Source organism: Mesorhizobium sp. LCM 4577, assembly GCF_001854795.2.
GTDB classification, from domain to species: domain Bacteria; phylum Pseudomonadota; class Alphaproteobacteria; order Rhizobiales; family Rhizobiaceae; genus Mesorhizobium; species Mesorhizobium plurifarium.
Map to the genome: position 1 here is coordinate 1 of NZ_MDDU01000046.1, position 57671 is coordinate 57671.

Consider the following 57671-nt stretch of genomic DNA (forward strand, 5'->3'; position numbering starts at 1 on the left):
GTGCTCTTCTTGCCCTTCTTGCCCCAGCGCGCATCCGGATCGGCCGAGGGCTTGATCGGCCCCTGGTGGCCCTTCTTCGGCTGCTTGGTCGGCCGGCCGCGCGCCTGCAGGAACGTGGCGTCGACCAAGGTGCCGCGCTTGACGATCAGGCCCTTGCCCTCCAACTGACGGTTGACCTCCTCAAACACCTTGTCGATCAGCCGCTCGCGCGTCAGCTCATCGCGAAAACGCCACAGCGTCGAATGATCGGGCGTGCGGTCCGAAAGGCTGAAGCCGGCAAAGCGGCGGAACGACAGCCGGTCCCGAATTTGCGCCTCCAGTGCTGGATCGCTCAGCCCATGCCACACGCCCAGCAAGAGACAGCGCAGCAGCGGTTCGGCCGGATAGCTGGTGTTGCCGGAGCCGGGACCGCTGCGCTGACCAAGCAAGGTTCGGATCGGCGCCCAGTCCAGTTCCTTYGCTAYCAGGTCGAAGATCGTCTCATCCGCCGACGCAARACCGTCCGCCAGGCTCAACTGACCAAGCACTCGATCGACCATCGCGAATCCTCCTTGCCGGATATCCGCATGGAATCACTGATCCGATTCTGTGCAAAGCCCTCACAAGGGGAGAAGGAGAGGGGGCTACAATTTTGCCAGCAGTTCCGGCGTCGGCCAACCATCCACGGGCAGGCCCAGCCGCGCCTGCTCCTTGCGGATCGCTTCGCGGGTGTTGGTGCCGAGGATGCCGTCGACCGTGCCGACGTCGTAGCCCTTGGCTTCGAGCTTGGTCTGCAGCGCCTTCATCTGGTCGCCGCTGAGGCCCTGTTCGGGCGTGCGCGGATCGAATTGCGGCGCGCCGGCGAGGCGCGTGGCAAGCACGGCCGCCGTCAGCGCGTAGGTGAAGGACTGGTTCCATTCCAGATAGACGTCGAAATTGTCGTAGGTCAGGAAGGCCGGACCCTTGCGGCCCATCGGCAGCGCCAGGCCGGCTTTCAGACCATTGTCGATGAGCGGGTTGCCATTGGGTTCGGTGACGCCCCATTGCGCCCATTGCGACAACGGCAGCTTGTTGGTGCGGCYGGTCTGGTCCCATGGCATCTCGTCGGGGACGCGCACTTCCTGGACCCAGGGCTGGTCACGCTTCCAGCCGCGCGACATGATTTTGTTGGCGGTCGTCATGATGACGTCCGGCACGCTGTTCCTGAGATCGACCTTGCCGTCGCCGTCGCCATCGACGCCCTTGGCAAGATAGTCGGTCGGCAGGATCTGCGTCTGGCCGATCTCGCCGGCCCAGGCGCCCTTGACGTCGGCCGGCAGCACGCCGCGGTCGATCAGGGTGAGCAGCGGCACCAATTGCTGCCGGAACAGCTGAGGCCGGCGGCAGTCATGCGAGAGCGTCACCAGCGCGTTCAGCGTGTGGAAATCGCCCTGCACGGCGCCGAAATCGGTCTCCAACCCCCAGAAGGCGGCGATGATCGCCGGCTGGACGCCGAACTCCTTGTCGGCGCGGTCGAAGACGTCGGCATATTTCTTCAGATTGGCCGCGCCCTGCTTCAGGCGGTAGGCCGAGATCATGCGGTTGGCGAATTCGGTGAAGGTCTGGGTGAAGACGCCCTGGGCGCGGTCGCGCGCCAACGCGCGCTCATCGATAGTGGCGTCCTCCAACGCGTCGAGGCCGGTGGCGCCGACGCCGGCCGCCTTGGCTTCGGCCGCGACGGCCTGCTTCCAGGCCTCGAAATCGCCGCCGCATTCCTGTGCCGCGACGGGCAGCGCCGACGCGCCGAGGAAGAGCGCCGCCAGGATTTCAACGCGCAATCGCATCGCTTTCCTTTCGAGACCGGCGCATGGCCCCATCGTGGTCCCGGATCGGGATCGGACAGGCGCATGCGAGGATTTCAAAGTTCGGGAGCCGCGCCATACACTCGCGCGAAAGCGCCGCTCCGGATTACCAGCGGTTGCATGTTTCGCCGCCCGCCGTGTCGAAAAGCAGGCGGGGGATCGGTTGTCAACGGGTGTTCTGCCGCAGCCACTTCTTCCAGGCGGCTTCCGAGCCGTTGAAGACGTTGATGTCGGACTTGCCGGTCATGCCGGGCACGATGCCGGTGCCGGTGTACTGCCAGAAGGTGAAGGGATGACTGCCGTATTTTTCGCGCGGGTGGCCGGCGACCGAGCGCAGCCAATAGGGATAGCCGCGGAAGCTCGCCAACTGGTTGTCGTCGAAGAAGTCGAGCGAGGTGTAGATGATCGGCTTCTTGCCGTAATGGCGCTCGACCATTTGCAGGAAAACGCTCATTTCGCTGCGCACGGTGGCCGGGTCGGGGCGCAGCCTGCATGTCGGCGATTTCGGGTTCCATTCCATGTCGAGCACCGGCGGCATCGCCGACGGGTCCCGCGGGACATTGGCGATGAACCAGCGCGCCTGGGTCTCGGCCGGCGTGCAGAAATAGAAGAAGTGATAGGCCGCGCGCGGAATTCCGGCAGCCTTGGTGCGCGCCCAGTGCTCGTTGAAATAGTCGTCGAAACGATCGCCGCCTTCCGTCGCCTTGATGAAGGCGAAGGAGATGCCGCTGGCTCTCGCCGTGGGCCAATCGACCGAGGTCTGGTATTTGGAAACATCCGTGCCGTGGATGGCGTAGGTCCACGGCGCGCCGCTGTCCCACTCATGCGGCTTGGAGTCCTCGAATTTGGGCGCGCGCACCGCAACAGTCTGCGCGGAGGGCGACAACGGCGAAAGGTCGTCGACGGTCGAGCAGGCGCAGAGCAGCGTCAGCATCAGGATGGCCGCAAGACGGCGCATGACATTCCCCGAGCCGGGTCCAGCCGGCCGCTGATGGGTCTTTGCAGATGGCCGTTGCTTGCGCAGGCCCCTCCGGACGGTCGCCCCACAGGACCGCCCCAACTGCTGTTGTCTGTCCATGTCGTTGTCCCAAAACCGCTGCGCACTTTTGGGCGACATGAAGCAGTAGATCGCCGAACATGGTTGAGAATCCATTGACGGCGCTCGACAACGCCGATGATTTTGCGGAAGCAATGGCGGCAAATCAATGACATAAATCGAGCCGGCGAATCCAAAAGGCGGGGAAAGATGCGGGCTGTCGTGAAGTTCATCAAATGGCTGCTTGGCCTTGCGGTCCTGGCGGTCGCGGCGCTCTTCGCCTGGCTCTATTTCGCCCCGCCCGARCTGATCCGCGTCGGCTCCGGCTATTCGGCCAAGATCGTCTGCTCGAACGTCTTCATCGCCGGCCGCGACCCGAACCAGGTGCTGGCGGTCGACGTGCAGGCGCCGGGCCATCCGCTGCTCAGGCTGATGAAGGTGTCGGTCGACAGAGAAAGGGGGATGGTTTCGGCTGGGCTGCTCTGGGTTTTCGGCAAGAGCGTTGCCGTAGAACGCTTCGGCGTCGGCTGCGCATCGGTTCCCGACGGCGATACCGGCAAAGCGCGGCAGACCTCGCTGCGTGCGGTGCCGCCCGCCGCGGCGCAGCCTGATGCGCTCTGGCCCGAGGGCGAGCGGGTGGATGCTTCGCAGAACCCGGAAGTGGCGAAGATCGTCGACGATGCCGCCATGGCCGGCATCGGCATGCGCGCCATCGTGGTGGTGAAGAACGGCCGCGTCGTAGCGGAACGTTATGGTGAGGGTTTTTCGGCCAAGACGCCGCTGCTCGGCTGGTCAATGACCAAGACGGTGAATGCGGCCATCGTCGGGACCCTGGTCAAGGACGGCAAGCTGGCGATCGACAACAAGGGCCTGTTCGCGCCGTGGAAGGCCGATGGCCGCGCCGCCATCAGCCTTGCCGACATGATGGCGATGTCGAGCGGGCTGGCGTTCAACGAGGATTATGGCGATGTCGCCGATGTGACGCGCATGCTCTATCTCGAGCCGGACATGGCGGGCTTTGCCGAGGCCCAACCGCTGACCGGCGAGGTGGGAAAAGTATTTTCCTATTCGAGCGGCACGGCGGTGATGCTGTCGAGATTGTGGCAGGACGCGATCGGCGACAAGGCGAAGGCGCTGGCATGGCCGCGCACGGCGCTGTTCGAGCCGCTCGGCATGAAGAGCGCCGTGCTCGAAACCGACGAGCAGGGCACTTTCGTCGGCTCGTCCTATCTCTACGCCACGGCGCATGACTGGGCGCGCTTCGGCCAGTTTCTGCTGCAGGGTGGCGTCTGGAACGGAAACCAGATCCTGCCGGCCGGGTTCGTCGACTGGATGCGCGAGCCGGCGCTGGCCTCGAAGGTCTATGGCAAAGGCCAGCTCTGGATCGAGGGCCCGGGCGATGAGGAAAAGCCCGGTGCGGGCGTCGCCGCAGGCTTGCCCAAGGACACCTATTGGATGGAAGGCCATGACGGCCAGACGGCGGCGATCATCCCGTCGGAGCAACTGGTGGTGGTGCGGCTTGGGCTGACGCCGGCGAAATTCGGCTATCGGCCGCAGACCATGGTGGGCGCGCTGGTGAAGGCGCTGCATTGATAGCGATTGCTATCTGCCGGATCCGATCACGCCCAGCCAGGCATAGCCGCGATAAAGCGTTCTGAAACGGAAGGTTGCGCCGGTGCGCTGCGATTCCGATTCAAGCACGTCGCGCAGCGACGCGCGTGGTGTGACATGGAATTTCCGCAGCCAGCCGCGCAGGAGCGCGCGGAACCAGCGCGGCAGTCCTTCCTGCTGGCCGAAATCGACGACGTGCAGCGAACCGCCGGGGGCGAGCGCAGCAAGGGCGGCCGATACGGTCTTTTCCCAGCCGGGGATCATCGACAGCGAATAGGAGACAAAGACGCGGTCGAAGCGTTCGATGCCGAAGAGAGCCTTGGCGTCGAAATCGGTGGCGTCGCCGCGCGCCAGGCTGACCTTGCCGGAGAGACCTTCACGAGCGATGGCCGCGTTTGCCGTCTCCAGCATCTCGGCCGAGATATCCAAACCGAAGAAGCGGGCCTGCGGATAGCGGCGGGCGGCAAGCGCTATATTGCGGCCGGTGCCGCAGCCAAGCTCAAGGACGGTGCCGCCCTGCGGCACGTCCAGCCCGCGGATCAGACGGTCACGGCCGAGCAGGTAGTACTTGCGGGTGAGGTCATAGATATGGCGCTGCCAGCGGTAGACGCCGTCCATCAGTTCGGCGTGGCTGGCCGGCAGGTCCGTCGTGCTCATGCGGCACGCTTCACATAGAGGTGGAAGCCGCCATAGATCGCCGAGCGGTCTTTTGCCGAGAATTCGCGCGAGGCGTCGGCCTCGTAGGTCCATTGGTCGAGCAGCGAACTGGAGACGCGGCCAGGCAGCAAGCTGGGCTCCGCCGCGGTGCGGAATATGACGCGCGCGCCCACCGAAGCGGTGCGGGTGATCTCGGTCCACAGCGCGTTGAGCAGGTCGTCGGTCATCCAGTCCTGCGCGTCGAGCAGGACGAAGCGGTCGACGCTGCCCGCCTCCTTGGCCGCCAGGAACTTGATCAGGTTGGCATGGTGGATGGCGACGCGATCGATGTTGTCGCGGATCGTCTTGTAGTTGCGCTGTTCCAGATAGGCCGGCAGCGCTGCCTCGCCAGGTTGTGGATAGCGGCGGGCGAAGGCCTGCCAGGCGAAGTAATTGTTCTTCAGCGGGAAGTCGCAGGCTAGCTTTTCCAGCCGTGCCTTCAGCACGCTCGCCATCGAGCCGTCGCCGGAGGTGATCAGCGAATCGTACTGCGCCGGCGGAATGCCGAGGCCGAACAGAGAGGCTTTGCGTGACGTCGCCCAGCGCAGGAGCTTCTTGTCGAAGACCGGCGCCAGTTCCTCGTTGAAGAAGCGACGCTGCTCGCCGATATTCTGCGCCTTCATGATGCCGGCCGGGTCGACACCGAACAGCTTGCCGACACGATGGCCCATGGCGATGAATAGGCCGAGCAGGCCGGTCTGGTAGAAGTTGCGGTCGAAGACCGAGATGCGGCGGCGGCCGCGCCAATTGCGGCGCTCCCAGTAATGGCGACTCACCGGATCGAGATGCGGTGCGATGAAGCGGTCATAGGCGTCCGAATTGTGGCTGGTGCCGGCGGCGCCGAAGAAGCGGAACAGGTCGCCTTGCGACGGCAGGTGTCGCACCGCTTCCAGCTTCATGCGGTTCAGCGCGATGTGCGCGGCGTTGAGATCGACGGCGTCGACCCGGGCCGGCGAGCGGGTCAGGTAGGCCAGGATGTTGCAGCCGCCCGAAGCGATCGTGACGACCCGGTGACCGGCGCCAAGCTGCATGGCCTCCATGTCGACGTCGGGGTCTTCCCAGATCTGCGGATAGACGAGGCCGGAGAACAGGAAGGCGAAGAGCCGCTCGGAAATGCCATCCTTCGACAATGCCCGGTTCTGGTAGACCGCCTTTCCGACTTCCTTGCCACGACGATAAACGAGTTCTCCGGATACGTCCGACATGGAATGGCGATTCCCCGTTTGCGTTGGCGCAAGCGGGTAGCGCAGCGTCATGACAGGCAGGTGACAGCCTGTTGACGGCAGGCCGTCACGAATTCTTACGATTTTCCGAACGCCCCCGGCGTCGGCGTGGTGACGATGACGGCCTCGCCGGCGTCGAGCGTGGTCTGGTCGCAGGCCTTCAGTACATCGATCGAGCCGTCATTGCGCCTGACCTTGGTCGAGCCGGCCTCGCCGTCGCCGCCGCCTTCGAGGCCTTGAGGAGGCCGATTGCGGTGCGAGGACAGGATCGCGCATTCCATCTTTTCAAGGAAGCGGATGGTGCGCCTGGTGCCGTCGCCGGCATTCCACTTGCCCTTACCGCCGGAACCCTCGCGGATGTGGAAGTCTTCCAGCACGACGGGGAAGCGCAGTTCCAGCACCTCCGGGTCGGTGAGGCGCGAATTGGTCATATGGGTGTGCACGCCGGAGGTGCCGGCGAAGCCGCGGCCCGAATTCATTCGGCCGGCCGGCGAGCCGGAGCAGATCGTCTCGTAATACTGGTATTTCCTGTTGCCGAAGGTGAGGTTGTTCATCGTGCCTTGCGCATTGGCGATCGCGGCCATCGCGCCGAACAGCGCGTTGGTGACATGCTGCGAGGTCTCGACATTGCCGGCGACGACGGCGGCAGGGTAGGCGGGCTTCAGCATCGAGCCGTCTGGGATGACGATGTTGATCGGCCGCAGACATCCGGCATTCATCGGGATCATGTCCTCGACCATGACGCGGAAGGCATAGAGCACGGCGGCGCGCGCTACCGGCTCCGGCGCGTTGAAATTGTTCTTCATGACCGGCGAGGTGCCGGTGAAATCGACGGTCGCCTCGCGCTTCTGGCGATCGACGGTGATCTTGACCCTGATCACCTGGCCGGTGTCGGTGGGGTATTCGTAAGCGGCGCTGTCGGGAAGCCGTTCGATCACGCGGCGCACGCTCTCGGCGGCATTGTCCTGGACATGGCCCATATAGGCTTCGACGACATCGAGGCCGAAATGCGCGACCATCTTGCGCAGTTCCGCCACGCCCTTTTCGTTGGCGGCGATCTGCGCCTTCAGGTCGGCGATGTTCTGGACGGGATTGCGCGCGGGGTAAGGATGGTCGGTGAGCAGCGTCTCCAGCTCCTTCTCACGGAAGCGGCCGCGATCGACGATGCGGAAATTGTCGAACAGCACGCCTTCCTCGTCGACCGTCGTGGCCAAAGGCGTCATCGAGCCGGGCGCGGTGCCGCCGACATCGGCGTGGTGGCCGCGCGAGGCCGCCCAGAACAGGATCTCCTCGCGCGCATCGTCGAAGACAGGCGTCACCACGGTGATATCGGGCAAATGCGTGCCGCCATTGTAAGGCGCATTGAGCGCGAACACGTCGCCCGGATGGATGTCGCCGGAATTCAGGCGGATGATGGTTTCGACGGAACGGTCCATTGAGCCGAGATGCACCGGCATGTGCGGTGCGTTGGCCACCAGCGCGCCATGGCGGTCGAAGACGGCGCAGGAGAAGTCGAGCCGTTCCTTGATGTTGACCGAATAGGCGGTGTTCTGCAGTGTCACGCCCATCTGCTCGGCAATCGACATGAAGAGGTTGTTGAAGACCTCCAACATCACCGGATCGGCCTCGGTGCCGAGCGCCGCGACGCGCACCTTCCGTTCCATCCGGCGGATCACGACGTGGTCGAGGCTGGTGATTTCGGCCCGCCAGCCCGGCTCGACGACGATGGTCTGGTTCGGCTCGATGATCAGCGCGGGTCCCGCTACCGTGTTGGACGGTCGCAGGTTTTCACGGCGATAGACGCCGGCTTCGCGCCAGCGGCCCTCGGTGTAGATGCGCCGGCTTTCCGAAGGCTTGACCTCGACCCCCGCCGATCGGGCAGGGGCATACGCTTCGGCCTTGTCCTGTCGAGCCGTCTCCATGCCTTCGACGGCAACGGTCTCGACGACGATCGGCTTGTCGTCGTAGACGAAACCGAACTGCGCCCTGTGCGCGGCCTCGAAATCGCTCCTCGCGCGGAAGGTCGAGCCATGCTCGAAATTCACCGGCAGCGCCGTATCGGTGCCGTCATAGCGAATATGCAGGACAGGTCTCGTTGAAACCGCGTCCTCGGCAATGCCCTGCTTGCCAAGCTCGGCGACAACGTCGGTGCGCAAGGCAGCGATGAGTGTCTCGATCGCCGCGCGGGATTCTTCGGCAAGCGGCTCCAGCAGCGCCTGCTGGCGTGAGGCGAAGACCGACGAAAGGCCGATGCCGTAAGCCGAAAGCAGCCCCGAAAAAGGATGGATGAGCACGGCCTCCATGCCGAGCGCGTCGGCGACGAGGCAGGCGTGCTGACCGCCGGCACCGCCGAAGCAATTGAGGAGGTATTCGGTGACGTCGTAGCCGCGCTGCACCGAGATCTTCTTGATGGCATTGGCCATGTTCTCGACAGCGATGGTGACAAAGCCTTCGGCCACCGCCTCGGGCGTTCGGCCGTCGCCGATCTCGGCGGCAAGTGCTGCAAATTTTTCGCTAACCGTGCCGATGTCGAGCGGCTGGTCCTGGCTCGCGCCGAAGATCGCCGGGAAGAAATCGGGCTGCAATTTGCCGAGCATGACATTGGCGTCGGTGACGGCGAGCGGACCACCGCGCCGGTAAGCGGCTGGGCCTGGATTGGCGCCGGCGGAATCCGGACCGACGCGGAAACGGCCCGCTTCATAATGCAGGATCGAGCCGCCGCCGGCGGCGACGGTGTGGATGCGCATCATCGGCGCGCGGATGCGCACGCCGGCGACCTCGGTGTCGAAGGCGCGTTCGTATTCCCCATCATAGTGGGCAACGTCGGTCGAGGTGCCGCCCATGTCGAAGCCGATGACCTTCTCGAAGCCTGCGAGCTTCGCCGTCTCGACCATGCCGACGACTCCGCCTGCCGGCCCCGAAAGCAGCGCGTCCTTGCCCTGGAACATGTCGGCGGCGGTCAGTCCGCCAGACGACATCATGAACATCAGGCGCGGGCCGGGGCCTAGCTCTCTCGCCACCCGCCGCACGTAACGCGACAGGATAGGCGACAGATAAGCGTCGACCACGGTGGTGTCGCCGCGGCCGACCAGCTTGATGAGCGGCGAGACCTCGTGGGAGACCGAGATCTGGCTGAAGCCGATCTTGCGGCAGACTTTCGCGACGGCCTTTTCGTGGTCCGGATATTTCCAGGCATGCATGAAGACAATGGCGACCGCGTCGATGCCGTCCGCCCTGGCCTGTTCGATCGCCGGGCGGCAGGCCGCGATGTCGAGCAGGCGCTCGACGCAGCCGTCGGCGCGCACGCGCTCGTCGATCTCGACGACGCGCTCGTAGAGCTGCTCCGGCAGGATGATCTTCTTGGCGAAAATGTCCGGCCTCGCCTGATAGGCAATGCGCAAGGCGTCGCGAAAACCCTTGGTGATGAGCAGAAGCACGCGGTCGCCCTTGCGCTCGAGCAACGCATTGGTGGCAACGGTCGTGCCCATTTTGACGTCGCCGATCGCGGCGGCGGAAATGGCGGCGCCCGCTTTCAAGCCCAGCAGGTCACGGATGCCCTGGATAGCGGCGTCCGCATAGGCCTCGGGATTCTCGGAAAGAAGTTTTCGAGGGTGCAGGTGTCCCTGCGGATCACGGCCGATGATGTCGGTGAAAGTGCCGCCGCGGTCGATCCAGAAGTCCCATTTCTTTGTTTCCGCGGCTGCCGGCATCCTGCTTATCCATCATGTCTTCGAGCGTATGTTCTGTTAGTTCGGGATTTCCGCGCCAGCAATCGCAAGTTGATGTTACACATAGAAATGCAACGTTACGAAACCGGCAGCCTGCTGATGCATTTCCCCTGCGACCGCTCACCGAAATGTGAGCGTCTGTCGAAGGAGAGATACCATGAAGAAGATCATCCTGGCGTCTGTGTCGGCGCTCGCCCTGCTGGGGGTCGCGGCTTGTAGCGACAATGGTACCGACAAGACCACAACCCAGAGCACCACTCCCCCGGCCAACGAGCAGCCCATGAAGCCAGCTTCGCCCGACGCTTCGAAGCCTGCTGAACCGGCTCCGGCAACAAATCCGGCTCCTGCCGCGCCCGCGCAGTAAGAGCCTGACCGACAGCATCGAAGAAGGCTGGCAATGCCGGCCTTCTTTTTGCGCCATCGATCCCGTACATCGCGATTACCCCTGCGGCATCGTCCCGGCTTGATAGAACCGCCCGGTTCGCACTATGAAGCCGACATGTCGATTTGGGACCGCCTTGGCGACTTCATCGCTCGTGTTTCGTCGTCGGCGTCCTCGGGAGTCGCGGATGTCGTGGAAGCCGTGCGCACCGTGTTTTCCGGCGATCCGGACCTGCGCCGGCGCGTGGCTTTCTCGGTGGCAATGATCGCGCTTTCGGCCAAGATGGCCAAGGCCGACGGCATCGTGACGCAGGACGAGGTGCGCGCCTTCCAGGAAATCTTCGAGGTGCCGCCGAGCGAGACACGCAATGTGGCGCGGCTTTACGATATCGCCAAGCAGGACGTCGCCGGCTTCGAGACCTATGCCCAGCGCATGGCGCAGCTCTGCGGTTCCGGCCATGCCAACTGCATGATGCTGGAAGACATACTCGACGGGCTGTTCCATATCGCCAAGGCGGACGGGCTCATCCATGAGCGGGAAGGGCAATTCCTGCACCGGATCGCCGAGATCTTTCGGATCGACGAGGTGCATTACGAGGCGATCCTGTCCAGGCACGTCAATCTCGGCGCCGCCGATCCTTACGTCGTTCTGGGCATCGAACGCGGCAAGCCGTTCGAGGAGATCAGAAAACGCTATCGCAAGCTGATCTCCGACAATCATCCGGACAGGTTGATCGCGCGCGGCCTGCCGCAGGAATTCATCAAGATCGCCACGAGCAGGGTGGCGGCGATCAATGCCGCCTATGAGATGATCGAGCGGGGCCTCAGGCACGCATGAGCGGCTTTTCGCCCGACCAGCCAGGCGCCGAGGTCCGGGTCTCGCCGAATTTCGGTCCGCGCCGCGAGACCCTTCGGCCCGATATGATCGTGCTGCATTATACCGGCATGGCAAGCGGCGCCGGCGCCGAGGCGTGGCTGTGCGATCCGGCAAGCGAAGTATCCTCGCACTATCTTGTTCATGAGGACGGCCGCATCGTGCAGATGGTGCGCGAGAGCGACCGCGCCTGGCATGCCGGCAAGAGCTCCTGGCTCGGCCGTACCGACATCAACTCCTGTTCGGTCGGCATTGAGATCGTCAATCCCGGACATTCGCTGGGCTACAAGGCTTTCCCGAGGCGGCAGATCGGCGCCGTGATCGAGTTGTGCGCGGGTATCGTGGGCCGTTATTCGATCCCCGCGGCAAGGGTGGTCGCGCATTCGGACGTGGCCCCGGGCCGTAAGGTCGATCCCGGCGAGAAATTTCCCTGGAAGGCGCTGTTCGCGGCCGGTATCGGCCACCTCGTGCCGGCCGCGGCGATAAAGCCCGGCGCCGCGCTGAAGGCCGGCGACGCCGGCTCCGATGTCGAGACGCTGCAATCGATGCTGGCGCTCTACGGCTACGGCGTCGAGATATCGGGTGAATACGACAAGCAGACGGAAATCGTCGTGGCAGCGTTCCAGCGGCATTTCCGGCGGCGCCTGGTCGATGGCGTGGCGGACAAATCGACGATCCGCACGCTGGAACGGCTCCTGGCTTCCGCAAAGGCAGGCACCGTCAAACAGTCGCGACAAGTTCCTTAAATTACAATCTGTCATTTAAAGTGAATTGCGCCGCCTTCATTGGCGCCAATTCCGCCTGCAAATGCCCGTCCTGCAAGTTGTCGGGCGTCTATCCCCCCAAGATGCCCGATGTTGAGTTGACCTAACTGCGTGAAGTTCTTCGCGCGGCTCTAACAGAACAGGACTACATGCAAAGATTGACCGTTGTAGCGGCAGCCGTTGCTGCCGGAGTGATGACTCTTGCCTTCAATCCAGCGAACAGTGCCCCTCTGAGCTTACGGGGTGACAATGGCTTTGCAGCCGCCCCCGCGGCACCGAAGGCAAGCCCGGCCGCCACGGGTTCAAAGATCAAAAGAACCGCCTCGACCAAGCTAGAGAAGGTCGCTGTCGCCAAAGCGGCGAAAAAATCAGCAAGGCGCAATTCGAAGCGCAACAGGCAGACCATCGACCTGACCGCGACAGCTTCCATCCGCCCTGAGAAGCCGGCTTTGTCGTCCCCAGTGACGGGCGGCGGCCAATATTCGGCGATCATTGCCCGCTATGCCGCGAGCTATGGCGTGCCGGTGTCGCTGGCGAGGGCCGTCATCAAGATCGAAAGCAACTACAGGCCGAATATGGTCGGCGGCGCCGGCGAGATCGGCCTGATGCAGATCAAGCCGGCCACGGCGCGCATGATGGGCTACACCGGTTCGGCCAAGGGGTTGTTCGATCCCGACACCAACATCAAATACGGCATGAAGTATCTCGCCATGGCGCAAGGTCTCGGCGGCGGCACCACCTGCGGCACGATCCTGAAATACAATGCCGGGCATGGCGCGACGCGGATGAATCCGATCTCGGCCGCCTATTGCAGCAAGGTGAAGTTGCAGATGGCGGCGCTGGGTTCGCCGGCCTGAGCCCGTCGTCGAAGTGGATTTGGGCAAGGCGTGTCTATTTCATGCATGTCGTTGTCCCAGATCCACTGCGCTTCGGGCGCTCACCCCAGCTTTTTCGTTTGCGTTTTCAAGCGGGAATCCCTTTATACGCCCTTGCCAGCTGGCCGGGCGGCCGCGCCCGCGAGAGCCGAAAGGCTGCGGGTGAGGAAAGTCCGGGCTCCATGGAGACACGGTGCCGGCTAACGGCCGGCGGGGGCAACCCCAGGGAAAGTGCCACAGAAAGCAAACCGCCCCGGCATTGCCGAGGCAAGGGTGAAAGGGTGGGGTAAGAGCCCACCGCGCGACTGGCAACAGGAGCGGCACGGCAAACCCCACCGGGAGCAAAACCGAATAGGGGCGGTGCGAAGGGAAACCTTCGAGGGCTGTTTCCGGCCCACCGTCCGGGTAGGTTGCGTGAGGCGCGTGGCAACATGCGCCCAAGATGAATGGCCGCCACGTTCTCGCCGCGAGGCGAGGGCCATACAGAACCCGGCTTACAGGCCAGCTGGCATTTTCTCGTGGCGATAGCTGAACGGGATCAGGAGGTTACGCCGGAAGGCGTGTCTTTTGATTCAACATCGGGGGCGTAATCGCCTGAACGCGGTGAACTGTTCCTTGAAGCTGGTGCGATTAAATCGTACCTTGAGCGAAATAGGAGCACGTTATGGGCCAGGTCGACAAACGCAGCATCACACTTTCGCCGGAGCTGGCGGCGGCCGTCGACGATGTCGTCGCTGCCGGCGAATACGCCTCAGCCAGTGAAGTCATCCGCGACGCGCTCAGGCAATGGAAGGAGCGCCGCGACCTGCTCGGCTACACCATCGAGGAATTGCGGGAGCTGGTGCAGGAGGGCATAGACAGCGGGCCGGCGCTGGACGGCCCTCCCTTGATGGAGCGATTGCGCGCTAAATATGCGGAGATGGCGGAAGCCAAAGGCGCTGACGAGTGAAGTACCGCCTGCTTCCACAGGCATTGGTTGACCTCGAAGCTATCGGCGACTATATCGCCGCGCACAATCCTAATGCCGCAATCCGTTTTGTGGAAACTCTTCAGCAGCGATGGGACTTGCTCACCCTCCATCCCCGATCAGGCGCACCGCGCGACGACATCCTGCCGGGCATTCGCCACCTTGTTGTCGGGGAATACCTTACGTTTTATCGAATTGGCGACAATGCGATCGAAATCCTCCGCGTGCTGCACGGTCGGCGCAAAATCGAGGCTGACGATCTGATTTAGCGGTTGGACTAGCCGGCGATCTTGTCCAGCGACGCCTCGATTGCCTGCCAGAGCTCCTCGACCGGCTCGCAGCCGATCGCCAGGCGCACGAAGCCCGGAGGCACGGCATCGCCGCGCTTCGAGCGCCGCTCGGCGGATGTGTGCACGCCGCCAAAGGACGTTGCGGCTTCGATAAGCGGACAACCGTCGATGAACGCCTCAGCCTGTTCTTCGGAGGCGAGCTCGAAGGAAATCAGGAAGCCGAAGCGCTCCATCTGGGCGCGCGCCAGATTGTGCGAGGCATCGCCCTCGAGCCCGGGGAAGCGCAGGCCACTGACGGCGCGGTGTCCCTTCAACCGCCGCGCGATGGTTTCAGCCGACGAGCACATGCGGTCGAAGCGCACTTCCAGCGTCTCGAGGCCGCGATGCACGAGCCAGGCCTCGAACGGACCGGGGATGCCGCCGGCCGTCTCGCGCCAATCCTTCACCCTGGCGACAATGTCGGGATCGCGGCTGGCGACATGACCGAAGAGAACGTCGGAGTGGCCATTGATCGCCTTGGTGTCGGCCGAGACCACGATGTCCGCGCCAAGATCGAGCGGGCGCTGGCCGAAAGGCGTCATCGTCGTGTTGTCGACGATCAGGACGCCTCCTTGCGCATGGACGGCCTTGGCGACGGCGATCATGTCGCAGATGTCCAGCCGCGGGTTCGACGGGCTCTCGACGAAGACCGCCCGGTAGCCGGCGAAACCGCCGTCGAGCATGCTTGCCGTCGGCCGCACGTCATAGCCAACGCCGAGCGGTTTCAGGAAACGTTCGGCCAGCGCGCGGGTCGTGTGATAGCCGTCCGACGGCAAGAGGACGCGGTCGCCCGATTTGACGAGCGCGAAGAAGGCCGCGGAAATCGCCGCCATTCCCGACGGGAAGGCAACGCATTGCGCATCTTCCAGATGGCCAAGCGCATGCTCGACGGCATGCCAGGTCGGGTTGCTGAAGCGGCCGTATTGATCGAAGCCGGTCGCGTCGCCGGGCGCGTGGAAGATCGAGGCCATGGTCAGTGGCAAGGGGATGGGATCGCCCTTGGCGAAACCGGCGCTGCGCAGATGGGCAAGTGTCGCGGCGCGTGACTTCGCGGTGTCGGGCATCAACTCGATCCTTGGCTAGGGCAGAAAACCTCAACCGACGCTATGCGCGCCGGCCGTCCGCAGCAAGCTGCGTCTTTTTGGGCCAGAGGGCTCTAAACGCTTCGTTAGGCTTAATGGACGATAAAGACGAGACGTGCGTTCAGCCTGCGCTTTCTGGTTGTGGCGTGCGTGTTTGTGATGCCTGTTCCCGTTGACGCCCATAGCACCCCATGTTATCCCATTCGCATCATCAAGCTTTCGTTCCGCGTCAGGGTGAAGCGTACGCCAATCGGGCAGCCGCGGCGGCTGCGCGTTTGCCGGTTTTCGCCCCGGTGAACGAAGCGATTTGTCGCGAGCGCCAGGGCGCGGAGAACAACATGGGAAGGGGTACGGCGGCGGAAGCGGCTGTAGCGTTCATTGGACCGGTTTCTGTCAAATGCGGTGAACAGGATCGATGCGAAGGGGCGGGTGTCCGTTCCGGCGCATTTCCGCGCCGTGGTGCAGAAACGCGGCTATTCGGAACTCTATGCGCTGCGCTGCCTGGACCTGCCGGCCATGGATGTCGGCGGCCTCGATTTGCTCGACCGCTACGAGCAGCGGATCGCGCTGGAGGATCCATTCCTGCAAACGGCGGACGACATGTCATTCTTCTGCCATGGCGACGGCACGTTTCTGAAACTGGACCAGGACGGCCGCATCACCATGACCGATTTCATCCGCGAGCATACGGGCATCTCGAACGAGGTGGCCTTTGTCGGCCGCGGCAATTTCTTTCAGGTTTGGGAGCCGGGACGGCTTGCCGCCTATGGGGCGCAAGCGCGGGCCAGGCTTTTGCAGCTTCGGCAGGGGACGAAGCCCGGGGAGCGATCGGAATGATGGCTGGCCACGGCGATGACCCTCACGCCGTTGGCGGACTGGCCCGTCACATTCCGGTCCTCCTTGCCGAGGTGCTCGACGCGCTCGCGCCGAAGGCCGGCGATACCATCATCGATGGGACATTCGGGGCCGGCGGCTACACCGGCGCCATCCTCGATCGCGGTGCTTCTGTCGTCGCCATAGACCGCGACCCGGACGCGATCGCGGCGGGCAGGGCGCTCGAAGAACGGGCCGGCGGCCGGCTGAGGCTGGTCCAGGCGCCGTTCTCGACGCTGGACGAGCATGTCGAAAGCGCCGATGGCGTCGTGCTCGACATCGGCGTCTCGTCCATGCAGCTCGACCAGGCCGAGCGCGGTTTTTCCTTTCGCGCCGACGGGCCGCTCGATATGCGCATGGCGCAGGCGGGTCTCTCCGCGGCCGACGTCGTCAACACCTTCAAGGCGGGCGATCTTGCCCGCGTCTTCGGCTTTCTCGGCGAGGAACGTCATGCCGGACGCATCGCGCGCATGATCGAGAGCCGGCGCGAGAAGAAGCCTTTCGAACGCACGCTCGATCTCGCCGACGCCATCCAGACGCATATCGGACGGGGGCCGAAGGACAAGATCCATCCGGCCACGCGCGTCTTCCAGGCACTGCGCATCTTCGTCAATGACGAGCTTGGCGAGCTGGCAAGGGCGCTGCTCGCCGCCGAGCGTGTGCTGAAGCCCGGCGGGCGACTCGCGGTGGTGACGTTCCATTCCCTGGAAGACCGCATCGTCAAGCGCTTCATCGCCGACCGTTCCGAAGCCGCAAGCGGCTCTCGCCACATGCCCGATGCGCCCCAGCACGTCGCGACCTTCCGCAAGGCCGGCGGCGGCGTGACGCCCGGAGAAGCCGAGCTGGACGCCAATCCGCGGGCGCGCTCGGCCAGGCTGCGCGCGGCGATCCGCACCGATGCGCCGGCGCGCGCCGGCGATTTTTCGATTTTCGGCCTTCCAAAGCTTCCCGCCGTCGAGCGGCCGGGGGAGAGGTGAGCACGTGTTTCGTACCAGCGACATAGTCCTGATCGCCGTCATGGTCTCGGCCGCGGCCCTGACCTACAAGACGAAGCGGGAAGCCGAAGAGCAATTGGCGGCGGTGCAGAAGATCCAGGCGCAGATCCATTACGAGGAAGAAACGATCGATCTCCTCAAGGCGGACTGGAGCCTGCTCACCCAGCCGTCGCGGCTGCAGAAGCTTGCCGACGTCTATAAAAGCCAGCTCGGACTCGAGCCGGTCAACGCGCACCAGATCGGCAGCCTCGACGACATTCCCGTGAAACCCGTGACCATCGAGGACCTCTCCTCGCAGCGGCTTGGCGGCATGGCCGACAATTCGGGCAAGGAGCCAACGGACGGCAAGGATCCAGTGGTCACCGGGAGCACCGTTCAATGATCAGCCGGCTTCCAAGGATCGGTGACCTGCTGAAGCGCCGAAAGAAGCAGGCTGAGGACGGCTCGATCGTCGTCGATGCGGCCCGCAAGGCGACGGGCGGCAAGGCAAGGACGCGCATCGTCATGACCATGGCGGTGTTCTTCACCATCTATTCGACCATTGCCGGCAGGCTCGTCTATCTCGGGCTGCAGAATCCGGATCTTTCGGGCGGCCCGGAGAGCCGGGTCACGGCGTCGCGTCCGGATATCGTCGACCGCAACGGCGAAGTGCTGGCGACCGACATCAAGACGGCGTCGCTGTTCGCCGAGCCGCGCCGCATCGTCGACGCCGACGAAGCGATCGAGAAATTGTCGACCGTGTTGCCCGAGATCGACTACGAGCAGACCTACCGCAAGCTCAAGAGCGGCGCCGGCTTCGTCTGGCTGCAGCGCCAGCTGACTCCGAAGCAGCAGTCCGACATCCTGGCGCTGGGCATCCCGGGCCTCGGCTTCCGCACCGAGAAGCGGCGCTTCTATCCGAGCGGCGAGACCTCGTCCTATATCGTCGGTCTGACCAACATCGACAACCAGGGCATCTCCGGCATGGAGAAGTATATCGACGAGCAGGGGCTGAGCGACCTGCAGGCGTCGGGCCTTGCGGTGGCCAGGGACCTGAAGCCGGTCAGGCTTTCGATCGATCTGCGCGTCCAGCATGTGGTGCGCGACGAGATCGCCGCCGGCCTGGAGCGTTATCGCGCCATGGGCGCGGGCGCCGTCGTGCTGAACATCAAGACGGGCGAAGTGATGGCGATGGCCTCGGTGCCGGACTTCGATCCGAACAACCCTTACAATGCGCAGGAAAAGGACCGGCTGAACCGCATGTCCGCGGGTCTCTACGAGATGGGCTCGACCTTCAAGAGCTTCACCTCGGCCATGGCGCTCGATTCCGGCAAGGCGACGATGAACAGCCGCTTCGACGCGTCGCATCCGATCCGGGTCGGCCACCAGGCCATCCACGATTTCCACGGCAAGAACCGCGTGCTGTCGCTGCCGGAGGTGTTCCTCTATTCATCCAATATCGGGTCGGCCAGGGAGGCCGAGCTGGTCGGCATCGAGGGGCACCGCGAATTCCTGCACCGCCTTGGCATTCTGGACAGGATGCAGACCGAGCTGCCCGAGGTCGCCCGTCCGACCGAACCCAAGGTCTGGAAACAGGTCAACTCGTTCACCATCRCCTTCGGCCATGGCGTGTCGACGACGCCGCTGCAGGCCGCCGTCGGCTGCGCGGCGCTGATGCAGGGCTATCTGATCGAGCCGACCTTCCTGGTCCGTAGCGAGGAGGAGGCGATGGCGGTGGCCAAGAGAGTGGTCAGCGACAAGACGGTCGAAGGCATGCGCTATCTCTACACGCTCAACGCCGAGAAGGGATCGGCCAGAAACGCCAGGGCCCCCGGCTACCGGGTCGGCGGAAAGACCGGAACGGCCGAGAAGGTCATCAACGGCCGTTACTCCAAGGAGTTGAATTTCAACACCTTCGTCGCCGCCTTCCCGATGGACGATCCGCAATTTCTGGTGTTCACGATCGCCGACGCTCCGCATCCGGAAAAGCCCGGGATGACGGACGTCGCCGCCAACAATGCGGGGGTTATGGCCGGCAACATCATCAGGCGTTCTGCGGCCATGCTTGGCGTGAAGCCAGATTTCAGCCATGAAAATGGTGCAACGCTGGTTTCCTATCAGTGATTCTTCGGGCGCGCCGGCAACTGCGCGCTATTTTGTTGCGGTGAACGGGACTCAATGCATCTAAAAGACCTAGCCGGTATCCTGCCTGTCGAGGGAACAGCTTCCCACGATCTGGAGGTGACCGGGATTTCCTCCGATTCCCGCCAGGTTAAACCCGGCGTGGTCTTCTTCGCGCTCGCCGGCAGCAAGGCCGATGGCTCGATCTATGCGACTGATGCCGCCAGCCGTGGGGCGGCTGCAATCGTCGCCGGCAAGGAAACGGCCGTTTCCGGCCTGTCGATCCCGGTTCTTTCCGTCGACGATCCACGCCGGGCGCTGGCGCTCAGCGCGGCACGCTTCTTCGGACGCCAGCCGCAGACCATGGTCGCCGTCACCGGCACCGCCGGCAAGACATCCGTCGCCGCCTTTACTCGCCAGATCTGGGAGCAGACGGGTTTTGCCGCCGCCTCGATCGGCACGACCGGCGTCGTGGCGCCCGGTCGCAACGAATATGGCTCGCTGACGACGCCCGATCCGGTGGCGCTGCACCGGTTGCTGAAGGAACTTGCCGATGCCGGCGTCACCCACGCCTCGATGGAGGCCTCCAGCCACGGTCTCGACCAGCGCCGCCTCGACGGCGTGAAGCTTTCGGCCGGCGCCTTCACCAATCTCGGCCGCGACCACATGGATTACCATCCGACGGTCGAGGATTATCACCGCGCCAAGCTGCGCCTGTTCGACACGCTGCTGCCGAAGGGCGCGCTCGCGGTCGTCTTTGCCGACGACCCGTGGTCGGAGCCGACGATCAAAGCCGCGAAGGCCGCGGGCCTGAACGTGCTGACCGTAGGCCGCCATGGCGATTTCCTGACACTGAAGCGCGTCGAGCATGAGCGCCATCGCCAGCGCGCCGAAATCGTGGCGAACGGCGTGCTCCACGAAGTCGACCTGCCTTTGGCCGGCGATTTCCAGATCGCCAACGCGCTGGTCTCGGCTGGCCTTGCCATCTCGATTGGAACGCCGGCAGAGAAGGCTTTGGCGGCGCTGGAGAAATTGAAAGGCGCGCCGGGTCGGCTCGACCTCGTCGGCACCACCGGCGCCGGCGCTCCCGTCTATGTCGACTACGCCCACAAGCCCGATGCGCTGGAGAATGTGCTGACCTCGGTCCGGCCTTTCACCACGGGCCGCGTCGTCGTGGTGTTCGGCTGCGGCGGCGACCGCGACCGCGGCAAGCGCCCGATCATGGGCGAGATCGCGACGCGGCTCGCCGACATCGTCATCGTCACCGACGACAATCCGCGCAGCGAGGTGCCCGAAACCATCCGCGCGGCGATCCTTGCCGCCGCACCCGGCGCCATCGAGATCGGCGACCGCCGCAAGGCGATCCACGAAGCAGTGGCGATGCTGCGCGCCGGCGATACGCTCATCGTCGCCGGCAAGGGGCATGAGGAAGGCCAGACGATCGGCTCCGAAACCTTCCACTTCTCCGACCATGAGGAAGTGCGCGATGCGCTCAAGGAGCGCGCCGCATGAAACTGCTGTGGACGTCGGAAGCGCTGGTTGAAGCTATGGGCGGCAGGCCGATCGGTTCGCTGCCGGAGGGCATCACCGGCATTTCGATCGACAGCCGCAGCCTGGAACCCGGAGACGCTTTCTTCGCCATCAAAGGCGAGGCCATGGACGGCCATGATTTCGCGACAGCGGCGGTCAAGGCCGGAGCGGCCGTGCTGGTCGTCGCCGAGGGCAAGCTGCCCTCGCTCGGTCGGCTGACGGCGCCGATGATCGTCGTGCAGGATGTGCTGGCCGCGCTCGAGAAGCTCGGCATCGCTGCCCGCGCCCGCTCGAAGGCCAGGATCATCGCGGTCACCGGTTCGGCCGGCAAGACGACCACCAAGGAAGCGCTGCGCCATGTGCTGTCTGCCGTCGGCAAGGTGCACGCCTCGGCGCAGTCGTTCAACAACCATTGGGGCGTGCCGCTGACGCTCGCCCGCATGCCGCAGGACTGCGACTACGCGGTCTTCGAGATCGGCATGAACCATCCTGGCGAGATCAGGCCGCTGGTCAAGATGGTCAGGCCGCATGTCGCCATCGTCACGATCATTGCCGCTGCCCATCTCGGCTTCTTCAAGAATCTCGACGAGATCGCCATGGCCAAGGCCGAGATTTTCGAGGGGATCGAGCCCGGCGGCTCAGCACTGCTCAACCGCGACGATACGCGCTGGAAGCTGCTTGGGAAAATGGCGAGAGAGGCGGGCGTCGAGCATGTCTTCGGTTTCGGCGAAAATCCCCGTTCGGCCTTCCGCCTTGTCGGCTGCGAGCTCTATGCCGACCATTCCGACATCGCTGTCAAGATCGGCAAGAAAGACCTGACGGCCCGTGTCGGGGCGCCGGGCCGCCATATCGTGCAGAATGTGCTGGCCGTGCTTGGCGCCGCGCACCTGGTCGGCGCCGACCTCGACAAGGTCGCGGCCGCGCTGGCCGATCTTTCGGCCGAACGCGGCCGCGGCCGGCGCCACGTCCTGCATCATCCCAATGGGCCGATCACGCTGATCGACGAGAGCTATAACGCCAATCCGGCATCGATGGCGGCGGCCATGGCGCTGCTCAACGCCACGCCCGTCTCCGGCGAGGGGCGGCGCATCGCCGTGCTTGGCGACATGCTGGAGCTCGGCAGTCATTCGGCCAAGCTTCACGCGGCGCTTGCCGAGCTGATCGTCGGCACGGGCACGCGCAACGTCTTTCTCGGCGGGCCGGAAATGCAGGCGCTGGCCAAGGTTCTGCCGGCCGATATCCAGGCGGAGTATCGGGCAGGCGCCGATGAGCTGAAGCCGATCGTGATCTCTGCGCTCAGGCCCGGCGACGTGGTGATGGTCAAATCGTCGAAAGGCATCGGGTTTTCAAAGCTGGTCGAGGCATTGCTCGGCAAATTTCCGGCAGAAGCCACAAACATTAAGCCGACTTGAGGTCGGGTTCCGGGGGACGGAAAGACCATGTTCACACTGCTCGTCGATTTCGCGGACAAGATCTCGTTCTTCAACGTCTTCCGCTACATCACTTTTCGCACCGGCGGCGCGCTGATCACCTCGGCGCTGATCGTCTTCATCTTCGGGCCGACGATCATCAATTCGCTGCGCCTGCGGCAAGGCAAGGGCCAGCCGATCCGGGCCGACGGCCCGCAGACGCATTTCAAGAAAGCAGGAACGCCGACCATGGGCGGGCTGATGATCCTGTCCGGCATCATCGGGTCGTCGGTGCTATGGGCGAACCTGTCCTCAATCTATGTCTGGGTGGTGCTTTTGGTCACCGTCGGCTTCGGCTCGATCGGCTTTTACGACGACTATCTCAAGGTCACCAAGCAGTCGCATTTGGGCTTCTCCGGCAAGGCCCGATTGGCGATCGAGTTCATCATCGCGGCAATCGCCGCGTGGGTGATCATGCACAATGGCCAGGCCCCGTTCTCATCGTCGCTGACCTTTCCCTTCGCCAAGGAATTCCTGATCAATCTCGGCTGGTTCTTCGTGCCGTTCTCCTGCTTCGTCATCGTCGGCGCGGGCAATGCGGTGAACCTGACCGACGGTCTCGACGGCCTGGCGATCGTGCCGATCATGATCGCGGCTGCGTCCTTCGGCGTCATCGCCTATCTTTCGGGCAACGCGGTGTTCGCCGAATATCTGCAGATCCATTTCGTGCCCGGCACCGGTGAGCTTGCCGTCGTGCTCGGCGCGGTGATCGGCGCAGGCCTGGGCTTCCTCTGGTTCAACGCGCCGCCGGCCGCGATCTTCATGGGCGACACCGGCTCGCTGGCGATGGGCGGGCTGATCGGCACCATCGCGGTCGCCACCAAGCACGAGATCGTGCTGGTCATCGTCGGCGGCCTGTTCGTGGTCGAGATCCTGTCGGTCATCATCCAGGTCGGCTACTTCAAGATGACCGGCAAGCGCGTCTTCCTGATGGCGCCGATCCATCATCATTTCGAAAAGCTCGGCTGGACCGAAAGCCAGGTGGTGATCCGCTTCTGGATCATCGCCGTCATCCTGGCGCTGGTCGGCCTCTCCACCCTCAAGCTCAGATAGGACCAGCCCGCTTGATCCCCGCCGCTTCCTTTTCCGGCAAACGCGTTTCGCTCTTCGGGCTTGGCGGCTCGGGGATCGCCACCGCGCATGCGCTGATCGGGGGGGGCGCCGAGGTGCTGGCCTGGGACGACAATCCAGACAGCGTCGCCAAGGCGGCGGCCGCGGGCATTGCGACCGGCGACCTGCGTGCAGCCGACTGGCCGCGTTTCGCCGCCTTCGTGCTGTCGCCAGGCGTGCCGCTGACGCATCCGAAGCCGCATTGGACGGTGGAGCTCGCACGCGGCGCCGGTGTCGAGGTGATCGGTGATATCGAGCTGTTCTGCCGCGAGCGCAACAGCGGCGCGCCGGCAGCACCCTTCATTGCGATCACCGGCACCAACGGCAAGTCGACGACGACGGCGCTGACGGCGCATATATTGAAGTCGGCGGGCCGCGACACGCAGATGGGCGGCAATATCGGCCGTGCCATCATGACGCTCGACCCGCTCGTGCCTCAACGGCACTATGTGGTCGAGTGCTCGTCCTACCAGATCGACCTTGCGCCTTCGATCAACCCGACCGCCGGCATCCTGCTTAATCTCACGCCCGACCATCTCGACCGGCACGGCACGATGGCGCATTACGCCTCGATCAAGGAGCGGCTGGTCGCCGGCAGCGACACCGCCATCATCGGCGTCGACGATTCCTGGTGCGCCCAGATCGCCGACCGTCTGGAGCGGGTCGGCCGGCCGGTCGTTCGTATTTCCAAGCGCCTGCCTTTGACCGACGGCTATTTCGCCGACGGCACCAACCTGATGGAAGCGGTGCATGGCCGCTACAGCCGCGTCGCCTTCCTCGAAGGCATCGGCTCGCTGCGCGGCCAGCACAACGCGCAGAATGCGCTGGCCGCTGTCGTCGCCTGCCTGAAAGTCGGGCTCGAGCTCGGCGAGATCCAGGCCGGGCTGGAAAGCTTCCCCGGACTGGYGCACCGCATGGAGCAGGTCGGCCGCAAGGACCATGTGCTGTTCGTCAACGATTCCAAGGCGACCAACGCCGATGCGGCCGCACCCGCGCTGTCGAGCTTCGCCAACCGTATCTACTGGATAGCCGGCGGCCTGCCGAAGGAAGGCGGCATCGAGCCGCTGCGCGGCTTCTTCCCGCGCATCGCCAAGGCCTATCTGATCGGCGAGGCGGCGCCCGCCTTCGCGGCGACGCTCGGCGAAGCGGTGCCCTATGAGATATCGGGAACGCTTGCGGCGGCGGTCGAGCATGCCGCCCACGATGCGGCAAGCGATACCGGCGGCGAAGCCGTGGTGCTGCTTTCGCCGGCCTGCGCCAGTTTCGACCAGTTCAAGAATTTCGAGGTGCGCGGCGAAGCCTTCAGGCAAGCTGCGACTGCTATTGATGGTGTCAAATCCATCGGAGGGCCACGTTGATGCAAAGCCGTCTCGACAAAAGTCCTGTCGCCACCTGGTGGTGGACGATCGATCGCTGGTTCCTGGCGGCATTCCTGTCGCTGATGGGACTGGGCATCATTTTGTCCTTCGCGGCGAGCCCCGCGGTGGCCGAGCGTATCGGCCTCGACAGCTTTCACTTCGCCACCAGACAGGTCATCTTCACCATCCCGGCGCTCATCGTCATGCTTGCGGTCTCCTTCCTGGAAGCGCGGCAGATAAGGCGTATGTCGCTGGTGATGCTCTGCATCATGCTGGTGCTGATGGTGGCGGTGCTCTACATCGGCGTCGAGGTGAAAGGCGCGCGGCGCTGGGTGTCGCTCGCCGGCCTTTCCATCCAGCCGTCCGAATTCCTGAAACCCGCCTTCGTCATCATCTGCGCGTGGCTGTTTGCCGAGCACAAGCGCCAGCCCGACATTCCCGGCAATCTGTTCGCCATGCTGTTGCTTGCGCTGGTCATCTCGCTTCTGGTGGCGCAGCCCGACCTCGGCCAGACCATGCTGGTGACGGGCACCTGGGGCGTCATGTTCTTCATGGCCGGCCTGCCGTGGCTGTGGATCGTGGCTCTCGGCATCGTCGGGGCAAGCGGCCTGTTCGCCGCCTATTCGGTGTTCCCGCACGTTGCCTTGCGCATCGACAAGTTTCTGACCGGCGAAGGCGATACGTTCCAGGTCGACATGGGCCGCGAGGCACTGATCAACGGCAGTTGGTTCGGTGTCGGGCCGGGTGAAGGAACCGTCAAGCGCATTGTTCCGGACGCTCATACCGATTTCGTCTTCTCGGTCGCGGGCGAGGAGTTCGGGCTGATCATGTGCTTCTTCATCATGTCGATCTTCGCCTTCATCGTGCTGCGCGGCTTAAGCATCGCGCTCAAGGAACATGATGATTTCACCCGCTACGCAGTCGGGGGCCTCGTCACCGTCTTCGGCCTGCAATCGGCCATCAACATGTGCGTGAACCTGCAGCTGATGCCGGCCAAGGGCATGACGCTGCCCTTCATCTCCTATGGCGGCTCTTCGCAGATCGCCATCGCCGTCTCGATAGGCATGGTGCTCGCACTGACGCGCAAGCGGCCGGAAAAGCGCAAGCAGATGGGCTTCGTCCTCGCACAGCGCGCAATGCCGGCGGAATGAGGCCGGATGTCAAAGGGTGTCATCCTGCTTGCGGCCGGTGGAACGGGCGGACATCTGTTTCCGGCCGAGGCGCTCGCGCATGAGTTGATCGACCGCGGCTGGAAGGTGCATCTTGCCACCGACCATCGCGCCGAGCGCTATTCCCGCCATTTCCCGGCAGCCGACATTCACACGATCCCTTCGGCCACGCTGGGTTCCAAGAACCCGGTCGCCATGCTCTCGGCCTTCTGGAAAATCTGGCAGGGCGTACGGGAGGCCAGCCGGGTGATCGCCAGGATCAAGCCGGAGGCGGTCGTCGGCTTCGGCGGTTACCCGACGCTGCCGCCGCTCTATGCGGCGACAAGGCGAGGAGTGCCGACGCTGATCCATGAGCAGAACGCCGTCATGGGCCGCGCCAACAAGGCGCTCGCCGGCCGCGTCGACGCAATTGCCGGCGGCTTCCTGCCGGAAGGGGCGAGCGCCGCCGGCGCTAAGACCGTGACCACCGGCAATCCGGTCAGGCCGCAGATTCTCGAAGCGGCGAAGACGCCGTATCTGGCATCGAACGAGGGCGAGCCGTTCCGATTCCTGGTGTTCGGCGGCAGCCAGGGCGCGCAGTTCTTTTCCGATGCGGTTCCGGCTGCGATCGCGCTTTTGGCGGAAGATCTGCGCAAGCGGCTGGTCATCACTCAACAGGCGCGCGCCGAGGATGTCGTGCGGGTGAAGTCGGCCTACGCCGATCTCGGCGTCGACGCTCAGGTTTCGCCCTTCTTCACCGACATGGCGGCGCGCATTGGGGCGGCGCAGCTGGTGATGTCGCGCTCCGGCGCCTCGACGGTTTCGGAAATCGCCGTCATCGGCAGGCCGGCGCTGCTGGTGCCTTACCCGCACGCGCTCGACCACGACCAGGCGGCGAATGCCGCGGCGCTCGCCGCCGCCGGCGGGGCCGAGCTCCATCCGCAGTCGACGCTTTCGGCGGAGCGGATCGCCGAACTGGTCGGCGGGTTGATCAAGGATCCGAACCGGCTGGCGACCATGGCCGCCGCCGCCCGCTCGGCCGGGAAACCGAACGCGGCGCGGTTGCTCGCCGATCTGACAGAGGCTATTGCGTCCGGAAAAACGGTTTCGGACTACAGGAGGACGCGCGCATGAAGATGCCGCAGACGATCGGCCTTGTGCATTTCATCGGCATCGGCGGCATCGGCATGAGCGGCATCGCCGAAGTGCTGCACAATCTCGGCTACAAGGTGCAGGGGTCCGACCAGGCCGACGGCGCCAATGTGCAGCGGCTGCGCGACAAGGGCATCGAATGCTTCGTCGGCCACAGGGCCGAGAATCTCGGCGACGCCGAAGTCGTGGTCGTTTCGACCGCGATCAAGAAGTCCAACCCGGAACTGAAGGCCGCGCGGGAGAAGTTGCTCCCCATTGTCCGCCGAGCCGAGATGCTGGCCGAGCTGATGCGTTTCCGCCAGGYCATCGCCATCGGCGGCACGCATGGCAAGACGACGACCACGTCCATGGTGGCGACGCTGCTCGAAGCCGGCGGACTTGACCCGACCGTCATCAATGGCGGCATCATCAACGCCTACGGCACCAATGCGCGCATGGGCGACGGCGAGTGGATGGTGGTCGAGGCCGACGAGAGCGACGGCACGTTCCTGAAACTGCCGGCCGATATCGCCGTCGTCACCAACATCGATCCCGAGCATCTCGACCACTATGGCAGCTTCGACAAGGTGCGCGAGGCCTTCCGCCAGTTCGTCGAGAACGTGCCGTTCTACGGCTTCGGCGTGATGTGCACCGACCATCCGGAAGTGCAGGCGCTGGTCGGCCGCATCGAGGACCGGCGCGTCATCACCTATGGCGAGAACGCGCAGGCCGACGTGCGCTTCACCAACCACCGCATGGAAGGCGCGACCTCGGCGTTCGATGTGGTGATCCGCGACCGCAAAGGGCGTGGAACCTCGACGATCAAGGATTTGCGCCTGCCGATGCCAGGCCGACATAATGTCTCCAACGCGACCGCGGCAATCGCGGTCGCGCATGAGCTTGGCCTCTCGGCCGAGGCGATCAAGAAGGGCCTGTCGTCCTTCGCCGGTGTCAAACGGCGCTTCACCCATACCGGCTCGTGGAACGGCGTCGAGGTGTTCGACGATTACGGCCACCATCCGGTCGAGATCGCGGCGGTGCTCAAGGCCGCGCGCAGCGCGACCAAGGGGCGTGTCATCGCCATCGCGCAGCCGCATCGCTTCACCCGGCTGCGCGACCTCTTCGAGGAATTCTCGGTCTGCTTCAACGATGCCGACACGGTCATGGTGGCGCCGGTCTACGCGGCCGGCGAAGAGCCTATAGAAGGCGTGACTTCCGACGCGCTGGTGTCGCGCATCCGCTCTGGCGGCCACCGCGACGCACGCTATATCGATGGCGCGGCGGCGATCGCGCCCGTCATTCGCGAGCTTGCCAAGCCCGGCGACTTCGTCGTCTTCCTTGGCGCCGGCAACATCACGCAGTGGGCCTATGCGCTGCCCAAGGAACTTGGTGGGACGCCTTCATGATGCGCGGCCAGGACCTCATCGATAAACTCGGCGACAAGCTTTCCGGCCTGCGCGGCCGCGTCACGCCGAACGCCGAAATGGACAAGATCACCTGGTTCCGGGCCGGCGGCTTGGCGGAGGCGCTGTTCCAGCCGGCCGACGAGGAAGACCTGGCGGCTTTCCTGCGCGCCGTGCCGGAAGAGATACCGGTCATGGTGGTCGGTGTCGGCTCGAATTTGCTGGTGCGCGACGGCGGCATTCCGGGCTTCGTCGTCAGGCTCTCGGCCAAGGGTTTCGGCGAGGCCGAGGCGACCGGGACGACCACGATCAAGGCCGGAGCGGCAACGCCGGACAAACGTGTCGCCGCGGTGGCTTACGAAGCCGGCATCGGCGGCTTCCATTTCTACCACGGCATCCCCGGAGCGGTCGGCGGCGCGCTCAGGATGAATGCCGGCGCCAACGGCGTCGAGACCCGCGAGCGGGTCGTCGAGGTGAGGGCGCTGGACCGCAAGGGCAATCTCCATACGCTGAGCAACGCCGATATGGGCTATGCCTATCGCCACTCATCCGCGCCTTCCGGACTGATCTTCACCTCAGCCATTTTCGAAGGGTTTTCCGAAGACAAGGCGGCCATCAAGGCGGCGATGGATGCCGTGCAGAACCATCGCGAGACGGTGCAGCCGATCCGCGAGAAGACCGGCGGCTCGACCTTCAAGAATCCGGAAGGCACCTCGGCCTGGAAGGAGATCGACAAGGCCGGCTGCCGCGGGCTGTTGATCGGCGGCGCGCAGATGTCGCCGATGCATTGCAACTTCATGATCAACACCGGCACGGCCACGGGCTACGACCTCGAATATCTCGGCGAGACGGTGCGGGCGCGGGTGCTCGAGAATTCGGGCATCCGGCTGCACTGGGAGATCAAGCGCCTCGGCAATTTTAGACCCGGCCATGAGGTGCAGGAGTTCCTCGGGCAACTTCTTTAGCGCAGGCTGAAGTTCATGTGATGCTTGAACTTCCAGCGGTCTGAACCGGCAGCAAACCGTTGCCTTAAAGACTCACAATTCACTTTTTGCTGCCGTTTTCGCGGAAAGTGAATCTCTCGGAATCATAGGTACTTGCCAGCGAATCAACTCTCTGATTCTCTGCCCTAAAGCGTTTCCTGATTTGAGTCGTTCGACGCGTTCAGCCGCGTTTTCCGTCTGGGGGGGCAACCTGCCGGAAGACTCGGACTCAATGCTCGGAAATGCGGTGCGGGAATATCGGTTGCAGGCCCGGCGTGAGAGGGGATGACGGGAATGAAGAAGAAGCATGTGGCTGTCCTCCTGGGTGGATTCTCCTCGGAGCGGCCCGTGTCTCTGTCCTCGGGGAAGGCGTGTGCGGATGCGCTGGAGAATGAAGGCTATCAGGTTACCCGTGTCGATGTTTCGCGCGACGTCGGTTCTGTGCTTGCCGAGCTCAAGCCCGACGTCGCCTTCAATGCGCTGCATGGTCCGTTCGGCGAGGACGGCACCATCCAGGGAATTCTCGAATATCTCACAATTCCCTACACCCACTCGGGTGTGCTCGCTTCGGCGTTGGCCATGAACAAGGAGCAGGCCAAGAAGGTTGCCAAGGCGTCCGGCGTTCCGGTCGCGGAATCCAAGGTGGTCAATCGCTTCGCCGTCCAGAACAAGCACCCGATGAAGCCGCCTTATGTGGTCAAGCCGGTCAATGAGGGGTCGAGCTTTGGTGTCGTCATCGTGCATGAAGGGCAGTCGCATCCACCGCAGGTGATCGGCTCGACCGAATGGCAATATGGCGAGATCGTCATGGTCGAGCGCTACATCCATGGGCGCGAATTGACCTGCGCGGTGATGGGCGATGTGGCACTTGGCGTGTGCGAGATCATTCCGACCGGGCATTCCTTCTACGATTACGATTCAAAATACGTTCCCGGCGGATCAAAACACGAAATCCCTGCTAAAATTTCACCGAATATTTACCAAAAAATACAGACACTGGCCCTCAAGGCTCATCTTGCCATTGGTTGCCGGGGCGTTTCCCGATCGGACTTCCGTTACGACGATCGCCACTCCGAAAACGGCGAGGTTGTCTGGCTCGAGGTCAATACTCAGCCGGGCATGACGCCGACGTCTCTGGTGCCTGAAATCGCCGCGCAAGCGGGACACTCGTTCGGCGATTTGTTGAGTTGGATGGTGGAGGACGCTTCGTGTCTGCGTTGAGGTGGGGGCAGGGTAATGGCGGTGGCGCGGCTCGGCCCGCGCTGTTCGGCATGTCGCTGTCATTCGACCGTTTCGTGTTGCCACGCCAGCTCCGCCGGCCGATGCGCGTGCTGGCGCGCCTGTGCGACGGCGAGTATGAGGCGCCGCGCTTCTCCGCGGCGATCCTTTCCGCTGCGCTGATCGCATCCAGCAGCGCCTATGGCGCCTTTCTCGGCGGCTACGCCGACAGCATCGTGCAGGGCATCACGGCCCGCACCGGTTTTGCCGTCGATCAGATCAAGGTCGTCGGCAACCGCCAGACATCCGAGATCGATGTGCTGGACCGGCTCGGCCTCGATGGCTGGACCTCGCTGATCGGCTTCGATGCCGAGGCGGCGCGTGAGCGCATCGCGACGCTGCCCTGGGTCGAGGGCGCGGCGGTGCGCAAGATCTATCCGCATACGCTGGAAGTGCGCATCGAGGAGCGCGAGCCCTTCGCGCTCTGGCAGCAGGGTGCCTCGGTTTCCGTCATCGAGCGGTCCGGCGAGATGATCGCGCCATTCTCGGGTGGCAAGCAGGCGCTGCTGCCGCTGATCATCGGCGCCGGCGCTCCGGCGATGGCGCCGGCCTTTCTCGCCAAGATCGAACGCTATCCGGAGCTTGCAGCCCGGGTCAAAGGTTACATCCGGGTCGGCGAGCGCCGCTGGGACCTGAGGCTTGAGAACGGCATCACGATCAAGCTGCCGGAAGACGGSGAGGACCAGGCGATCGCCGAGTTGGTCAAGATCGATCATGACAACGGGCTTTTGACGCGCGACATCGCCGCCGTCGACATGCGGCTTCCCGACCGGCTGGTCGTGGAGCTCTCGCCGGAGGCGGCGACGCAGCGCGAAGCCGCGCTCAGCGACAAGCCGAAGAACCTGGCCAAGCGCAAGGCGGGGACGAAGATATGAGCTGGCTTGGCGGCAGTAGTGACGCTTCTTCGCGCCGGTCGGGCACGCTGACCGTGCTCGATGTCGGTTCCAGCAAGGTTTGCTGCGTGGTGGCGAAGCTCAAGCCGAACGAGGACGGCAAGCTCCTGCGTGGACGTTCGCACCGGATCCAGGTGATCGGCATCGGCCACCAGAAGTCRCAAGGCGTGAAGTCCGGCGTGGTGATCGATCTCGATCGCGCCGAGCATGCCATCCGGCTTGCCGTCGACGCGGCCGAGCGCATGGCCGGGCTCACGGTCGATTCCCTCATCGTCAACATGACGGCGGGCCGGCTGAAGAGCGAAGCCTTCTCGGCGACCGTCAATCTCGGCGGCCATCAGGTCGAGGAAGTCGACATCAAGCGCGTGCTCGCCGCCGGCGCCAAGCAGGCGCTGAGGGCCGAGCGCGAGGTGATCCATTCGCTGCCCGTCGGCTTCTCGCTCGATGGCGAGCGCGGCATACGCGACCCGCGCGGCATGGTGGGCGATGCGCTTGGCGTCGACATGCATGTGCTGACAGGCGATGCCGCGCCGATGCGCAACCTGGAGCTCTGCATCAACCGCTCGCATCTGTCGGTCGAGCGCATGGTGGCGACGCCCTATGCCAGCGGGCTTGCCTCGCTGGTCGATGACGAACTCGAAATGGGCGCCGCCTGTATCGACATGGGCGGCGGCACGACGACCATCTCGGTCTTCGCGGAAGGCAAGTTCGTCCACGGCGACGCGATCGCCATCGGCGGCAACCATGTGACGCTCGATATGGCCAAGGGACTGTCGACCTCGCTCGATGCCGCGGAGCGGCTGAAGGTGATGCATGGCTCGGCGCTGCCCGGCAGCGCCGACGACCGCGACCTCGTCTCGATCCAGCCGATCGGCGAGGAGGGCGACGTGCCGCTGCAGATCCCGCGCTCGGTGATGACGCGCATCATCCGCGCCCGCACCGACGAGACGCTGGAGCTTCTGCGCGACCGGCTGAACAAGTCCGGCTACGGCAATGCCGTCGGCAAGCGGGTCGTGCTCACAGGCGGCGCCAGCCAGCTTGCCGGCCTGCCGGAAGCGGCGCGCCGCATTCTCGGTCGCAATGTGCGCATCGGCCGCCCGCTGGGCGTCGCAGGCCTGCCGGAAGCGGCCAAGGGACCGGCGTTCTCGACCCCGGTCGGGCTGATGATCTATCCGCAGATGGCGAGCTTCGAGAGCCATTCGGCGAAAGGACTTTCCGGTTTCAGGATGACCGGAACGGGCGGAAAACTGCATCGCATGAGTCAGTGGTTGAGAGACAGTTTTTAATTTGACGGGGACAGCCCCATAGGCGGCCGCAGCGGCGAGGCGGCGGGAAAGGCAAAGGACGGAGACAAATGACCATCAATCTGCAGAAGCCGGACATCACCGAGCTCAAGCCCCGCATCACCGTGTTCGGTGTCGGCGGCGGCGGCGGCAATGCCGTGAACAACATGATCACAGCCGGCCTGCGCGGCGTCGAGTTCGTGGTGGCCAACACCGACGCGCAGGCGCTGACCATGTCGAAGGCCGAGCGGTTGATCCAGCTCGGCGCGCACGTCACCGAAGGCCTCGGCGCCGGCTCGCAGCCGGAAGTCGGTCGCGCGGCGGCGGAAGAGTGCATCGACGAGATCATCGATCACCTCTCCAACACCCATATGTGCTTCGTCACCGCCGGCATGGGCGGCGGCACCGGCACGGGCGCGGCTCCGGTCGTTGCCCGCGCCGCGCGCGAGAAGGGCATCCTCACGGTAGGCGTCGTCACCAAGCCGTTCCATTTCGAGGGCCAGCGCCGCATGAAGACGGCCGACATGGGCATCGAGGAATTGCAGAAATGCGTCGACACCCTGATCGTCATCCCCAACCAGAACCTGTTCCGGCTGGCCAATGACAAGACCACCTTCGCCGATGCCTTCGCCATGGCCGACCAGGTGCTCTACTCGGGTGTTGCCTGCATCACCGACCTGATGGTCAAGGAAGGCCTGATCAATCTCGACTTCGCCGACGTCCGTTCGGTGATGCGCGAAATGGGCAAGGCGATGATGGGCACGGGCGAGGCTTCGGGCGAGGGCCGCGCGATGGCCGCCGCGGAAGCCGCGATCGCCAACCCGCTGCTCGACGAGACCTCGATGAAGGGCGCCAAGGGGCTGCTGATCTCGATCACCGGCGGCCGCGACCTGACCCTGTTCGAGGTGGACGAGGCAGCCACCCGCATCCGCGAGGAGGTCGACCAGGACGCCAACATCATCCTGGGCGCCACTTTCGACGAGGAGCTGGAAGGCGTGATCCGCGTGTCGGTCGTCGCCACCGGTATCGACAAGTCGGCCGCCRAAATCGCGGCTGCGCCGATCTCGATCCGCGCGCCGCAGAAGCCGGCCGCTCGGCCGGCGGCGGCTCCTGCCGCCGAGATTCGTCCCGCTCCGGTTCAGCCGCAGGCCTACGAGCCGCGCGCGGTCGATCCGGTCGCCGAGGCGATCCAGCTCGCCGAGGCGAACGCCGCCGCCATGGCCCAGCAGCCGCGTCCCGCGCCGGTCGACGACTTCCGGCCGCAGAGCAAGATCTTCCAGGCTCCGCCAGCCCAGCCGCAGCCGCAGCCGGTGGTGCCGCAGCAGGTCATGCAGCAGCCCGCGCCGCAGCGCGAGATGCCGCAGCCGGTGGCCGCGGCCCCGCAGCGCATGCCCCGCGTGGAGGACTTTCCGCCGGTGGTAAGGGCCGAGGTCGAAGCCAAGACCCGGCCCGCGGACCATGAGAACAGCGGTCCGATGGGGCTGATCAAGCGCCTGACCAACGGCCTGACCCGCCGTGAGGAAGAGCCGGCACGGCTCCAGCCGGCGCAGCCGCGCGAGCCGAAGCTGCGCCAGGCGGCACCGGAAATGCGCCGCCTCGCCAGCCAGGATCCGCAGCTCTACGCGCCGCGCCGCGGCCAGCTCGACGATCAGGGCCGGCTGACGCCGCAGGCCCGCACGGTCCAGGAAGACGACCAGCTGGAGATCCCGGCCTTCCTGCGCCGCCAGGCCAACTGACCGATACGGCGGACCGCCGATCGTCGATACAGCGCGCCGCTGATCGTTAACGATATATAACGGTTGTTAACAGGCAGACGAGTTCTCGTCTGCCTGTTGCTTTTGTAAAACTGATAGAAAACAACGGCTTATCAGCTATTTTTGACACAATCCCGTGGTTACACGGGGTAAGAAACCGTGATTTGGAGTCTCCAAGGCGGGCCATTATCTTCGCCTCGGACTAAAGTCGGTTTGCCGGGATTCGGGGAGTAGCCCTGCCTGCCGATCACACAGAGCCGCATGCTCTTGCTTATTTTGCCGCATTCCGTGCGAGCGCCAGACCATCACCTGGCTGCAAGATACCCAAGGCCGATGGAGCGGACGCAGGCATTTTGGGCGTATGGGGTTACTCTTGCACGACTATCAGACGACAGTGAAATCGCGCGCGACGCTGGCTGGCATCGGCGTCCATAGCGGCAAGACCGTCACCGTTCACTTCCTGCCGGCCGACGCCGATACGGGCATCGTCTTCCATCTTTCGAATGGCGGCCAGACCCGCGAGCTCCGCGCCTTGGTCGCGGAAGTCGGCGCCACCGATCTTTGCACCATGCTTGGCGATCCGGCCGGCGAGCATATCGGCACGGTCGAGCATCTGATGGCGACGGTTTTCGGCCTCGGCATCGACAACCTCATCATCGAGATCGACGGTTCGGAAGTCCCCATTCTCGACGGCAGCGCCATGGCTTTCATCGAAGCCTTCGACCAGGCCGGCATCGAGACACTGGCGGTGAAGCGTCGCTATATCCGCGTCGTCAAGCCGGTGCGCGTGGAAGCGGGCGCGTCTTGGGCGGAATTCCGCCCCTATGACGGCACGCGATTCGAGATCGAGATCGATTTCGAAAGCCCGGCGATCGGCCGCCAGCAATTCGCCTCGGACATCAATCCCGATATCTTCCGCCGCGACATCGCGCGGGCGAGGACCTTCGGCTTCATGAAGGATGTCGAACGGCTTTGGGCCGCCGGCTACGCGCTCGGCTCGTCGCTCGAAAACTCGCTGGTCATCGGCGACGACAACCGCGTCATCAATGTCGGCGGGCTGCGCTATCCCAATGAATTCGCGCGCCACAAGACGCTCGACGCGATGGGCGACCTGGCGCTGGCCGGCGCGCGCTTCATCGGCTGCTTCCGTTCCTATCGCGGCGGCCACCGGATGAACGCGTCTGCCTTGCGCCGGTTGCTTTCCGACCACACGGCTTTCGAGATCGTCGAGACGAGACGCCGCGAGCGCGGCCGCTTCGCCGAGATGATCGCCGTCAGCCGGCCGGTCTACGCACCTTGGGTGATCTGATTTTTAACCGTTTTCTGGCTTTGTAGAGCGGACTTGTGTTGCATGATTGCATCACGAGTCGCTGAAATTGCACAACCACGGGCGTAGCGCCAGGCCGCCACAAAAATGTGCGATTGGCCGGACATAGCGTTGCCGGGCAAGGGGATAATGGTTTAAGGCTTCGGCCCGGACCGAAACGACGCCGAAGGGGCGGAATCCAAACATGTTTTTTTCGCGAGTTGGTCAATCGGTAGCGCCGCGTCGTGGTGTTTTGCTGGCGCTGTCGGTGGTTGCTCCCGCGCTCGTGCTGTCGGCCTGTATGTCCTCCGAGAAGGATGTCAACCTGGCGACCTATGTCGACCAGACCGAACCGGCCGACGTTCTCTACAACCAGGGTCTGGCCAACATGAATGCCGGCCGCCTCGATGAGGCCAGCAAGAAGTTCGACGCCGTCGACCGCCAGCATCCCTATTCGGAATTCGCGCGCAAATCGATGGTGATGGGCGCTTTCGCCGACTATCGCGCCGGCAATTACGATGAGGCGATCGGCACCGCGAAGCGCTACCTGACGCTTTATCCGTCGACCGACGACGCGGCTTACGCGCAATACATCATCGGCTTGTGCTACTACCGGCAGATCAAGGACGTCACCCAGGACCAGAAGGAGGCGCGCCAGACCATCCAGACCATGCAGGATCTGGTGACGCGCTGGCCGAACTCCGAATATGTCGCCGACGCCAAGGACAAGATCCGCTTCGCCAACGACCAGCTTGCCGGCAAGGAGATGCAGATCGGCCGCTATTATCTCGAGCGCCGCGAATACATCGCCGCCGTGAAGCGCTTCCGCACCGTGGTCGAAACCTATTCCAACACCCGCCATGTCGAGGAGGCGCTCGCACGCCTGACCGAGTCCTATTATGCGATGGGCTTGACCTCGGAAGCGCAGACAGCGGCGGCGGTGCTCGGCACCAACTATCCGGACAGCCCGTGGTACAAGGATTCCTACAAGCTCCTGCAGAGCAATGGGCTTGAGCCGCGCGAAAATGCCGGATCGTGGATATCCAAGGCCGGGAAGATGATCACCGGCGCCTGAAGCTTGCGATGCTGTCCAGACTGTCGATCCGCGATATCGTCCTGATCGAGAAGCTGGACATCGACTTCCTGCCTGGGCTTTCGGTGCTGACCGGCGAAACCGGCGCCGGCAAATCCATCCTGCTCGATGCCTTGTCGCTGGCGCTCGGCGCGCGCGGCGATGCATCGCTCGTGCGCCACGGCGCCGCGCAAGGCCAGGTCATTGCCGTGTTCGACGTGCCGCGCAACCATCCGGCGCGCGCGCTGCTCGTCCAAAACGACATCGAAGAYGATGGCGATATCATCCTGCGCCGCGTGCAGACGGCCGACGGCCGCACCCGCGTCTTCGTCAATGACCAGCCCTCCAGCGTCACCCTGATGCGCGATGTCGGCCGCGCGCTGGTCGAGATCCACGGCCAGCATGACGAACGCGCTCTGGTCGATCCCGGCGCGCATCGCGAATTGCTGGACAGTTTCGGCGGCCATCTGGGCGCCGTGCGCGGCACGGGCGAAGCCTGGCGCTACTGGCGAAACTGCGAGCAGGAGCTTTCACGCCACCGCGCCAAGGTCGAGGCTGCGGCGCGCGAGGCCGATTATCTGCGCGCTTCCGTCGCCGAGCTTGCGAAGCTCGATCCGCAGCCGGGCGAGGAGACGGAGCTTGCGGAACTACGCGCGCAGATGATGCGCGTGGAAAAGATCGCCGCCGAGATCCATGATGCGCAGGATGTGCTGTCGGGACCGTCCTCGCCCTTGCCGCAGCTTGCCAGCCTGTTGCGGCGGCTGCAGCGCAAGTCGGGCGAAGCGCCGGGCCTGCTCGACGACGTGGTGAAATCGCTGGACGAGGCGATGATCTCGCTCGATGCGGCGCAGTCCGGCGTGGAAGCCGCGCTCCGCGCCACCGAATATGATCCGCAGCGCCTGGAGAAGGCGGAAGAGCGCCTGTTTGCTTTGCGCGCCGCTTCGCGCAAGCACAATGTCGCGGTCGACGACCTGGCGCAGCTGCGCGACACGATGGTGGCCGATCTTGCTGATCTCGATGCCGGCGAGGAGCGGCTGCATGCGCTGGAGAAGCAGGCGGCAGCCGGGCGCGAGGCCTATGATATTTCCGCAGCACAGCTCTCATCGCTGCGCCACGCGGCCGCTGCGGGCCTGACCAAGGCCGTCATGGCGGAGCTGCCGGCGCTGAAGCTCGAACGGGCCGAGTTCATCGTCGAGATGGGAAGCGATGCCGAAAGCCGCATGGAAGAAGGCATCGACCAGGTCGAATTCTGGGTGCGGACCAATCCGGGCACCAGGCCGGGGCCGATGATGAAGGTCGCCTCGGGCGGCGAGCTCTCGCGCTTCCTGCTGGCTTTGAAGGTGGCGCTCGCTGATCGCGGCTCGGCGCCGACCCTGGTCTTCGACGAGATCGACACCGGTGTCGGCGGCGCGGTGGCCGACGCCATCGGTCAGCGACTGGCGCGACTTTCGAAGCGCGTGCAGGTGCTTTCGGTCACGCATGCGCCGCAGGTTGCGGCACGCGCCGCGACGCATTTCCTGATCTCGAAATCCGGCGGCAAGGACCGTGTCGCCACCGGCATCGCCGAAATGGACCGCGCCGCACGCCAGGAAGAGATCGCGCGCATGCTGGCCGGCGCCGTCATCACCGATGAAGCGCGCGCGGCGGCGGAGCGGCTGCTGCGCGAGAATACGGCGGCAGCTTAAGATTTCTGGAGGCTGGCAGGTAGAGTCAGCAGATGGCTGCATCCCGCTGTTCAGCAATGATTTCTTCGCAATCCGACTCCCTCGCAGCGAATCCTGATTTATAGTGGCCCGCCATAATTCGAGGACCGCGTTTCATGTCGGAAAAACCAGTCGAATCGCTGAGCGAAGGCGAGGCCGCGGAGGAGCTGAAGCGGCTCGCGGCGGAGATCGCCGAGCACGACCGGCGCTACCACACCGAGGACGCGCCGACGATTTCGGACGCCGAATATGACGCGCTGGCGCGGCGCAATCTCGCGATCGAGGCTCGCTTCCCCGATCTCGTACGCGAGGATTCGCCGTCGCGCCGGGTCGGCGCGCCGCCGTCGGAAGGCTTTGCCAAGGTTCGCCACGCGGTGCCGATGCTGAGCCTTGCCAAGGCCTATACCGACCAGGATGTCGCCGATTTCATCGAGCGCGGCCGGCGCTTCTTCGACCGCGACAAGGACCTCGACATCGCCTTCACCGCCGAGCCGAAGATCGACGGGCTTTCCGCCTCGCTGCGCTACGAAAACGGCGTCTTCGTGCAGGGCGCAACGCGCGGCGACGGCGCGGTCGGCGAGGACATCACCGCCAATCTGAAGACCATTGCCGACATCCCGAAGAAGCTGCAGGGCTCGGGCTGGCCGGAGACGATCGAAATCCGTGGCGAGGTCTACATGACCTATGCCGAATTCGAGGCGCTGAAGCAGCGCTCGGCGGCGGTCGGCGGCCAGGATTACGTCAATCCGCGCAACACGGCGGCCGGCTCGCTGCGCCAGAAGGACCCCTCCGTCACCGCCAGCCGCAATCTCAAATTCTTCGCCTATGCCTGGGGCTACACCACCGCCGATCCGGCTCCGACCCAGTACGATTCCGTGCAGAAGTTCAGGGAATGGGGCTTCAAGGTCAGTCCGCTGATGGTGAGGGCGAAGTCGATCGACGAGCTCATCGCGCACTACCACCGGATCGAGGAGCAGCGTTCCTCGCTCGGCTACGACATAGACGGCGTCGTCTACAAGGTCGACCAGCTCGAGCTGCAGCGCCGCTGGGGTTTCGTCACCGGCGAGCCGCGCTGGGCCGTCGCCCACAAATTCCCGGCCGAGCAGGCGATGACGACGGTTGAGAGGATCGACATCCAGGTCGGCCGCACCGGCACGCTGGCGCCGGTGGCGCGGCTGGCGCCAGTGACCGTCGGCGGCGTGGTGGTCGAGAACGTCACGCTTCACAACGAGGACTATATCAAGGGCTTCGACAGCAGCGGCCAGCCGATCCGCGACGGCATCGACGTGCGCATCGGCGACACGGTGGTGATCCAGCGGGCAGGGGACGTCATCCCGCAGATCGTCAGCGTCGTCATCGACAAGCGGCCCGCCAATGCCGTGCCTTACGAATTCCCGCATACCTGTCCGGTCTGCGGCTCGCCGGCGACGCGCGAGATCAACGAGAAGACCGGCAAGGAGGATTCGCGTCGACGCTGCACCGGCGAGCTGATCTGCGCCGCGCAGGCCGTGGAAAGGCTGCGCCATTTCGTGTCGCGCGGCGCGCTCGATATCGAAGGCCTGGGCGCGGAAAACATCGACCTGTTCTTCAATTCGGGGCTGGTGAAGACCGCCGCCGATATCTTCACGCTGAAAGATCGCCGCCCGGCGGTCACCAGGGCGCTCGCCGAGCGGCGCGAGGAACAGGCGAAGCTGCGCGAGGAAGCCTCGGGCAAGACGCGCAAGAACGTGCGGAGCGTCGAGGAGCGCAACTATGAAGGCCTCGACAAGCTCTTCGCCGCCATCGACGCGCGGCGCGAGCCGGAGCTCGACCGCTTCATCTTCGCGCTCGGCATCCGCCATATCGGCGAGACGACGGCGGCCGTGCTTGCCCGCCAGTTCTCGACCATCGAGGAACTGATCCGCGTCGGCAAGGAAACGGCAAAGGCGGAAGATCCGCATACCGTCTTCCCATCGATCAACGGCATCGGCGACACGGTGATCAATGCGCTGCGCGACTTCTTCGGCAATGAGCGCAATGACGACGTGCTGGATGCCTTGCTCGCGCAAGTCCACCCGAAACCTTACGTTATGGAACTCTCGGCCGGCAGCGAAGTTTCCGGCAAGACGGTGGTGTTCACCGGCACGCTGGAGAAGATGACGCGCTCGGAAGCCAAGGCGATGGCGGAGCGGCTCGGCGCCAAGGTGGCGGGCTCGGTTTCTGCCAAGACAGACCTGGTGGTGGCGGGTCCCGGCGCCGGCTCGAAGCTGAAAGTTGCAAGCGATCTCGGCATCGAGGTGATCGACGAGGACACCTGGCTGCAACGCATCGGCAGGGGCGGCTGATGGCGGGCGGGTTCAAGGGGTTCGGGCAGAAGGCCATTCCGTTCCTGAAGGCGCTCGATTTCCACCAGAGCCGGGAATGGTTCCAGGAAAATCGCGACCTTTACGACAGCGAGCTGCATGGGCCGTTCTGCGATCTGGTCGAGACGCTCAGCGAACGCTTCGAGGCGGCCAAGCTCGGCCTGCGCGGCGACCGCAAGAGGTCGCTGTTCCGCATCAATCGCGACGTGCGCTTCTCGAAGGATAAGCGGCCCTACAACCGGCACCTCTCGGCGATCCTGTCGCCCGACGGTACTAAGATGGAGCAGGGCGTCTTCTATGTGCATATCGGGCTCGAGCGCTGCTTCGCGGGCGTTGCCTGGTGGCAGCCGGCGCCGGAATTGCTGCAGGCCATGCGCAAGGCGATCGTGACCAGGCCGGCCGCGTTCCGCGCCATGGTGAAGTCGCTCAGGAAAGCCGGCCTGGAGCTCGATGCGGAAGGCCGGCTGAAGCGGGCGCCGCGCGGTTTCGAGGATGTCGGTGACGAGGATCTCGCTCAGGCGATACGGAGCCGGCATTTCGTGGTCCGGCACGATATCGATCCGGCGACCATCCACTCGCCGGTGCTGGTCGACGATCTCGTCGGTTTCACGCTTGACGCCAAGCCGCTGCTCGACTGGGGCAGGGCGATCCAGGGGACAGCCGTGGCGGCCTAAAGCGCGTCGCGATCTTTCAGATTCGCTCCATGCGCTTTAGATTTTTGATTTTACGCATGTCTTTATCCCGAAACCGGCTTCCACCTTCGGGAGACATGCGTCTACGCCGCCGTTCCGGCGGTCGCCAGGAGCTCACATCCGCATCAACAGGCCGCCGTCGACGGGGAGCTCGATGCCGGTGATGTAGCTCGCGGCATCGGAGAGCAGGAAGAGCGCCGCATTGGCCATGTCCTGCGGCGTGCCGATGCGGCCGAGCGGCGCGTAGCTCGCCACGGCGGCGCGTTTCTCCTCGGTGTCCCAGCGCGCCTGCAGCGGCGTCAGCGCCATGCCGGGGCAGATCGCGTTCGAGCGGACGCGCTCGGCGGCGAGCTGCATGGCGAGCGACTTGGACAGCGCGCAGACGCCCGCCTTCGACGCCTGATAGGCGTCCTGCGGGTTGGGGTCGCCGCGATACCACTGGATGGTCGAGAAATGCACCATGGCGCCGCCGCGCCCGCCGGCGCGCATATGGGGGACGACCGCGCGCGCCGTGTGCACAAAGGATTTCAGGTTGATGTTGAAGACGTCGTCCCAGACGCCGAGATCCATGTCGAGCGCCGACTTGTCGCGGCCGAACCACAGCACGCCGGCGACATTGGCGAGATAGTCGATGCCGCCGCGCTCGCGGCCGGCGGTGCCGATGACCTGTTCGACGAAGGCTGCGTCGGTGAGGTCGCCCTGGGCGAAGGTCAGGCGGTCGTCGTATCCGGCAAGCGAGGCCGGACGCGCCTTCACGTCGATGGCGGTGACGGAGGCGCCGGCATCGAGCAGCGCAAGCGCGATGGCCTCGCCCATGCCGCCGCCAGCGCCGGCCACCACCGCATGCCTGCCGGTGAAATCAAAGACAACCATCCGTCACCCCTCTTGATGTTGGCGCCAAGGCGCGATTTTTGTCGGCGCCAAGGCGCGATGGCGGGACAATAGGGGCGGACAAAAAATCCATCAAGCCGTATTCGAAAAAATTTGCCAAAATGGAAAATCGCGATATCGTGCCGCGATTGACAGCTTCCTTTTGGGTGGATTCCAAGACCATGAACCTGCATTCCGGCGCGCGGACCTTCTCGGTGACCTCTCCCGTCGACGGCTCGATCTATGCCACGCGCAGCTACGCGGACGGCGCGGCGATCGAGGCGGCTGTCGCCCGAGCCCGCGCGGCGCTGCCGGCCTGGCGGCGCACGCCGCTGCCCGAACGGCTGGCGATCCTTTTGCGCTTCGGCGAGGAGATGAAGGCGCGCGCCGCCCCGCTTGCCGAGGCGGTGGCATGGCAGATCGGCAGGCCCTTGTGGCAGGCCGACGAAACGCCGCGGCTGGCGCTGATCGGCGAGCTGCTTGCAGGTGCGGCGCCGGACACCCTGGCCGACATGCCCTTTCCGTCGGATGAAAACATCCGCCGCTATGCCAAGCCGGTGGCCGGCGGCCTGCATTTGTCGATCTGCGCCTGGAATTACCCGACCGCCATGCTCGGTTATCTGGTCACGTCGCCACTAGCCGCGGGCAATGTGGTGATCTTCAAGCATTCGCCGCAGACGCCGCTGATCGCCGAGCTTGCCGAGGAGGCGTTTCGCGCCGCCGGCGGGCCGGAAGGGGTCTTCCAGAGCCTGCATCTCGACCATCCGGATGCCGAGCGGCTGATCGCCTCCGGCGCCTTCAACGCCGTCAATTTCATCGGCTCGGTCAATGGCGGCCGGCGCGTGCATGCGGCCGCGGCCGGCACCTTCACCCAGGTGCATTTGGAGCTCGGCGGCAAGGATCCGACCTATGTGCGCTCCGACGCCGACCTCGAAGCGGCGGTTCCGCTGATCGCCGAGGGCACCTATTCCAATGCCGGCCAGTCCTGCTGCTCGGTCGAGCGCATCTATGTCGATCGCTCGATCCATGACCGCTTCGTCGAGGCACTCGTTGCGGAGACCGCGAAATGGACAATCGGGCATCCGATCGGCGAAAAGCCGATGGTGGGCCCGGTGGTGCGCGCGGTCGCGGCCGACGCCATCCGCGGCCTCACCGAAAGCGCGGTGCGGGCAGGGGCCAGGCGCCTGATGCCGCAGGATGGCGCGCTCAAGGCGGCAAGCCTCGGGACCGCCTATGTCGCGCCCGAGGTTCTGACCGGCGTCGACCACAACATGCAGATCATGCGCGACGAGCTGTTCGGGCCGGTGGCTTGCGTCCAGGCGGTCGGCGGCGACGACGAGGCGATCAGGCTGATGAACGACAGCGATTACGGCCTCAGCGCCTCCATCTGGACGCGCGATGTCGAGCGCGGCGTGGCCTTGCTCGACGAGGTCGAGGCCGGCACGGTCTATCTCAACCGCTGCGACCATGCCGACCTCTATCTGCCCTGGGGCGGCATCAAGAATTCCGGCCTCGGCCGCACCAACGGACGCGCCGGCCTGATCGAGGCGACGGCGGCGAAGGCGTACCATGTCCGCTCCGTCATCGCCTGACCGCCAAAGGCATCCGGTCGTGCTGGACCTTGAAAAACTGGGCGATGCGGCCGTAGCGGCGCTTGCCGCGGCCGGGGTGGAACGGCTGCTGCCGGATGCGGCCAGCCCTTATCTTCTGATCGCCGAGCATGCCGGCAACATCGTGCCGGCGCCGTGGCGCGATCTTGGCTTGGCGGAGCCTTATCTCGGCACGCATTTCGCGATCGACATCGGCGTCGATGCGCTGACGCGGCGGCTGTCGCGGACGTTGCGTGCGCCAGCGGTGATCGCGCGCTATTCGCGGCTGTTCCTCGACTATAACCGTCCCGCCGATGAGTGGGATTTCATGCGGCCCGACCTCGGCGGCATCCCGGTGCCGGGCAATCTGGCCGTGGACGCGGCGGACGCGAGGCTGCGCAAGCTTGTCGCCTGGGCGCCGGTCGAACGGGCAATCATCGAAGCCGCCGCCGGCAGGCGCGCGCTGATCTCTGTGCATTCCTTCACGCCGGTGATGGGCGGGGTGAAGCGCAATGTCGATATCGGCGTGCTGTGGCGGGAACAGTCGCCTTATGTCAATTCTGTGCTGAAAACACTGAGGACCCAGGGCGCGGAAGCAGGCTTCAGGATCGGCGACAACGAACCTTACGACTGGCGCCAGGCCGTCGGCTACACGCTGAACCGGCACGGGCTGCAGCAGGGCAGGCCCTGCCTCTACCTCGAGGTGCGCAACGACCTGCTTGCCGATCCGGAAACTTTCGAACGCATCAGTCGCCTTCTCGAAAATGCTTTTGCCACCGTCGCGATGTCCCTATGGCCGCAATCAGCCGTAGCCGTCTAAAGGCTGGACGCTCAAATAGCGGAACGCTAGAGCGTTTCACCGTTTCACGGAAACGGCGAACCGCTCTATCTCTTTGTTTTTACGCAATTCCGGACGGAAAACCGCTCACAGTTTTCCTGGAATTGCTCTAGAGCTTGTCAAATTGGAAACACGGCAGCCAAGGGCGTGGACAATGCAAGGCAATGTGGGCAGCAAGATCCGCGACGCTCGCAAGCAGCAGAACATCACCTTGCGTGACCTCAGCGAGCGCTCCGGCCTTTCCGTTTCGCAGCTCTCGAAGCTGGAGAACGGCAAGGCCAGGCTGACCGTCGACATCGCGCTGATGATCGCCGGCGTGCTGCATGTGCCGGTGGCCTCCTTCCTGTTCAGCCCGAAGCCCGGACCGCAGGCGCGCCGCTCGATCACGCGCGCCGGCAGCGGCATCCTGCATGAAGGCAACGCCATGGAATTCGAGGTCTTGTGCAGCGATTTCCGCGACAAGACCAACATTTTCTGGCGCGTCACGCTGCGCGCCAGGAACTTCGAGGAAAACGGCGGCTGGCGCAGCCATTCGGGTGAGGAGTTCATCCATGTGCTGAGCGGCAGCCTGCAGCTCCACACGCTCCACTACGACCCGACCGTGCTGCAGCCCGGCGACAGCATCCTGTTCGACGGCGAAATGCAGCACGCCTATGTCGCGCTCGGTGACGAGCCCGTCATCATGCTGATGTCGAACACGGTGCCGCGCGACGGACTGCCGCCGGGAGCAGGCGTCTGACCGACGGGCCAAGGCCTTTCCGTTCAAGAATTTTTCTAAAATGGAAAAAAATACTTGTTCTGGAAAAGTCGGGGGACTAGCATCCTTTTGACCGGCCGACAGGAGAACAGCCAGCGGCCGGGAATGGGAGAGATGACCGATGCTGTCGGTTGAGGCAGTCAGCAAGACATTCGGCGGCGTGCAGGCGTTGCGCAACGCCTCGCTGACCTGCGAGGCCGGCGAGATCCTCGGCCTCATCGGTCCGAACGGCGCAGGCAAGTCGACGCTCGTCAACGCCATTTCGGGCGTGCTCAAGCCAGACAGCGGCAGCGTGCGCCTGGCGGGCGAGGAGATCACCGGCCGCGGCCCCGAACATTGCGCCCGGGCAGGGGTCGGCCGCACCTTCCAGACCATCAGGCTGTTCAAGGATTTGACCGTACGCCAGAACGTCGAGGTGGCACATATCACCTGCCGTGCCGTGCGCCCCGACGCCGCCAAGCGCATCGGCGTCGATCAGCTGCTGCAGCAATATGAGCTGGCAGGCTTCGCCGACAGCCCGGCCGGAACGCTGCCCTATGGCAGCCAGCGCCGGCTCGAGATCGCCCGTGCGCTGGCGCTGGGGCCGTCCCTCCTGTTGCTTGACGAGCCGGCCGCCGGCCTCAACGAGGCCGAGTCGGAGACGCTGGCCATCGCCATCGAAGGCATCCGCCGCGACGTCGGCTGCGCGACAATCGTCATCGATCACGACCTGCGCTTCATCAACCGGCTCTGCGACCGGCTTTGCGTGATGGACCAGGGCCAGGTGATCGCCTCGGGCGAGACGGAAGAAGTGTGGCGCGATCCGCGCGTCATCGAAGTCTATGTCGGGCAGTCGGAGACAGCCTGAGGGCCGGGAAGAACAACCGCAATGAGAGGAAGGAGGGGTAGAATGGAAAAGATTTTGCTGGGAGCCGCGGTCTTGACCGCGGGGCTGCTGCAGGCAGGGCATGCGGGCGCGGCCGACCTGAAGATCGGGCTTGCGGTCGCCATGACCGGCGCCTACGCGCCCTACAGCGAGGCCGAGGGCGCGCGCTGCATGGCCGATAGACTGAACAAGGCGGCAGGCGCGAACGATCCCAAGGTCGAGCTGATGATCGAGGACAACCGCTCCGACCCGCAACTTTCGGTCTCGCTCGGCCAGAAATTCCTCGATGCCGGCGCGCAGATCATCACCGGCGTGCCGTTCCCCGATGCGCTGATCCCGATGGCGCAGACCGCGCAGTCTTACGGCGCCACCGTGTTCTCGGCGCCGAACACGCAGCTCGAGATGCAGCAGGCCGGCCTCGACAATTTCATCGCCGGCGCGGTGCCCGATCCGATCAATGCCGCGGCCACCGCCAACGCGCTTTACGGCAAGGGCGCGCGGACCGTGGCGCTGATAGTGTCGCCCGATGCGGGTTCCTATTCGGAGAAGCTGCCGGAGTGGTTCGGCGAGGTGTTCGAGCATCTCGGCGGCAAGGTGGTCGGCAAGTTCAACTATTCCTACGGCACCACCGACTGGTCGCCGCAGATCGCCTCGATCAAGGCGTTGCCGCAGAAGCCGGACGCCATCCATATCTGCGCCGTGCTGCCTGATGTCGGCATCCTGATCCGGCAGCTGCGCGCCAATGGCTACGACGGCTGGGTGGCCGGCTGCGACGCCTTCGACGACAAGTCGCTGGAAGGCACCGTCGGCGATCCGAAGTCGCTGGAAAAGGTGATGTTCGCGACCCACGGCGCGACCGGCGTCGACGGGCCGATCGACAAGTTCCTCGCCCAGTGCAAGGCCGACGGCTATAAGATCAACGGCATCTTCGACGCTCTCGGCGCCGACATGGTGCAGATCAGCTACGAAGCGGCGAAGAAGGCCGGCACCGTCGATCCCGCCGCCTTGCGCGAGGCGATCCGGGCGCCGGGCGGCTATCCGGGCACGACGGCGCCGACGATCTCGTTCGCCGAGAAGAAGGGCTATCCGGTCAAGGCCGTGCCGGTGATGGGCTTTGCCGACGGCAAGCGGGTGCTGATCACCGACACGCCGCCGACCTTCGTTCCGGCGCTGAACTGAAGCGGAGCGGGGAGACGTGCTGAAGGTCGAGAAGCTTGTCGTGCGCTATGGCGCCGTCATGGCGGTGCGCGAATTGTCCCTCGAGGTCGGGCAGGGCGAGCTTGTCGCCCTGCTCGGGCCCAACGGCGCCGGCAAGAGCTCGACCATCAACGCACTGACCGGGCTGGTCACGCCGGCTTCGGGGCGCATCGTGCTCGACGGCAAGGATATCTCGCATGTCCGCACCGAGGACCGCATCCGCGCCGGACTGACCTCGACGCCGGAAGGCCGGCACATCTTCTCCAACCTGAGCGTCGGCGAGAATCTGCGGCTGGGGGCCGCGACAAGGCGCGACCCGGCCGGCGTGCGCCAGGATATCGAGCGGTTCCTGTCGCTGTTCCCGGTGCTGTCCGAACGCTACGGCCAGGCGGCCGGCACGCTTTCGGGCGGCGAGCAGCAGATGCTGGCAATCGCCCGTTCGCTGATGTCGCGGCCGAAGCTGTTGCTGCTCGACGAGCCGTCGCTCGGGCTGGCGCCCAAGATCGTGGCGCGCATCTTCGATTTCATCGGCGAGCTCAAGGCGCAAGGGCTGACGCTGCTGGTGGTCGAGCAGAACGCCAAGCAGGCGCTGCGCTTCGCCGACCGCGTCTATGTCGTGAGCTCGGGCACGCTGCGCTATGACGGACCGCCGGCCAGGCTCGCCGACGAGCACGGCCTGTTCAACCTTTATATCGGCGGGTAGGCGACGATGGATTACGCCTTGCAGCAACTCCTCAATGCGCTCGCCTTCGGCGCCGAATATTCGCTGGTGGCGCTTGGACTTGCCGTCGTGTTCTCGATCATGGGGCTGGTGAATTTCGCGCATGGCGAGATCATCGGCGTCTCGGCGTACAGCGTGTTCCTGGCAGCGGCGCTCGGGCTGACCTCGCCCTTCGTCGCGGTGCTGCTTGCCGTCGGCATGGCCGCACTTGCGGCGGTCGTGTTCGAGCGCGTCGCTTTCAGGCCGGTGCGTTACGCGCCGACCACGACCGGGTTGCTCACCGCCTTCGGCGTGTCGATCGTGGTGCAGAACCTTTTCATGCTTCTGATCTCGCCCAAGCCGCAGTCGGTCTCGGTCCTCAACGGCCTGAACCAGATGTGGTTCTTCGGCCCCTTCGCCGTCTCCTCGCTGCAGGTGATGGAACTGATCGTCTCCGGCCTGACCATCCTTGCGCTGGTGCTCTTCCTCAGCCGCTCGACTCTCGGGCTCGCCATTCGTGCCGCCTCGCGCGACTTCGCCACAGTGCGGCTGATGGGGATCAAGGCAAACCGCGTGATCGCCACGGCCTTCGCGATTTCTGGCGCGCTGGCGGGCATCGCCGCCGYCTTCATCCTGGCGCGGCGCGGCAGCGTCTCACCCGATCTCGGCTTCGGCCTTGTGCTGAAGGCCTTCGTCGCCTGCGTCATCGGCGGCTTCGGCTCGCTGCCGGGCGCTGCTGTCGGCGGCATGCTGCTCGGCTTCATCGAAGTCGGCCTGCTTGTCGCGCTGCCGCAGGAATATGCGGGCTTCCGGGACGCGCTCACCTACGCCATCATCGTCGCGCTGCTTGTCTACCGGCCGGAGGGTCTGCTCGGCCAGCGCATCGAACTCGGCGACAAAGAGATTTAGGGCGGGGGATCCGACGTGGCAGGCTCCGAACTCTCGCAAGCGGTCGACCAGATGGCGGCTCCGACCGGCGCAACGCGATCCAACAATGCGCCGGTCCGCTCGCTGATCGGCGGGCTGGTGACGGCGCTGCCGGTGTTGGTGATCGGGCTCCTGGTGCTGAATTTCGCGCCGACCTACTACACCTTCCTGGCGCTCGGCGCCTTCGTGAACCTGATCGTGGTGGTCGGGCTGCAGGTGTTCATGGGCAATTCCAACATCGCCAATCTCGGCCACAGCGCCTTCGTCGGGCTCGGCGCCTATGGCGTCGCCATCCTGTCGACGCCGCTTGCCATGAAGAAGCTGTCGATCCCCAACGCGCCGTTCGGCTTTGCGACGCTGGAGCTCGATCCGGTTTCGTCGGCGCTCATCGCGCTCCTGGTCGTCGGCATCGTGGCGCTGGTCAGCGGCAAGGTGATCAGCCGGCTGTCGGGAGTTGCGGCGACCATCGTCAGCCTGGCGCTGCTGATCATCGTCCACTCGGTGTTCCTCAACTGGACCGATCTGTTCAAGGGCAACCAGGCCTTTTTCGGCATCCCGAAAGTTGTCGGCCTGCCGTGGATGCTGGTCTTCGCAGTGCTGGCGATCGTGGCGGCGCGGCTCTTCAAGGACAGCCGCTGGGGCCTGCAGTTGCGAGCCAGCGCGCAGAGCCCGCAGGCTGCCGCGGCACTCGGCATCGATGCGAAAAAACTGCGGCTGATGTCATGGGTGCTGTCGGCGCTGATCTGCGGACTCGCCGGGGTGCTCTACGCCTATTTCGCCGGCACGATCAGCCCCAAGCTCTTCTATTTCCAGATGATCTTCAACACGCTGGCGATGCTGATCCTCGGCGGCATGGCGACGGTGACGGGAGCGGTGACCGGCGTCATCGTGCTTTCGATCGGACTGGAATTCATCCGCAGCATCGAGTCCGGCGTGACCGTCGCGGGCATCCAAATGCCGCAGCTGCTCGGCCTGTCGGGCGTGGCGCTCGGCGTGGTCATCGTGCTTTGCATGGCGTTCCGGCCAAGCGGCATCAGCGGCCGGCATGAGCTCGACGAGCTCTTCTCGCTTCTGTTGCGGCGCAACGCCAAATAGCTCAGTCATTTCCTGGTGGAGGGTTGAACGTGGAATTTGAGGACAGGGTGGCGGCGTATGCGCCGAAGCTCGAAGCGCTGCAGGCCGAGCTCGCCAAGCGCGGCGTCGAGTTCGTCGAGGTGCATACGGTCGACACGTCGGGCGTCGTGCGCTCCAAGATCGCGCCGCTGAAGCTCTCCACATCCGGCGAGTCGATCAACGCCATCCTCTATTGCGTCACGCATGGCGATGGCCAGCCGATGGGCGACGTCGCCTTCGCTTCACCGAGCGCCAATGAGGAGAACGGCTTTCCCAACATCAAGGGCATCATCGATCCGGAGACGGTGGTGCAGCATGGCTGGAAGCCCAAATTCGCTTCCGCCATCACGCGCTCCTACATGCTTGACGGCGCGCCTTGCGCCTACGATCCGCGCAACGTCCTCGCCCGTGTCGAGGAGCGCGCGCGGGCGCTCGGCTACGAGCCGAAATTCGCCCTCGAATACGAGTTCGGCATTTTCCACGCCGACCACGACCTGATGCGCGCGGGCCGCTATCGCGAGCTGAAGCCGTGGGGCCATTCGCTGATCAACTACGACTTGGTGCGCAGCGGCGAATACCAGGATTTCGCCGCCGAGTTCATCACGCGCATGAAGAGCATCGACATCGGCGTCGCCTCGCTCGTCACCGAATATGGCTATGGCATGTATGAATACGCGCTGACACCGAAGAGCGCGCTCGCCGCGGCGGATGCCGCCATGCGCGCCAAGCTGCATCTGCGCGAGCTGTGCGCCGAGCGTGGGCTGGTCGCCACCTTCATGACGCGCTTCCAGCCGCCGGGCAAGGAAAGCGCCTGCGGCGCGCATCACCATGTCAGCCTGTGGCAGGACGGCAAGCCGGCCTTCGCCGCCGGCCCGAACCGGCTGACGCCGGTCGCCGAGAAATTCCTTGCCGGCGTGCTCAACCGCATGCAGGAGACGCATATCTTCTTCCGGCCGACGGTCAATTCCTACCGCCGCTTCGATCGCGGCGCGTGGTCGCCAGAAGACGTCGCCTGGGGTTTTGAGAACCGCACCGCGCCGATCCGCGCCATCACCACGCCGAACGATGCCGCCTGCCGGTTCGAGCACCGGGCGCCCGGCGCCGACGTCAATCCTTATCTCTCGATCGCCGCGATCCTGGCGGCCGGCTGCGAAGGCATCGAGAAGAACCTGCCGCTCGAGGCGCCGGTGACGAGCAACCTCGCCAATCTCGACAAGCCGAAGCTGCCGCGCACGCTGAACGCTTCCATCGAGGCTTTCGCGGCATCCGATTTCTGCGCCGAGGCTTTCGGCGAAGCCTTCCGCGACAATTACGCCGAGAGCCGCCGCGCCGAGCAGGCCGCCTTCGATGCCTGGCAGGCCTCGCACATCACCGACTTCGAATGGCAGCGCTATTTCGTCAGCTGAGCCAGCAAACCATAGGCGCGTCACAACCCGGCGATCAGTTCCGCTGATCGCTGGGTCAAGCGAATTGGTGTGACAAGCGGGGCGACGCTCCCTACATGAGGCCGCCTAAAGAGCGTCGCGCTGAACGAATCCAGGCGATGCGCTTTAAATGATGCATGTCGTTGTCCCAGAACCGCTGCGCACTTCTGGGCGACGTGCACTAGGAGCGGCTTGATGACGGCGGAAGCAATCTCTGAGAGCAGGGCCGGCGGCGATTTCTGGGACGGCGTGCGATTGTCCACGCCGGTCGTCGTCGCATCTGCGCCGTTCGCGATCCTGTTCGGCGCGATCGCCGTCGACAACGGTTTCTCCGTCCTCGAAGCCTTCCTGATGAGCGCCATGATCTATGGCGGCGCCAGCCAGATGGTCGGTATCGAGCTGTTCGGCCAGCACGTCGCGCCATGGCTGATCGTGCTGTCGATCTTCGCGGTGAATTTCCGACACGTGCTCTATTCGGCCGGCATCGGTCGGCGCATCGCGCATTGGCCGCTGCTGCAGCAGGCCGCCGGCTATTTCATCCTGACCGACCCGCAATTCGCCATCGCCGAGGCGAGGGCGGAGTCGGGCCGTCCCGTCGGCTTCGTCTGGTATCTGGGGCTCGGCCTGCCGGTCTACGTGTTCTGGGTGATCGAAAGCGGATTGGGCGCGGTCTTCGGCAAGATGATCCCGGACACGCATGCGCTGGGCATCGATTTCCTTTTGCCGATCTATTTCCTCGGCCTGGTGCTCGGCTTCCGCAAGCGGCCGCTCTGGGCCCCCGTCGTCGCCGCCAGCGCCGTCGCCTCGATCATCGCCTATCGGACCGTCGGCTCACCCTGGCATGTCTCGATCGGCGCGCTTGCCGGCGTTCTCCTGGCGGTGATCCTGCCGCCGCACCATAGCGGCGTGGGCAAGCGGCCATGAGCACGACCTTCTGGATCATTCTCGCCGGCGCCGTCGCCACCTATCTGACCCGGGTCGGCGGCCATCTCGTCATCTCGCGCTTCGAGACCATCCACCCGCGCGTCGAGGCGGGGCTGAACGCCGTGCCGGCCGCGGTGCTCACAACACTTGTCGCGCCGGAACTGCTCAATGCCGGACCGGCGGAATGGGCAGCGCTGATCGTCACCGTGCTGGTGTCGCTGCGCGGTGGGTTGATGTCGATGTTTTTGGCCGGCGCGGCGGTTTTGGTCCTGGCGCGGCAGTTTGTGGGGTAGGTTTTCCATCCTCAATGCTTGGCGCTGCCCCTCATTGCTCCGCRGCAGCTGCGGAGGGTGGACCGGGCATTTCTCCCTGTGAATGGTCCTTGCTGGGGAGATGCCTGGCAAGGCAAGGGGGCGCTGTCCCGCCAGCCTATCCCTCGTCATTCTAGGGTCTGCGCGCGTCGCTTCGCTCCTTGCTCCGCCCTAGAATGACGAAGAACACGTTGCCGCTTCACGCGAGAATCCTAACCTCAAATCTTCGCGTCGTGCGGTAGCGGCGCGGTGGCTTTCTCCAGCCAGGCCAGCGTCTCGCCGTCGACCATCGGGCCGATCTCGGCCAGCACCCAGGCGTGATAGCGGTCGAGCCATTGCAGCTCGTCCCGGTGCAGCAGGTCGGTGCGGATGAGCCGCTTGTCGATCGGCGCCAGCGTCAGGGTCTCGAAGCCGTGCATGGCGATGTCGCCGCCTTCGATCTGCTCGGCCGGCGTCACCAGGATAAGGTTCTCGATGCGGATGCCGTAGGCGCCTTCCTTGTAATAGCCCGGCTCGTTGGACAGCATCATGCCGGCGAGCAGTTTTTCGGTGCCGGTGCGGGCGATGCGCTGCGGCCCTTCATGCACGGCGAGATAGGAGCCTACGCCGTGGCCGGTGCCGTGGGCGAAGTCGCAGCCATGCTTCCACAGCGCCATGCGCGCGACGGCGTCGATCTCCGAGCCGCGCGTGCCGGCGGGGAAACGCAGCGTCGAGATGCCGATCATGCCCTTCAGCACCAGGGTGAAGCGCTCGCGCATCTCCTGCGTCGGCTCACCGATCGGCACGGTGCGGGTGATGTCGGTGGTGCCGTCCTGATACTGGCCGCCGGAATCGAGCAGGAACAGCTCGCCGCTCTCGAGCTTGCGGCTGGTGGCGCGCGAGACGCGGTAATGCATGATCGCGCCATTCGGGCCAGCGCCCGAAATCGTGTCGAAGGAGACGTCGCGCAGCGGCATCTGCGTTTCCTCGCCGGTCTGGCGCCGCACCTCCTCCAGCTTGGTGACGACCGCTATTTCGTCGAGCGTGCCCGGCTTCTGTCGGTCGAGCCAGCACAGCAGCTTGGCGACCGCGGCGCCGTCGCGGCGATGCGCGGCGCGGCTGCCGGCGATCTCGGCCTGGTTCTTGGTCGCGCGGGGAATACGCGCCGGGTCGGCCGCTAAGACGACCTTGCCGCCATTGTCCTCGACCAGCATGCGGAGCTTCTCCGCCGCCAGCACCGGGTCGAGCGCGATCTTGCCGCCGTTCTTGGCGAGATCGGCGATGGCGGTTTCGAACTCGCTTGGGTCATGCGGATCGGCAAGCTGGGTAAGATAGGCCGCGACCTGCCGCGAGAACTTGCGCTGGTCCATGAACAGCTGATGCTTGCCGTCGGCGGCGAGGATGGAGAAGCCCAGCGCCAGCGGCGTGTGCGGCACGTCGCCGCCACGGATGTTGAAGGCCCAGGCGATCGAGGAGGGATCGGTCAGCACCGCATGGGTGGCGCCATCCTTTTCGATCGCCCTCGCCAGCCGCGCCAGCTTGTCCTTCGCCAGCTCGCCGGCAAGGTTTTGCGGATGGATCTCGACCGGCGCGCGCGGCGGTTCCGGTTGGTCCTTCCAGATGATGTCGATAGGATTCCTGTCGAGCGGCACCAATGTCGCGCCGGACTGCTCGGCCGAGGCCTTCAGCGCCTTGATCTCGCCGATCGTGTGCAGCCACGGGTCGAAGCCGAGCCTTGCGCCCTTGCCGAGATTGTCCTTGATCCAATTGGCCGGCGGATTGTCGATGAGGCTTTCGACGGTGAAGATCGAAAGGTCGACCTCATTGCGCACCTGCAGCGTGTAGCGGCCGTCGACGAAGATGAAAGCACGATCGCGCAGCACGATCGCGACGCCGGCCGAACCGGAGAAGCCGGTCAGCCATTTCAGCCGCGCCGAGCGATCGGCGACATATTCGCCCTGATGCTCGTCCGCGCGGGGGACAAGGAAGCCATCCAGGCCATTCTCGGCCAGCCATTGCCGCAGCAGCGCCACGCGCGGCTTACCGACGGCCGGATCGCCTGCGGAATCAAAGGTCTGGAACATTTTGGGCTCCCTCGAGTGGCTTGCGGCGACCGTAGCGCATGATCGTGAAAACCGGAATCGATTTCGGCAGGGCCAGACCTGCTGGATGCAAGCCGATCTCAGCGCTTGAGGTGGATGGTCACCCAGCCCTCGCGATGCAAGGTGCGAACGTGGCGGAAGGCTTGGCCGACATAGGCCGAGATCACCGCATCGCGCTGCCGGTCGAGGATGCCGGAGAGCACCAGCGAGCCGCCGAGCCTGACGTGTTTGGCCATTTCGGGCGCGAGCCGCATCAGCGGCCGGGCGAGAATGTTGGCGACGACGAGGTCGAAAGGCGCGCGCCTGGCGAAGATCGGATGATGGAAGCCCGGCGCCGTCACCGTCTCGACCAGCGCCTTGACGTGGTTGAGGCGGGCATTGGCGGCGGCGACRCGGACGGCGACCGGATCGATGTCGGTCGCCAGCACGGGGATATGCGCGAGCTTGGCGAGCGCAATCGCAAGCACCGCGCTGCCGGTGCCAAGGTCGAGCGCGTTGCGCGGCCGCTCGCGCAGCACCACCTGCTCCAGCATTTCGAGGCAGCCGGCCGTGGTGCCGTGATGGCCGGTGCCGAAGGCAAGGCCCGCCTCGATCTCGATGGCGAGGTCGCCAGCGTGGCGTTTGGCGCGGTCGTGCGAACCATGGACGAGGAAGCGGCCGGCGCGCACCGGCTTCAAGCCTTCCAGCGAGCGCGACACCCAGTCCACATCTGGAAGAACCTCGCGCTCGACGGGTTTTTCCAGGCCCAGACCGGCGAGGATGTCCCTAACCCGCGCCTCGACGGGATCGACGTCGCCATCGGCATAGAGCGACACTTCGTGGACGTCGTTGTCCTCGTCGAGTTCCAGCACGGCGATCGGCAGGCCGTCATCCTCGAAGGCTGCCTCGAGCGCCGCGAAGATGCGGTCGGCTTCAATCTTGTTGGCGGTGAGGTGGAGCCTGGTCTGCGACATCAGGTTTGGCCACCCGCAGCCAGCCRCTTCAGCTTGGCGATCGCGGTGTCGGCGCTTTCACCATAGGCGATGGTGCCGGCGAAGTCGCCCCTGGCATTGAGCAGCAACACCGAAGCCGTATGGTCCATCGTGTAGTCGCCATCGCCGGTGTCGACCTTCTTCCAATAGATGCCGAAGGCCTTGGCCATGGCATGCACCTTGTCCGGATCCCCGGTGATGCCGGTGATGCGGTCGGAAAAGTTGCTGACATAGGTGTTCATCGTCTCCGGCGTGTCGCGCTCCGGATCGACGGTGACGAAATAGGCGTTGAGGTTCTTGCCGCTGTCGCCCATCGTCTTCAGCCAGCCGGCCAGCTCGAACAGGGTCGTCGGGCAGACTTCCGGGCAATGGGTGAAGCCGAAGAAGACGACGCTCGGGTGGCCCCTGAAGGCGGCTTCGGTGATCGGCGCGCCTTTCTGGTCGACCAGGGTGAAGGGCGCGCCGAAGGGCTCGCCGCCATAGTGGCCGCGGTACCAGTCGAATGTCAGCCAGCCGATACCCGCCGCCATCAGGACGAGAATGCCGATCAGGATTGAACGCATCATCAGTGAATGTCCGTCGCCATTGCTTTGGCTAAAGCCAGTTTGGCGACAGTCTTAACGGGTCGGCGCAGGGCGCGCAAAGATGTCGCGTTGCCGCAAGCGGCCGTGCAGTCCGATTGCGGCTTGCAAACGCCACGATCCTGTCCCACCTGACATCGGCAAACGTGAACCGAGGAGGCTTCCTTGCGAAAACTGATCGGCTTGTTCGCCGCCTGTCTTGCCCTGAGCGCCGGCGCGGCCATGGCTGACGAAGTGGGTAAAGTGGGTGTCGACTGGGTCGGCAACGACATCATGGTCGATGCGATCAAGGACCCGAAGGTCGACGGCGTCACCTGTCATGTCGCCTATTTCGACCGCAGCATCATCGACCGGCTGCATAAGGGCAACTGGTTCGAGGATCCTTCCGATTCCTCGATTTCCTGCCGCCAGACGGGGCCGATCAGCATCGGCGACATCGACATGAGCGAGGGCGGCGAGGAGGTGTTCAAGCAGGGCCTCAGCCTGATCTGGAAGAAGCAGGTGGTGAACCGCATCTACGACAAGAAGAACGAGACGCTGGTCTATCTGTCGCATTCGCGCCAGGTGCAGAACGGCTCGGCGAAGATGTCGATCACGACCGTGCCGCTCTACGGCCAGAACGTGGTGTGGACCAAGGGCAAGCCGCAATAGCTTCCCGACAGGGCAGGCAGCGACAAGCCGCGCTTGCGGGGCCGTCCCCGCCGGCGTAAAGCC

The 57671-nt window shown here is 64.8% G+C and carries 50 protein-coding genes, 1 other RNA gene and 1 pseudogene; 41 read left to right on the forward strand and 11 right to left on the reverse strand.

Going from position 1 to position 57671, the window contains the following annotated elements:
- The 3 genes from LCM4577_RS27155 to LCM4577_RS27165 all read right to left on the reverse strand — a co-directional run.
- Positions 1-539 (reverse strand): transposase (locus tag LCM4577_RS27155; protein ID WP_131803528.1); only part of this gene is annotated, 539 nt, incomplete at its 3' end.
- An 84-nt stretch (positions 540-623) separates the two neighbouring features.
- A complete protein-coding gene (locus LCM4577_RS27160) occupies positions 624-1802 on the reverse strand; it encodes a lytic murein transglycosylase (protein ID WP_071074203.1) in 1179 nt (392 codons plus the stop codon).
- Positions 1803-1986: 184 nt separating this feature from the next.
- Positions 1987-2778, reverse strand: a complete 792-nt coding sequence (locus tag LCM4577_RS27165) for a GH25 family lysozyme (RefSeq protein ID WP_041012145.1) — start codon at positions 2776-2778, stop codon at positions 1987-1989.
- Between the two features lie 288 nt (positions 2779-3066).
- Between LCM4577_RS27165 and LCM4577_RS27170 the strand changes: the two genes are divergently transcribed.
- Complete coding sequence (locus LCM4577_RS27170) at positions 3067-4449, forward strand: serine hydrolase (protein ID WP_071074388.1); 1383 nt, start codon at positions 3067-3069, stop codon at positions 4447-4449.
- 9 nt (positions 4450-4458) lie between these two features.
- Here LCM4577_RS27170 and LCM4577_RS27175 read toward each other — a convergent pair whose 3' ends face one another.
- The 3 genes from LCM4577_RS27175 to LCM4577_RS27185 are packed head-to-tail and all read right to left on the reverse strand — an operon-like array spanning position 4459 to position 10096.
- The gene (locus tag LCM4577_RS27175; protein WP_071031726.1) at positions 4459-5124 is read right to left on the reverse strand and encodes a class I SAM-dependent methyltransferase; all 666 of its coding nucleotides are present in this window, start codon (positions 5122-5124) and stop codon (positions 4459-4461) included.
- Complete coding sequence (locus LCM4577_RS27180; RefSeq protein WP_071074204.1) at positions 5121-6419, reverse strand: DUF3419 family protein; 1299 nt, start codon at positions 6417-6419, stop codon at positions 5121-5123. The genes LCM4577_RS27175 and LCM4577_RS27180 overlap by 4 nt, the downstream gene beginning before the upstream one ends.
- A 44-nt stretch (positions 6420-6463) precedes the next feature.
- Positions 6464-10096, reverse strand: coding sequence for a hydantoinase B/oxoprolinase family protein (locus LCM4577_RS27185; RefSeq protein ID WP_071074205.1), 3633 nt, complete (start codon positions 10094-10096; stop codon positions 6464-6466).
- 175 nt (positions 10097-10271) lie between these two features.
- On the opposite strand from LCM4577_RS27185, the gene LCM4577_RS27190 reads away from it, so the two are divergent.
- The 7 genes from LCM4577_RS27190 (at position 10272) to LCM4577_RS27220 (ending at position 14244) form a co-directional block, all read left to right on the forward strand.
- Positions 10272-10478 (forward strand): hypothetical protein, encoded by a 207-nt coding sequence (locus tag LCM4577_RS27190; protein ID WP_082047404.1) that lies wholly within the window; start codon positions 10272-10274, stop codon positions 10476-10478.
- A gap of 135 nt (positions 10479-10613) precedes the next feature.
- Positions 10614-11333: a DnaJ family molecular chaperone gene (locus LCM4577_RS27195; protein WP_041007852.1), complete on the forward strand. Its 720-nt coding sequence runs from the start codon at positions 10614-10616 to the stop codon at positions 11331-11333.
- Positions 11330-12115 (forward strand): N-acetylmuramoyl-L-alanine amidase, encoded by a 786-nt coding sequence (locus LCM4577_RS27200; RefSeq protein ID WP_071074206.1) that lies wholly within the window; start codon positions 11330-11332, stop codon positions 12113-12115. Before LCM4577_RS27195 ends, LCM4577_RS27200 begins: the two co-directional genes overlap by 4 nt.
- Before the next feature lie 167 nt (positions 12116-12282).
- The gene (locus LCM4577_RS27205) at positions 12283-12990 is read left to right on the forward strand and encodes a lytic transglycosylase domain-containing protein (RefSeq protein WP_071074207.1); all 708 of its coding nucleotides are present in this window, start codon (positions 12283-12285) and stop codon (positions 12988-12990) included.
- A 135-nt stretch (positions 12991-13125) separates the two neighbouring features.
- An RNA gene (gene rnpB, locus LCM4577_RS27210) (RNase P RNA component class A) lies at positions 13126-13521 on the forward strand.
- 151 nt (positions 13522-13672) lie between these two features.
- Positions 13673-13957: a type II toxin-antitoxin system ParD family antitoxin gene (locus LCM4577_RS27215; RefSeq protein WP_040982280.1), complete on the forward strand. Its 285-nt coding sequence runs from the start codon at positions 13673-13675 to the stop codon at positions 13955-13957.
- Entirely contained in the window at positions 13954-14244 is a 291-nt protein-coding gene (locus LCM4577_RS27220) for a type II toxin-antitoxin system RelE/ParE family toxin (RefSeq protein ID WP_071074208.1), read from the forward strand. Before LCM4577_RS27215 ends, LCM4577_RS27220 begins: the two co-directional genes overlap by 4 nt.
- 8 nt (positions 14245-14252) lie before the next feature.
- Here LCM4577_RS27220 and LCM4577_RS27225 read toward each other — a convergent pair whose 3' ends face one another.
- A complete protein-coding gene (locus tag LCM4577_RS27225; protein WP_071074209.1) occupies positions 14253-15368 on the reverse strand; it encodes a cystathionine gamma-lyase in 1116 nt (371 codons plus the stop codon).
- A gap of 396 nt (positions 15369-15764) precedes the next feature.
- On the opposite strand from LCM4577_RS27225, the gene mraZ reads away from it, so the two are divergent.
- The 21 genes from mraZ to LCM4577_RS27330 all read left to right on the forward strand — a co-directional run bounded on the left by mraZ (position 15765) and on the right by LCM4577_RS27330 (position 41791).
- Positions 15765-16223 carry a division/cell wall cluster transcriptional repressor MraZ gene (mraZ, locus tag LCM4577_RS27230; protein ID WP_040982276.1) on the forward strand — a complete coding sequence of 153 codons (459 nt, stop codon included), beginning with the start codon at positions 15765-15767 and terminating at the stop codon, positions 16221-16223.
- Positions 16220-17236 (forward strand): 16S rRNA (cytosine(1402)-N(4))-methyltransferase RsmH, encoded by a 1017-nt coding sequence (gene rsmH, locus LCM4577_RS27235; RefSeq protein WP_071074210.1) that lies wholly within the window; start codon positions 16220-16222, stop codon positions 17234-17236. Before mraZ ends, rsmH begins: the two co-directional genes overlap by 4 nt.
- A gap of 4 nt (positions 17237-17240) precedes the next feature.
- Entirely contained in the window at positions 17241-17636 is a 396-nt protein-coding gene (locus LCM4577_RS27240; RefSeq protein WP_071031717.1) for a hypothetical protein, read from the forward strand.
- Positions 17633-19357 carry a penicillin-binding protein 2 gene (locus tag LCM4577_RS27245; RefSeq protein WP_071074211.1) on the forward strand — a complete coding sequence of 575 codons (1725 nt, stop codon included), beginning with the start codon at positions 17633-17635 and terminating at the stop codon, positions 19355-19357. The genes LCM4577_RS27240 and LCM4577_RS27245 overlap by 4 nt, the downstream gene beginning before the upstream one ends.
- A gap of 54 nt (positions 19358-19411) precedes the next feature.
- Complete coding sequence (locus LCM4577_RS27250) at positions 19412-20866, forward strand: UDP-N-acetylmuramoyl-L-alanyl-D-glutamate--2,6-diaminopimelate ligase (protein ID WP_071074212.1); 1455 nt, start codon at positions 19412-19414, stop codon at positions 20864-20866.
- On the forward strand, positions 20863-22296 hold the full coding sequence (locus tag LCM4577_RS27255) for a UDP-N-acetylmuramoylalanyl-D-glutamyl-2,6-diaminopimelate--D-alanyl-D-alanine ligase (protein WP_071074213.1): 1434 nt from the start codon (positions 20863-20865) through the stop codon (positions 22294-22296). The genes LCM4577_RS27250 and LCM4577_RS27255 overlap by 4 nt, the downstream gene beginning before the upstream one ends.
- A gap of 27 nt (positions 22297-22323) precedes the next feature.
- On the forward strand, positions 22324-23406 hold the full coding sequence (gene mraY, locus LCM4577_RS27260; RefSeq protein WP_041011993.1) for a phospho-N-acetylmuramoyl-pentapeptide-transferase: 1083 nt from the start codon (positions 22324-22326) through the stop codon (positions 23404-23406).
- Positions 23407-23417: 11 nt separating this feature from the next.
- A complete protein-coding gene (gene murD, locus LCM4577_RS27265) occupies positions 23418-24821 on the forward strand; it encodes a UDP-N-acetylmuramoyl-L-alanine--D-glutamate ligase (RefSeq protein WP_071074214.1) in 1404 nt (467 codons plus the stop codon).
- Positions 24821-25972, forward strand: coding sequence for a putative lipid II flippase FtsW (gene ftsW, locus LCM4577_RS27270; protein ID WP_041007832.1), 1152 nt, complete (start codon positions 24821-24823; stop codon positions 25970-25972). The genes murD and ftsW overlap by 1 nt, the downstream gene beginning before the upstream one ends.
- Positions 25973-25978: 6 nt before the next feature.
- Positions 25979-27103, forward strand: coding sequence for an undecaprenyldiphospho-muramoylpentapeptide beta-N-acetylglucosaminyltransferase (gene murG / locus LCM4577_RS27275; RefSeq protein ID WP_071074215.1), 1125 nt, complete (start codon positions 25979-25981; stop codon positions 27101-27103).
- On the forward strand, positions 27100-28506 hold the full coding sequence (gene murC, locus LCM4577_RS27280) for a UDP-N-acetylmuramate--L-alanine ligase (RefSeq protein WP_071074216.1): 1407 nt from the start codon (positions 27100-27102) through the stop codon (positions 28504-28506). The genes murG and murC overlap by 4 nt, the downstream gene beginning before the upstream one ends.
- Positions 28503-29468, forward strand: a complete 966-nt coding sequence (gene murB, locus LCM4577_RS27285; protein ID WP_071074217.1) for a UDP-N-acetylmuramate dehydrogenase — start codon at positions 28503-28505, stop codon at positions 29466-29468. Before murC ends, murB begins: the two co-directional genes overlap by 4 nt.
- A 312-nt stretch (positions 29469-29780) precedes the next feature.
- The gene (locus LCM4577_RS27290; RefSeq protein WP_041007828.1) at positions 29781-30707 is read left to right on the forward strand and encodes a D-alanine--D-alanine ligase; all 927 of its coding nucleotides are present in this window, start codon (positions 29781-29783) and stop codon (positions 30705-30707) included.
- Positions 30695-31639: a cell division protein FtsQ/DivIB gene (locus tag LCM4577_RS27295; RefSeq protein WP_071074218.1), complete on the forward strand. Its 945-nt coding sequence runs from the start codon at positions 30695-30697 to the stop codon at positions 31637-31639. Before LCM4577_RS27290 ends, LCM4577_RS27295 begins: the two co-directional genes overlap by 13 nt.
- Positions 31636-32943, forward strand: a complete 1308-nt coding sequence (gene ftsA, locus LCM4577_RS27300; protein ID WP_040982262.1) for a cell division protein FtsA — start codon at positions 31636-31638, stop codon at positions 32941-32943. The genes LCM4577_RS27295 and ftsA overlap by 4 nt, the downstream gene beginning before the upstream one ends.
- A gap of 68 nt (positions 32944-33011) precedes the next feature.
- Positions 33012-34676, forward strand: coding sequence for a cell division protein FtsZ (gene ftsZ / locus LCM4577_RS27305; protein WP_071074219.1), 1665 nt, complete (start codon positions 33012-33014; stop codon positions 34674-34676).
- A 379-nt stretch (positions 34677-35055) separates the two neighbouring features.
- A complete protein-coding gene (gene lpxC, locus LCM4577_RS27310; RefSeq protein ID WP_071074220.1) occupies positions 35056-36003 on the forward strand; it encodes a UDP-3-O-acyl-N-acetylglucosamine deacetylase in 948 nt (315 codons plus the stop codon).
- 202 nt (positions 36004-36205) lie between these two features.
- Positions 36206-37075, forward strand: a complete 870-nt coding sequence (locus LCM4577_RS27315) for an outer membrane protein assembly factor BamD (RefSeq protein WP_040982259.1) — start codon at positions 36206-36208, stop codon at positions 37073-37075.
- Between the two features lie 8 nt (positions 37076-37083).
- Positions 37084-38757 (forward strand): DNA repair protein RecN, encoded by a 1674-nt coding sequence (gene recN, locus LCM4577_RS27320; RefSeq protein ID WP_041011985.1) that lies wholly within the window; start codon positions 37084-37086, stop codon positions 38755-38757.
- 134 nt (positions 38758-38891) lie between these two features.
- Positions 38892-41099 carry an NAD-dependent DNA ligase LigA gene (ligA, locus tag LCM4577_RS27325; RefSeq protein WP_071074221.1) on the forward strand — a complete coding sequence of 736 codons (2208 nt, stop codon included), beginning with the start codon at positions 38892-38894 and terminating at the stop codon, positions 41097-41099.
- The gene (locus LCM4577_RS27330; RefSeq protein WP_071031700.1) at positions 41099-41791 is read left to right on the forward strand and encodes a DUF2461 domain-containing protein; all 693 of its coding nucleotides are present in this window, start codon (positions 41099-41101) and stop codon (positions 41789-41791) included. Before ligA ends, LCM4577_RS27330 begins: the two co-directional genes overlap by 1 nt.
- 132 nt (positions 41792-41923) lie before the next feature.
- Here LCM4577_RS27330 and LCM4577_RS27335 read toward each other — a convergent pair whose 3' ends face one another.
- Positions 41924-42682, reverse strand: a complete 759-nt coding sequence (locus tag LCM4577_RS27335; protein ID WP_071074222.1) for an SDR family NAD(P)-dependent oxidoreductase — start codon at positions 42680-42682, stop codon at positions 41924-41926.
- A 179-nt stretch (positions 42683-42861) separates the two neighbouring features.
- On the opposite strand from LCM4577_RS27335, the gene LCM4577_RS27340 reads away from it, so the two are divergent.
- The 11 genes and pseudogenes from LCM4577_RS27340 (at position 42862) to LCM4577_RS27390 (ending at position 53306) form a co-directional block, all read left to right on the forward strand.
- Positions 42862-44271 (forward strand): aldehyde dehydrogenase family protein, encoded by a 1410-nt coding sequence (locus LCM4577_RS27340; protein WP_071031747.1) that lies wholly within the window; start codon positions 42862-42864, stop codon positions 44269-44271.
- Positions 44249-45088, forward strand: coding sequence for an N-formylglutamate amidohydrolase (locus tag LCM4577_RS27345; RefSeq protein ID WP_071074223.1), 840 nt, complete (start codon positions 44249-44251; stop codon positions 45086-45088). Before LCM4577_RS27340 ends, LCM4577_RS27345 begins: the two co-directional genes overlap by 23 nt.
- Before the next feature lie 172 nt (positions 45089-45260).
- Positions 45261-45845: a helix-turn-helix domain-containing protein gene (locus tag LCM4577_RS27350; protein WP_040982255.1), complete on the forward strand. Its 585-nt coding sequence runs from the start codon at positions 45261-45263 to the stop codon at positions 45843-45845.
- A 199-nt stretch (positions 45846-46044) separates the two neighbouring features.
- A pseudogene (locus LCM4577_RS27355) lies at positions 46045-46710 on the forward strand (ABC transporter ATP-binding protein); the annotation flags it as partial.
- A 42-nt stretch (positions 46711-46752) separates the two neighbouring features.
- Positions 46753-47907 (forward strand): ABC transporter substrate-binding protein, encoded by a 1155-nt coding sequence (locus tag LCM4577_RS27360; RefSeq protein WP_071031696.1) that lies wholly within the window; start codon positions 46753-46755, stop codon positions 47905-47907.
- A 16-nt stretch (positions 47908-47923) separates the two neighbouring features.
- A complete protein-coding gene (locus LCM4577_RS27365) occupies positions 47924-48628 on the forward strand; it encodes an ABC transporter ATP-binding protein (protein WP_041007815.1) in 705 nt (234 codons plus the stop codon).
- A 6-nt stretch (positions 48629-48634) separates the two neighbouring features.
- Positions 48635-49534, forward strand: coding sequence for a branched-chain amino acid ABC transporter permease (locus tag LCM4577_RS27370; RefSeq protein WP_071074225.1), 900 nt, complete (start codon positions 48635-48637; stop codon positions 49532-49534).
- Positions 49535-49549: 15 nt separating this feature from the next.
- A complete protein-coding gene (locus LCM4577_RS27375) occupies positions 49550-50647 on the forward strand; it encodes a branched-chain amino acid ABC transporter permease (protein ID WP_244508447.1) in 1098 nt (365 codons plus the stop codon).
- Positions 50648-50676: 29 nt separating this feature from the next.
- Complete coding sequence (locus LCM4577_RS27380; RefSeq protein ID WP_071031745.1) at positions 50677-52071, forward strand: glutamine synthetase family protein; 1395 nt, start codon at positions 50677-50679, stop codon at positions 52069-52071.
- Positions 52072-52284: 213 nt separating this feature from the next.
- A complete protein-coding gene (locus LCM4577_RS27385; protein ID WP_071031695.1) occupies positions 52285-53013 on the forward strand; it encodes an AzlC family ABC transporter permease in 729 nt (242 codons plus the stop codon).
- Positions 53010-53306 (forward strand): AzlD family protein, encoded by a 297-nt coding sequence (locus LCM4577_RS27390; protein WP_071031694.1) that lies wholly within the window; start codon positions 53010-53012, stop codon positions 53304-53306. Before LCM4577_RS27385 ends, LCM4577_RS27390 begins: the two co-directional genes overlap by 4 nt.
- A 236-nt stretch (positions 53307-53542) precedes the next feature.
- On the opposite strand, the gene LCM4577_RS27395 is transcribed toward LCM4577_RS27390, so the two are convergent.
- From LCM4577_RS27395 to LCM4577_RS27405, 3 genes are all read right to left on the reverse strand, one after another.
- Positions 53543-55387 (reverse strand): aminopeptidase P family protein, encoded by a 1845-nt coding sequence (locus LCM4577_RS27395; RefSeq protein ID WP_071031693.1) that lies wholly within the window; start codon positions 55385-55387, stop codon positions 53543-53545.
- 98 nt (positions 55388-55485) lie between these two features.
- Positions 55486-56358, reverse strand: coding sequence for a 50S ribosomal protein L11 methyltransferase (locus tag LCM4577_RS27400; RefSeq protein WP_071074226.1), 873 nt, complete (start codon positions 56356-56358; stop codon positions 55486-55488).
- Entirely contained in the window at positions 56358-56942 is a 585-nt protein-coding gene (locus LCM4577_RS27405; RefSeq protein ID WP_071074227.1) for an SCO family protein, read from the reverse strand. Before LCM4577_RS27405 ends, LCM4577_RS27400 begins: the two co-directional genes overlap by 1 nt.
- Positions 56943-57179: 237 nt before the next feature.
- On the opposite strand from LCM4577_RS27405, the gene LCM4577_RS27410 reads away from it, so the two are divergent.
- Positions 57180-57608, forward strand: coding sequence for a CreA family protein (locus tag LCM4577_RS27410; protein WP_083354877.1), 429 nt, complete (start codon positions 57180-57182; stop codon positions 57606-57608).
- Positions 57609-57671 lie beyond the last annotated feature (63 nt).

What these genes read in the sequence shown, in the direction of transcription:
- LCM4577_RS27360 (WP_071031696.1), top strand. Translation starts at nt 46,753, where the DNA reads ATGGAAAAGATTTTGCTGGGAGCCGCGGTCTTGACCGCGGGGCTGCTG.
- LCM4577_RS27175 (WP_071031726.1), bottom strand. Translation starts at nt 5,124, where the DNA reads ATGAGCACGACGGACCTGCCGGCCAGCCACGCCGAACTGATGGACGGC.
- LCM4577_RS27190 (WP_082047404.1), top strand. Translation starts at nt 10,272, where the DNA reads ATGAAGAAGATCATCCTGGCGTCTGTGTCGGCGCTCGCCCTGCTGGGG.
- LCM4577_RS27200 (WP_071074206.1), top strand. Translation starts at nt 11,330, where the DNA reads ATGAGCGGCTTTTCGCCCGACCAGCCAGGCGCCGAGGTCCGGGTCTCG.
- LCM4577_RS27205 (WP_071074207.1), top strand. Translation starts at nt 12,283, where the DNA reads ATGCAAAGATTGACCGTTGTAGCGGCAGCCGTTGCTGCCGGAGTGATG.
- LCM4577_RS27185 (WP_071074205.1), bottom strand. Translation starts at nt 10,096, where the DNA reads ATGCCGGCAGCCGCGGAAACAAAGAAATGGGACTTCTGGATCGACCGC.
- LCM4577_RS27250 (WP_071074212.1), top strand. Translation starts at nt 19,412, where the DNA reads ATGCATCTAAAAGACCTAGCCGGTATCCTGCCTGTCGAGGGAACAGCT.
- LCM4577_RS27390 (WP_071031694.1), top strand. Translation starts at nt 53,010, where the DNA reads ATGAGCACGACCTTCTGGATCATTCTCGCCGGCGCCGTCGCCACCTAT.
- LCM4577_RS27290 (WP_041007828.1), top strand. Translation starts at nt 29,781, where the DNA reads ATGAAGAAGAAGCATGTGGCTGTCCTCCTGGGTGGATTCTCCTCGGAG.
- ftsW (WP_041007832.1), top strand. Translation starts at nt 24,821, where the DNA reads ATGCAAAGCCGTCTCGACAAAAGTCCTGTCGCCACCTGGTGGTGGACG.
- LCM4577_RS27215 (WP_040982280.1), top strand. Translation starts at nt 13,673, where the DNA reads ATGGGCCAGGTCGACAAACGCAGCATCACACTTTCGCCGGAGCTGGCG.
- murB (WP_071074217.1), top strand. Translation starts at nt 28,503, where the DNA reads ATGATGCGCGGCCAGGACCTCATCGATAAACTCGGCGACAAGCTTTCC.
- mraY (WP_041011993.1), top strand. Translation starts at nt 22,324, where the DNA reads ATGTTCACACTGCTCGTCGATTTCGCGGACAAGATCTCGTTCTTCAAC.
- LCM4577_RS27330 (WP_071031700.1), top strand. Translation starts at nt 41,099, where the DNA reads ATGGCGGGCGGGTTCAAGGGGTTCGGGCAGAAGGCCATTCCGTTCCTG.
- LCM4577_RS27165 (WP_041012145.1), bottom strand. Translation starts at nt 2,778, where the DNA reads ATGCGCCGTCTTGCGGCCATCCTGATGCTGACGCTGCTCTGCGCCTGC.
- LCM4577_RS27410 (WP_083354877.1), top strand. Translation starts at nt 57,180, where the DNA reads ATGGCTGACGAAGTGGGTAAAGTGGGTGTCGACTGGGTCGGCAACGAC.
- LCM4577_RS27335 (WP_071074222.1), bottom strand. Translation starts at nt 42,682, where the DNA reads ATGGTTGTCTTTGATTTCACCGGCAGGCATGCGGTGGTGGCCGGCGCT.
- LCM4577_RS27395 (WP_071031693.1), bottom strand. Translation starts at nt 55,387, where the DNA reads ATGTTCCAGACCTTTGATTCCGCAGGCGATCCGGCCGTCGGTAAGCCG.
- LCM4577_RS27345 (WP_071074223.1), top strand. Translation starts at nt 44,249, where the DNA reads ATGTCCGCTCCGTCATCGCCTGACCGCCAAAGGCATCCGGTCGTGCTG.
- LCM4577_RS27315 (WP_040982259.1), top strand. Translation starts at nt 36,206, where the DNA reads ATGTTTTTTTCGCGAGTTGGTCAATCGGTAGCGCCGCGTCGTGGTGTT.
- LCM4577_RS27180 (WP_071074204.1), bottom strand. Translation starts at nt 6,419, where the DNA reads ATGACGCTGCGCTACCCGCTTGCGCCAACGCAAACGGGGAATCGCCAT.
- LCM4577_RS27340 (WP_071031747.1), top strand. Translation starts at nt 42,862, where the DNA reads ATGAACCTGCATTCCGGCGCGCGGACCTTCTCGGTGACCTCTCCCGTC.
- LCM4577_RS27385 (WP_071031695.1), top strand. Translation starts at nt 52,285, where the DNA reads ATGACGGCGGAAGCAATCTCTGAGAGCAGGGCCGGCGGCGATTTCTGG.
- LCM4577_RS27350 (WP_040982255.1), top strand. Translation starts at nt 45,261, where the DNA reads ATGCAAGGCAATGTGGGCAGCAAGATCCGCGACGCTCGCAAGCAGCAG.
- LCM4577_RS27255 (WP_071074213.1), top strand. Translation starts at nt 20,863, where the DNA reads ATGAAACTGCTGTGGACGTCGGAAGCGCTGGTTGAAGCTATGGGCGGC.
- rsmH (WP_071074210.1), top strand. Translation starts at nt 16,220, where the DNA reads ATGATGGCTGGCCACGGCGATGACCCTCACGCCGTTGGCGGACTGGCC.
- murG (WP_071074215.1), top strand. Translation starts at nt 25,979, where the DNA reads ATGTCAAAGGGTGTCATCCTGCTTGCGGCCGGTGGAACGGGCGGACAT.
- LCM4577_RS27225 (WP_071074209.1), bottom strand. Translation starts at nt 15,368, where the DNA reads ATGCCCGACACCGCGAAGTCACGCGCCGCGACACTTGCCCATCTGCGC.
- LCM4577_RS27195 (WP_041007852.1), top strand. Translation starts at nt 10,614, where the DNA reads ATGTCGATTTGGGACCGCCTTGGCGACTTCATCGCTCGTGTTTCGTCG.
- ligA (WP_071074221.1), top strand. Translation starts at nt 38,892, where the DNA reads ATGTCGGAAAAACCAGTCGAATCGCTGAGCGAAGGCGAGGCCGCGGAG.
- lpxC (WP_071074220.1), top strand. Translation starts at nt 35,056, where the DNA reads ATGGGGTTACTCTTGCACGACTATCAGACGACAGTGAAATCGCGCGCG.